This window comes from Clostridium sp. (assembly GCF_036643715.1).
Lineage (GTDB): Bacteria > Bacillota > Clostridia > Clostridiales > Clostridiaceae > Clostridium.
The window spans coordinates 1-57,671 of record NZ_JAVXRL010000006.1 but is presented as its reverse complement, the minus strand read 5'-3'; the positions used below and the strand labels follow the sequence as shown (position 1 = coordinate 57,671).

59 protein-coding genes (1 of these 59 running past the window's edge) are annotated in these 57,671 nt (G+C 30.2%); 4 read left to right on the top strand and 55 right to left on the bottom strand.

Features of this window, described 5'->3' with window-relative positions; all coding sequences use genetic code 11:
* The 26 genes from RSF37_RS03385 to RSF37_RS03260 form a co-directional block, all read right to left on the bottom strand.
* On the bottom strand, positions 1-790 hold the beginning of the coding sequence (locus tag RSF37_RS03385) for a polyribonucleotide nucleotidyltransferase (RefSeq protein ID WP_332562979.1). Its footprint begins 1,322 nt before the window's first position; only the first 790 of its 2,112 coding nucleotides appear in the window; the start codon lies at positions 788-790; its stop codon lies off the left edge, out of view.
* 76 nt (positions 791-866) lie between these two features.
* Positions 867-1,130 carry a 30S ribosomal protein S15 gene (rpsO, locus tag RSF37_RS03380; RefSeq protein ID WP_332562978.1) on the bottom strand — a complete coding sequence of 88 codons (264 nt, stop codon included), beginning with the start codon at positions 1,128-1,130 and terminating at the stop codon, positions 867-869.
* A 116-nt stretch (positions 1,131-1,246) separates the two neighbouring features.
* The gene (locus tag RSF37_RS03375; RefSeq protein WP_332562977.1) at positions 1,247-2,173 is read right to left on the bottom strand and encodes a bifunctional riboflavin kinase/FAD synthetase; all 927 of its coding nucleotides are present in this window, start codon (positions 2,171-2,173) and stop codon (positions 1,247-1,249) included.
* A gap of 21 nt (positions 2,174-2,194) precedes the next feature.
* Positions 2,195-3,070, bottom strand: coding sequence for a tRNA pseudouridine(55) synthase TruB (gene truB, locus RSF37_RS03370; protein WP_332562976.1), 876 nt, complete (start codon positions 3,068-3,070; stop codon positions 2,195-2,197).
* A complete protein-coding gene (locus RSF37_RS03365; protein ID WP_332562975.1) occupies positions 3,058-4,044 on the bottom strand; it encodes a DHH family phosphoesterase in 987 nt (328 codons plus the stop codon). The genes truB and RSF37_RS03365 overlap by 13 nt, the downstream gene beginning before the upstream one ends.
* A gap of 1 nt (position 4,045) precedes the next feature.
* A complete protein-coding gene (rbfA, locus tag RSF37_RS03360) occupies positions 4,046-4,396 on the bottom strand; it encodes a 30S ribosome-binding factor RbfA (RefSeq protein ID WP_332562974.1) in 351 nt (116 codons plus the stop codon).
* Between the two features lie 19 nt (positions 4,397-4,415).
* Positions 4,416-6,464 carry a translation initiation factor IF-2 gene (gene infB, locus RSF37_RS03355; protein WP_332562973.1) on the bottom strand — a complete coding sequence of 683 codons (2,049 nt, stop codon included), beginning with the start codon at positions 6,462-6,464 and terminating at the stop codon, positions 4,416-4,418.
* A 14-nt stretch (positions 6,465-6,478) separates the two neighbouring features.
* Positions 6,479-6,796, bottom strand: coding sequence for a ribosomal L7Ae/L30e/S12e/Gadd45 family protein (locus tag RSF37_RS03350; protein WP_332562972.1), 318 nt, complete (start codon positions 6,794-6,796; stop codon positions 6,479-6,481).
* On the bottom strand, positions 6,789-7,055 hold the full coding sequence (gene rnpM, locus RSF37_RS03345) for an RNase P modulator RnpM (protein WP_332562971.1): 267 nt from the start codon (positions 7,053-7,055) through the stop codon (positions 6,789-6,791). The genes RSF37_RS03350 and rnpM overlap by 8 nt, the downstream gene beginning before the upstream one ends.
* A 13-nt stretch (positions 7,056-7,068) precedes the next feature.
* Positions 7,069-8,184: a transcription termination factor NusA gene (gene nusA, locus RSF37_RS03340; RefSeq protein ID WP_332562970.1), complete on the bottom strand. Its 1,116-nt coding sequence runs from the start codon at positions 8,182-8,184 to the stop codon at positions 7,069-7,071.
* Positions 8,185-8,199: 15 nt separating this feature from the next.
* Positions 8,200-8,658 (bottom strand): ribosome maturation factor RimP, encoded by a 459-nt coding sequence (rimP, locus tag RSF37_RS03335; protein WP_332562969.1) that lies wholly within the window; start codon positions 8,656-8,658, stop codon positions 8,200-8,202.
* A gap of 235 nt (positions 8,659-8,893) precedes the next feature.
* A complete protein-coding gene (locus RSF37_RS03330) occupies positions 8,894-13,228 on the bottom strand; it encodes a PolC-type DNA polymerase III (RefSeq protein WP_332562968.1) in 4,335 nt (1,444 codons plus the stop codon).
* A gap of 79 nt (positions 13,229-13,307) precedes the next feature.
* Positions 13,308-14,357, bottom strand: a complete 1,050-nt coding sequence (ispG, locus tag RSF37_RS03325; protein WP_332562967.1) for a flavodoxin-dependent (E)-4-hydroxy-3-methylbut-2-enyl-diphosphate synthase — start codon at positions 14,355-14,357, stop codon at positions 13,308-13,310.
* A 10-nt stretch (positions 14,358-14,367) separates the two neighbouring features.
* A complete protein-coding gene (rseP, locus tag RSF37_RS03320; RefSeq protein WP_332562966.1) occupies positions 14,368-15,381 on the bottom strand; it encodes an RIP metalloprotease RseP in 1,014 nt (337 codons plus the stop codon).
* An 11-nt stretch (positions 15,382-15,392) separates the two neighbouring features.
* Positions 15,393-16,550 (bottom strand): 1-deoxy-D-xylulose-5-phosphate reductoisomerase, encoded by a 1,158-nt coding sequence (gene dxr, locus RSF37_RS03315; RefSeq protein WP_332562965.1) that lies wholly within the window; start codon positions 16,548-16,550, stop codon positions 15,393-15,395.
* 24 nt (positions 16,551-16,574) lie between these two features.
* A complete protein-coding gene (locus tag RSF37_RS03310) occupies positions 16,575-17,537 on the bottom strand; it encodes an AI-2E family transporter (RefSeq protein WP_332562964.1) in 963 nt (320 codons plus the stop codon).
* Between the two features lie 114 nt (positions 17,538-17,651).
* Positions 17,652-18,446, bottom strand: coding sequence for a phosphatidate cytidylyltransferase (locus RSF37_RS03305; protein WP_332562963.1), 795 nt, complete (start codon positions 18,444-18,446; stop codon positions 17,652-17,654).
* Between the two features lie 20 nt (positions 18,447-18,466).
* Positions 18,467-19,228, bottom strand: coding sequence for an isoprenyl transferase (locus RSF37_RS03300; RefSeq protein WP_332562962.1), 762 nt, complete (start codon positions 19,226-19,228; stop codon positions 18,467-18,469).
* Positions 19,229-19,292: 64 nt separating this feature from the next.
* Positions 19,293-19,850 carry a ribosome recycling factor gene (frr, locus tag RSF37_RS03295; RefSeq protein WP_332562961.1) on the bottom strand — a complete coding sequence of 186 codons (558 nt, stop codon included), beginning with the start codon at positions 19,848-19,850 and terminating at the stop codon, positions 19,293-19,295.
* Positions 19,851-19,861: 11 nt separating this feature from the next.
* Positions 19,862-20,572, bottom strand: coding sequence for a UMP kinase (pyrH, locus tag RSF37_RS03290; RefSeq protein WP_332562960.1), 711 nt, complete (start codon positions 20,570-20,572; stop codon positions 19,862-19,864).
* Between the two features lie 83 nt (positions 20,573-20,655).
* Entirely contained in the window at positions 20,656-21,564 is a 909-nt protein-coding gene (gene tsf, locus RSF37_RS03285; protein ID WP_332562959.1) for a translation elongation factor Ts, read from the bottom strand.
* 92 nt (positions 21,565-21,656) lie between these two features.
* Positions 21,657-22,358: a 30S ribosomal protein S2 gene (gene rpsB, locus RSF37_RS03280; RefSeq protein WP_332562958.1), complete on the bottom strand. Its 702-nt coding sequence runs from the start codon at positions 22,356-22,358 to the stop codon at positions 21,657-21,659.
* 219 nt (positions 22,359-22,577) lie between these two features.
* Positions 22,578-23,354, bottom strand: a complete 777-nt coding sequence (codY, locus tag RSF37_RS03275; RefSeq protein ID WP_332562957.1) for a GTP-sensing pleiotropic transcriptional regulator CodY — start codon at positions 23,352-23,354, stop codon at positions 22,578-22,580.
* 194 nt (positions 23,355-23,548) lie between these two features.
* Entirely contained in the window at positions 23,549-25,642 is a 2,094-nt protein-coding gene (topA, locus tag RSF37_RS03270; RefSeq protein ID WP_332562956.1) for a type I DNA topoisomerase, read from the bottom strand.
* A 44-nt stretch (positions 25,643-25,686) separates the two neighbouring features.
* A complete protein-coding gene (gene dprA / locus RSF37_RS03265) occupies positions 25,687-26,742 on the bottom strand; it encodes a DNA-processing protein DprA (protein WP_332562955.1) in 1,056 nt (351 codons plus the stop codon).
* Positions 26,743-26,755: 13 nt separating this feature from the next.
* A complete protein-coding gene (locus tag RSF37_RS03260) occupies positions 26,756-28,285 on the bottom strand; it encodes a YifB family Mg chelatase-like AAA ATPase (RefSeq protein ID WP_332562954.1) in 1,530 nt (509 codons plus the stop codon).
* Between the two features lie 110 nt (positions 28,286-28,395).
* Between RSF37_RS03260 and RSF37_RS03255 the strand changes: the two genes are divergently transcribed.
* The gene (locus RSF37_RS03255) at positions 28,396-28,761 is read left to right on the top strand and encodes a YraN family protein (RefSeq protein WP_332562953.1); all 366 of its coding nucleotides are present in this window, start codon (positions 28,396-28,398) and stop codon (positions 28,759-28,761) included.
* A 42-nt stretch (positions 28,762-28,803) separates the two neighbouring features.
* Here RSF37_RS03255 and RSF37_RS03250 read toward each other — a convergent pair whose 3' ends face one another.
* From RSF37_RS03250 to pta, 19 genes are all read right to left on the bottom strand, one after another.
* Positions 28,804-29,610 carry a ribonuclease HII gene (locus tag RSF37_RS03250; protein WP_332562952.1) on the bottom strand — a complete coding sequence of 269 codons (807 nt, stop codon included), beginning with the start codon at positions 29,608-29,610 and terminating at the stop codon, positions 28,804-28,806.
* Positions 29,611-29,629: 19 nt separating this feature from the next.
* Positions 29,630-30,472 carry a ribosome biogenesis GTPase YlqF gene (gene ylqF / locus RSF37_RS03245; RefSeq protein ID WP_332562951.1) on the bottom strand — a complete coding sequence of 281 codons (843 nt, stop codon included), beginning with the start codon at positions 30,470-30,472 and terminating at the stop codon, positions 29,630-29,632.
* Positions 30,473-30,590: 118 nt separating this feature from the next.
* Positions 30,591-30,938 carry a 50S ribosomal protein L19 gene (gene rplS / locus RSF37_RS03240; RefSeq protein ID WP_332562950.1) on the bottom strand — a complete coding sequence of 116 codons (348 nt, stop codon included), beginning with the start codon at positions 30,936-30,938 and terminating at the stop codon, positions 30,591-30,593.
* A gap of 120 nt (positions 30,939-31,058) precedes the next feature.
* Positions 31,059-31,763, bottom strand: a complete 705-nt coding sequence (trmD, locus tag RSF37_RS03235) for a tRNA (guanosine(37)-N1)-methyltransferase TrmD (RefSeq protein WP_332562949.1) — start codon at positions 31,761-31,763, stop codon at positions 31,059-31,061.
* Positions 31,753-32,250 (bottom strand): ribosome maturation factor RimM, encoded by a 498-nt coding sequence (gene rimM, locus RSF37_RS03230; RefSeq protein ID WP_332562948.1) that lies wholly within the window; start codon positions 32,248-32,250, stop codon positions 31,753-31,755. Before rimM ends, trmD begins: the two co-directional genes overlap by 11 nt.
* A gap of 86 nt (positions 32,251-32,336) precedes the next feature.
* Positions 32,337-32,564, bottom strand: coding sequence for a KH domain-containing protein (locus RSF37_RS03225; protein WP_332562947.1), 228 nt, complete (start codon positions 32,562-32,564; stop codon positions 32,337-32,339).
* Positions 32,565-32,612: 48 nt separating this feature from the next.
* A complete protein-coding gene (gene rpsP, locus RSF37_RS03220) occupies positions 32,613-32,858 on the bottom strand; it encodes a 30S ribosomal protein S16 (protein ID WP_332562946.1) in 246 nt (81 codons plus the stop codon).
* Positions 32,859-32,894: 36 nt separating this feature from the next.
* The gene (ffh, locus tag RSF37_RS03215) at positions 32,895-34,250 is read right to left on the bottom strand and encodes a signal recognition particle protein (RefSeq protein ID WP_332562945.1); all 1,356 of its coding nucleotides are present in this window, start codon (positions 34,248-34,250) and stop codon (positions 32,895-32,897) included.
* 18 nt (positions 34,251-34,268) lie between these two features.
* Entirely contained in the window at positions 34,269-34,598 is a 330-nt protein-coding gene (locus tag RSF37_RS03210; protein WP_332563007.1) for a putative DNA-binding protein, read from the bottom strand.
* A gap of 84 nt (positions 34,599-34,682) precedes the next feature.
* A complete protein-coding gene (ftsY, locus tag RSF37_RS03205) occupies positions 34,683-35,597 on the bottom strand; it encodes a signal recognition particle-docking protein FtsY (RefSeq protein ID WP_332562944.1) in 915 nt (304 codons plus the stop codon).
* A gap of 27 nt (positions 35,598-35,624) precedes the next feature.
* Entirely contained in the window at positions 35,625-39,179 is a 3,555-nt protein-coding gene (gene smc / locus RSF37_RS03200; protein ID WP_332562943.1) for a chromosome segregation protein SMC, read from the bottom strand.
* Positions 39,180-39,366: 187 nt separating this feature from the next.
* Positions 39,367-40,389, bottom strand: a complete 1,023-nt coding sequence (locus RSF37_RS03195) for an elongator complex protein 3 (RefSeq protein ID WP_332562942.1) — start codon at positions 40,387-40,389, stop codon at positions 39,367-39,369.
* Entirely contained in the window at positions 40,382-41,080 is a 699-nt protein-coding gene (gene rnc, locus RSF37_RS03190) for a ribonuclease III (protein ID WP_332562941.1), read from the bottom strand. Before rnc ends, RSF37_RS03195 begins: the two co-directional genes overlap by 8 nt.
* 112 nt (positions 41,081-41,192) lie before the next feature.
* Positions 41,193-41,423 (bottom strand): acyl carrier protein, encoded by a 231-nt coding sequence (gene acpP, locus RSF37_RS03185; protein ID WP_332562940.1) that lies wholly within the window; start codon positions 41,421-41,423, stop codon positions 41,193-41,195.
* Positions 41,424-41,503: 80 nt separating this feature from the next.
* Positions 41,504-42,499: a phosphate acyltransferase PlsX gene (plsX, locus tag RSF37_RS03180; RefSeq protein WP_332562939.1), complete on the bottom strand. Its 996-nt coding sequence runs from the start codon at positions 42,497-42,499 to the stop codon at positions 41,504-41,506.
* Positions 42,500-42,555: 56 nt separating this feature from the next.
* Positions 42,556-42,738, bottom strand: a complete 183-nt coding sequence (gene rpmF / locus RSF37_RS03175; RefSeq protein WP_332562938.1) for a 50S ribosomal protein L32 — start codon at positions 42,736-42,738, stop codon at positions 42,556-42,558.
* 2 nt (positions 42,739-42,740) lie between these two features.
* A complete protein-coding gene (locus RSF37_RS03170) occupies positions 42,741-43,247 on the bottom strand; it encodes a YceD family protein (protein WP_332563006.1) in 507 nt (168 codons plus the stop codon).
* Positions 43,248-43,428: 181 nt separating this feature from the next.
* Positions 43,429-44,625, bottom strand: coding sequence for an acetate/propionate family kinase (locus tag RSF37_RS03165; RefSeq protein ID WP_332562937.1), 1,197 nt, complete (start codon positions 44,623-44,625; stop codon positions 43,429-43,431).
* Between the two features lie 63 nt (positions 44,626-44,688).
* Positions 44,689-45,690 carry a phosphate acetyltransferase gene (gene pta, locus RSF37_RS03160; RefSeq protein ID WP_332562936.1) on the bottom strand — a complete coding sequence of 334 codons (1,002 nt, stop codon included), beginning with the start codon at positions 45,688-45,690 and terminating at the stop codon, positions 44,689-44,691.
* Positions 45,691-45,918: 228 nt separating this feature from the next.
* Here pta and RSF37_RS03155 point away from each other — a divergent pair, with 228 nt between their 5' ends.
* Together RSF37_RS03155 and ylbJ are read left to right on the top strand one after the other, a co-directional pair.
* Positions 45,919-47,130: a nucleotidyltransferase gene (locus RSF37_RS03155; protein ID WP_332562935.1), complete on the top strand. Its 1,212-nt coding sequence runs from the start codon at positions 45,919-45,921 to the stop codon at positions 47,128-47,130.
* A 42-nt stretch (positions 47,131-47,172) separates the two neighbouring features.
* Positions 47,173-48,345, top strand: a complete 1,173-nt coding sequence (gene ylbJ, locus RSF37_RS03150) for a sporulation integral membrane protein YlbJ (RefSeq protein ID WP_332562934.1) — start codon at positions 47,173-47,175, stop codon at positions 48,343-48,345.
* Here ylbJ and RSF37_RS03145 read toward each other — a convergent pair.
* The 6 genes from RSF37_RS03145 to RSF37_RS03120 form a co-directional block, all read right to left on the bottom strand.
* The gene (locus RSF37_RS03145) at positions 48,328-48,867 is read right to left on the bottom strand and encodes an ATPase (protein ID WP_332562933.1); all 540 of its coding nucleotides are present in this window, start codon (positions 48,865-48,867) and stop codon (positions 48,328-48,330) included. The two genes, ylbJ and RSF37_RS03145, sit on opposite strands and share 18 nt — an antisense overlap.
* A 16-nt stretch (positions 48,868-48,883) precedes the next feature.
* Positions 48,884-49,366: a pantetheine-phosphate adenylyltransferase gene (gene coaD / locus RSF37_RS03140; protein WP_332562932.1), complete on the bottom strand. Its 483-nt coding sequence runs from the start codon at positions 49,364-49,366 to the stop codon at positions 48,884-48,886.
* Positions 49,366-49,926 carry a 16S rRNA (guanine(966)-N(2))-methyltransferase RsmD gene (rsmD, locus tag RSF37_RS03135; RefSeq protein ID WP_332562931.1) on the bottom strand — a complete coding sequence of 187 codons (561 nt, stop codon included), beginning with the start codon at positions 49,924-49,926 and terminating at the stop codon, positions 49,366-49,368. Before rsmD ends, coaD begins: the two co-directional genes overlap by 1 nt.
* Positions 49,927-49,996: 70 nt before the next feature.
* The gene (gene recG, locus RSF37_RS03130; RefSeq protein WP_332562930.1) at positions 49,997-52,027 is read right to left on the bottom strand and encodes an ATP-dependent DNA helicase RecG; all 2,031 of its coding nucleotides are present in this window, start codon (positions 52,025-52,027) and stop codon (positions 49,997-49,999) included.
* A gap of 74 nt (positions 52,028-52,101) precedes the next feature.
* The gene (locus RSF37_RS03125; RefSeq protein ID WP_332562929.1) at positions 52,102-53,736 is read right to left on the bottom strand and encodes a DAK2 domain-containing protein; all 1,635 of its coding nucleotides are present in this window, start codon (positions 53,734-53,736) and stop codon (positions 52,102-52,104) included.
* 11 nt (positions 53,737-53,747) lie between these two features.
* Positions 53,748-54,098 carry an Asp23/Gls24 family envelope stress response protein gene (locus RSF37_RS03120; RefSeq protein WP_332562928.1) on the bottom strand — a complete coding sequence of 117 codons (351 nt, stop codon included), beginning with the start codon at positions 54,096-54,098 and terminating at the stop codon, positions 53,748-53,750.
* A 197-nt stretch (positions 54,099-54,295) separates the two neighbouring features.
* Between RSF37_RS03120 and rpmB the strand changes: the two genes are divergently transcribed.
* A complete protein-coding gene (gene rpmB / locus RSF37_RS03115; protein WP_039316116.1) occupies positions 54,296-54,487 on the top strand; it encodes a 50S ribosomal protein L28 in 192 nt (63 codons plus the stop codon).
* A 220-nt stretch (positions 54,488-54,707) separates the two neighbouring features.
* Here the strand turns inward: rpmB and RSF37_RS03110 are convergent, their stop codons facing one another.
* The 4 genes from RSF37_RS03110 to RSF37_RS03095 all read right to left on the bottom strand — a co-directional run.
* Positions 54,708-55,343, bottom strand: coding sequence for a thiamine diphosphokinase (locus tag RSF37_RS03110; protein ID WP_332562927.1), 636 nt, complete (start codon positions 55,341-55,343; stop codon positions 54,708-54,710).
* Between the two features lie 3 nt (positions 55,344-55,346).
* Positions 55,347-55,997: a ribulose-phosphate 3-epimerase gene (rpe, locus tag RSF37_RS03105; RefSeq protein ID WP_332562926.1), complete on the bottom strand. Its 651-nt coding sequence runs from the start codon at positions 55,995-55,997 to the stop codon at positions 55,347-55,349.
* A 1-nt stretch (position 55,998) separates the two neighbouring features.
* Positions 55,999-56,862 (bottom strand): ribosome small subunit-dependent GTPase A, encoded by an 864-nt coding sequence (rsgA, locus tag RSF37_RS03100; protein WP_332562925.1) that lies wholly within the window; start codon positions 56,860-56,862, stop codon positions 55,999-56,001.
* Positions 56,863-57,018: 156 nt separating this feature from the next.
* A partial coding sequence (locus tag RSF37_RS03095) for a PASTA domain-containing protein (RefSeq protein WP_332562924.1) occupies positions 57,019-57,671 on the bottom strand: 653 nt, incomplete at its 5' end.

Genomic DNA, 57,671 nt, shown 5'->3' with positions numbered 1-57,671 from the left:
TTTCATCTTTATCAATGATATACATTGCTTCTTTAACCATATCACTAGCAAAAGCTTTAACATCATCTTCTACTTCTTTGTCTACTGAAAAAACAACGGCTTCTTCTTTAGCTTTGCCAAATTTAGCCATAGCTTCTTCTTGGAATGCAATGATTTTCTTTCCTGCTTCAAATCCAAATTCGATAGCCTTTATCATAGTATCTTCATCTATTTCATTTCCACCAGCTTCAATCATCATTACCTTTTCTTTAGTAGAACAAACTGTAAGTTCTAATATACTTTGTTCTCTTTCTGCTGATGTAGGATTCAATACAAAGTTACCATCAATTAGCCCAACTTGAACTCCAGCAACTGGCATATTATAAGGTATGCTTGATAATGATAATCCCATTGATGCTGCATTTATTGCTAATATTTCTGGCAGGTTATCCTTTTCAACTGAAACAACTGTGCATACAACTTGAACATCATTTCTATATCCCTTTGGGAATAATGGTCTTATTGTTCTATCAACTGCTCTTCCGTGTAGAATAGCCTTTTCTGATGGTCTTCCTTCTCTCTTAATAAATCCTCCTGGAATCTTTCCTACTGAATATAATCTTTCTTCATATTCAACACTTAAAGGGAAAAAGTCAATTCCAGCTCTTGGTTCTTCTGACTTGTTTACATTTGTTAATATTACAGTATCTCCATAGCTCATTAAGATAGCAGCATTTGATAACATACCAAAGTCGCCACATTCAACTTTCATTTCTCTTCCAGCTATTACTGTACTAAGTGTGTTCCTCATAAAGGACCTCCTTTCACCTTGTTTACAAATTTTTCTAACGAGTTTAAAATAATAGAGCGGTTTTACCCGCTCTAAGCTATCTTCTTAAACCTAATTTTTTGATTATAGCTCTATATCTTTCGATATCTTGCTTTGCTAAGTAGTTTAAAAGACCTCTTCTTTGTCCTACCATCATTAATAGTCCTCTTCTTGAGTGGTGATCTTTCTTGTGAACTTTTAAATGTTCAGTTAATTCAGCTATTCTTTCACTTAATAAAGCTATTTGAACTTCTGCTGATCCTGTATCATGTTCACTTCTACCAAATTCTTTAATTATTTCTTGTTTTCTTGCCTTTTCCATAATTACACCTCCGTAAAATATCCCCTTAGTTCCATGTAATAAGATGGCGACCTTATAACATAGGACTAGGTTTACGCTATTATTATAACAAAACAATAGAATATTGTAAATAAAATTTATATAATAACGTCAATTTCTTTCATTTTTGCATATTCTTCATCTTTTTTTAGCTGTTTTTTCAACTTTTCTAATGAATCAAACTTCTTCTCATCTCGTATTCTTTCTAAGAAATATATACTAATTTCTTCATCATATATATATTTATCAAAATCTAGAATAAAAGTTTCAATTGTTAATTTTTGACCATTTACAGTTGGATTGCTACCAACCGAAGTAATTCCTTTATATATTGTATCTTTCCACTTAACATTAGTGTAATATACACCCTTTTTAGGAATTAATTTATCTTTATTATATTTTAGATTTGCAGTTGGAAAACCTATAGTTCTACCAAGTTGTTTTCCCTTTTCAACTTCTCCTCTAATACAATACGGTCTTGTTAACATCTTATTGCTTCCGCAAATATTACCTTTATTTAAAGATTCTCTTATCCTAGTACTACTAATAACACTTTCGTTAAACATCATTGGTTTTATTATCTTAATTTTATAGTTATATTTTGATGAAAGTTTCTCTAAAAGATCAGTATCCCCTAAATTTTTATGTCCAAATCTATAGTTAAATCCTACAATAATACCTCTAATATTGTAGTCACTACAAAGTTTTTCAATAAATCCTTCTGGAGACAACTTCATGAACTCTTCATCAAAGTCCACAAGAACAACTTTATTAATTCCTTCAATTTTTAAAATATGTAATTTTTCTTCATTATCCATTAAATATTTCAAGTCACTTTTTGGATTAATAACAGTTCTTGGATGATTTCTAAATGTAAAAACCATACTTTTACATTTATCTTCATTTGCAAGTTTAATACATTCATGAATTAATGTTAAATGACCTTTATGTAAACCATCAAAACTTCCAAGTGCAACATAGTACTCATCTTTTTTGTTAGTTACTTTTCCATCCACTACCTTCATATCCTTTAGCATTCTCCTAAGTTACATTAATAGCTTTTCTAACTTAAAACCGCCTTCATCTTTTTTACCAAGACCAATAAAAAAACCATCTTCATCATATACTCTATATAAAGTATTAAATTCAGCTTCACTATTTAATAATCTTTTATCATATACTTTAGCACCATTTATAAGTAAATCTCTAAATCTATTATTTATAACAATTTTCTCATAGGCATCTAAAGCCTTATCAATTGGAATTAAATAGTCTTCTATATTTTCTTCTGTTAATTCATTTATGTTAATACTGTCTTCTTCTTTAAATATTGATGTTGCAGTTCTTCTTAAATTTACCATAGTTCCATATACACCAAGTTTTTCACCAATATCATAGCATAAGCTTCTTATATATGTTCCTTTAGAACAGGTTACAGTCATAATAACTTCAGGAATATTTATTTCTATATCAGTTATATCGTGTATAGTAATATCTCTTCCTTCTCTTTCTACCTCTATACCTTGTCTAGCTAAATCATAAAGTCTAACTCCATTTTTCTTAAGAGCTGAGTACATAGGTGGTATTTGACTATAAGTACCTTTAAAAGAATTAACTACATCTAACACTTCATCTTCACTTAAATGATTAACCTCTTTTCGATCTAAAACTTCACCTTCTAAGTCATAAGTTGTTGTTTTAAATCCAAGTTCAAGTTTTACCTTATAAGTTTTAGGAGCTATCATTATATAATCAATAATTTTTGTTGCTTTACCTAAACAAACTGGCAAAACACCTAAAGCTTCTGGATCTAATGTACCTGTATGTCCTACTTTTTTTTCATTGGCAATTTTTTTAATTTTCCGTACAACATCAAATGATGTCATCTTAGGATTTTTAAAAACATTAATTACGCCTTGCATTTTTTAATCTCTCTTTCGATAGCATTTAAAAGATTATCTTTTGCAATTCTAAGTGGAACTCCTCGTTGAATAAGTCCTGATGCTTTAGGATGGCCACCGCCATCAAATTGTTCTGCAATTCTTCTAACATCAAAATTGCTTTTAGATCTAAGGCTAGATTTAACGCCTTCTGAAACTTCCTTAAGAAGCACAGCAACCTCAACTGATTTAATGCTAAGTAAATTACCTATAATATCTGATGTATCTTCTTTTTCTCCATCAAATTTTCTAAGTGTATCATTATCTAGAGCAACAGCCACAACTTTACCATCAAAGTATAGTTTAGCATTTTGGAAGGCATATCCCATAAGGTTAAGTTTGTTTATACTTCTATTGTCAAATAATTTATTATATATTTCAGAATTATTAACACCAACACCTATTAATGTTCCTGCTATTTCATGTGTTCTTTGAGTAACATTAGAATGTCTAAATGATCCAGTATCAGTTACTAACGATGTATAGAGACAAGTCCCTATTCTCGTTAATATATCTTCTTTTACCGAAAATTCAAATCCAATTTCTTTCAATAATAAATAAACTATTTCAGCAGTAGCAGCAGCAGTAGTGTCAACATAATTAATAAAGCCATACTTATCATTTGATATATGATGATCTATATTAATTACCATCCCCTTAAATCCTGAAAGGTTTGCTGATATTCTATCTACATTTCCGCAATCTAATACTATAACTAAATCAGTACCTTCTTTAGGTTCTGCAATTTCTCCATTTATTTCTTCAGAGAAAGGAAGGAAAGAGAGACTTTCTGGAAGTGTATCTTTTGATAAAATATACACTTCCTTTCCAAGTTCTCTAAGTCCATTAAATAATCCTAATGCACTGCCTATAGCATCTCCATCTGGTGATGTGTGGAAGGTAATACCAATTTTATTAGCCTCAATGATAAACTTTTTAATATCCTTAAGTGCCATATTATTGTTCCTTAGCCTTTCTTATCAGCCCATCGATTTTCATTCCATAATCAATTGACTCATCTAATTCAAAAATTATTTGAGGGGTAACTCTTAGCTTAACTTTACGGCCTACTTCTCTTCTTATAAATCCGCTAGCACTCTTTAGAGCTTTTAAGTTAGCCTCTTTTTCCTCTTTACTGTTTGCAAATATACTTACAAATATTTTTGCATATCCTAAATCTCTAGTTACTTCAACTGAAGTAACTGATATCATAGCAGTTAATCTTGGATCTTTTATTTCATTTTGAATTAAATTACTTACTACTTTTTTTACTTCTTCGTTTATTCTTCCGCCTCTGTAATTAGCCATACCTATCACCTCTTAAATATTAAAGTTCTTTTCTTATTATGGCTTCCATTGTGTAAGCTTCAATAATATCTCCTTCTTTGATATCATTGAATTTTTCAACGCTTAAACCACATTCATATCCACTTCTAACTTCCTTAGCATCATCTTTAAATCTCTTTAATGAAGCTAAAGTTGATTCGAATACTACAATACCATCTCTAATTACTCTTATATCTGAATTTCTTGTAATTTTACCATCTAAGACATATGCTCCAGCTATAGTTCCAACACTTGATATCTTGTAAGTTTCTCTTACTTCAGCCTTACCTAATATAACTTCCTTATATTCTGGCTCAAGCATTCCTATCATAGCTGATTTAACATCATCTATTGCATCATATATTATTCTATAAGTCTTAACATCTACGCCTTCTTTTTCTGATGCATTTACTGCATTAGTGTCAGGTCTTACGTTAAATCCTATAACTATAGCATTTGATGCACTTGCAAGAGTTATATCTGTTTCAGTTATAGCACCAACACCACCGTGTATTACTCTAACTTTAACATCATCTGTTGATAACTTTTCAAGTGATTGTCTTATAGCCTCAACTGAACCTTGAACGTCTGCTTTAACTATTATATCAAGTTCTTTTACAGTACCCTCTTTTATTTGGCTATATAAATCTTCAAGTGATACTCTATGTCTAGCATTTAATGTATCATTCTTTTCTTTTTGCTTTCTTAATTCAGCCATATTTCTAGCAGTTTTTTCATCTTTAACTTGGTTAAATCTGTCTCCTGCTGATGGAACTTCTGATAATCCAAGTATTTCTACTGGAATTGAAGGTCCTGCTGATTTAATCTTTTTACCAGTATCATCAAACATAGCTCTTACTCTTCCGTATGTTGATCCAACTAATATTGAATCTCCAACATGTAATGTACCATTTTGAACTAGTAAACTTGCAACAGCTCCTCTACCTTTATCAAGTTTAGCTTCTATTACAGTTCCTTTTGCTTTTCTGTTAGCATTAGCTTTAAGCTCTAACATTTCTGAAGTTAATAGTACCATTTCTAATAATGTATCTATTCCCTCACCTTGCTTAGCTGAAACTGGAACACAAACTGTATCTCCACCCCAGTCTTCTGAAACTAACCCATATTCAGTTAATTCTTGTTTAACTTTTTCTATATTAGCATTTGGTCTATCTATTTTGTTTATTGCAACAACCATCGGTACTCCAGCAGCTTTACAGTGATTTATAGCTTCTTTTGTTTGAGGCATAATTCCATCATCAGCAGCAACAACTAAAATAACAACATCTGTTATTTGTGCTCCTCTAGCTCTCATAGCTGTAAAAGCTTCATGTCCTGGAGTATCTAAGAATGTAATCTCTTCTCCATTAACATTAACTGTGTAAGCTCCTATATGTTGAGTTATTCCACCAGCTTCTGTTGCAGTAACTTTCGCTTTTCTTATTCCATCTAAAAGTGATGTCTTACCGTGATCAACGTGACCCATTACAGTTACAATTGGAGGTCTTTTTTGAAGATTCTCTTCTGTATCTTCTTCCATCTCTAATACGTCTAATTCTGCTGTTTCTTCTTTAGCACCAATTAAAACTTCGTATTTTTCACATACTTTCTCAGCTGTTTCGAAATCTATCTCTTGATTTATTCCAGCCATAACGCCTGTAAATATAAGAGTTTTTATAACATCTGCAGTAGGCTTATTAAGTTTCTCTGCAAGTTCTTTAACTGTTATAGTTTCTCCAACTTCAATTACTGTTTCAATAACATCTGATTCATCTTCGTCTTTTGAATCTTTCTTGTTTTTCTTTTTCTTTTTAGCACCTTTATTAGCTTCTTCGTCAGCTATTTTTTCGTATTCTTCAACAACATCTTCCTTGTTTTCTGAAGAACTTTGGTTTCCTAAAAGTTCCTTTATAAGTTCTGCATCTTCGTCCTCTATAACACTCATGTGATTTTTGACTTCTATGTTGAACTCATCCATTAATAACTCGATTAAATCCTTTGAACTTATATTAAGCTCTTTTGCTAATTCATATACTCTAATTTTTGACATACAGTCACCCCCGATTAATTTCTACATATATTGTCCTCCTCATAAAGAGCTAGTAATTTATTAGCCATATTTTTATCTTGGATTGACAAAACTTTTATTTCGTCTTTTCCTATTCCAGCGCCTAAATCCTCTTTAGAGAAATCTTCTATATATGGTATATTTTTTTCATTACAATGTTTTACAAACTTATTTCTTGTTGATTCTGATGCATCTTTAGAAATAATAAAAAGATACATTCTTTTCTTGTTTCTTAATTCATTACATTTACTGTAACCTTCAATAAGGTTACCTGATCTTTTAGCTAAACCTAGAAAATTGAAAAATTTATTCATGATCCATTTCTTCCCTTAGTCTAATATATATTTCTTCGCTTATTTGAACTTCAAGATTTCTACTTAATCTTCTAGTTTTGAAAGCTTTTTCTAAACAATCTTTAGATTTACAGACATAAGCTCCTCTTCCAGCTTTTTTACCAGTTAAATCAACAGAAACTTCTCCCTCTTTTGATCTAACAACTCTTATAAGCTCTTTTTTGGGCTTCATTTCCATACATCCAGTGCACATTCTTAAAGGTATTTTTTTTGTTTTCATAAAAACACCCCGCTTATTCTGATATTTCTTGTGACTCTATATTTTCTATTTGTGATTCTTCGATTATTTCTTCTTCCTCTTCTTTTAAAGCTTGTGCTTTGCTCTTAATATCAATCTTCCAGTTAGTAAGCTTAGCTGCTAATCTAACATTTTGACCTTCTTTACCAATTGCAAGGGAAAGTTGACTATCATCTACAACAACTTTAGCAGTTTTATCTTCTTCATTCACTTGAACTTCTAATACCTTTGCAGGGCTTAGTGAGTTTGCTATAAATTCTGCTGCATCATTGCTCCATTTTATAATATCAATCTTTTCATTTTTAAGTTCATTAACTATATTTTGAACTCTAATTCCTTTAGGACCAACACAAGCTCCCATAGCATCTACAGATTCATCATTTGAATAAACTGCTATTTTACTTCTTGAACCAGCTTCTCTTGAAATACTTTTGATTTCAACAACTCCATCATATATTTCAGGAACTTCTAATTCAAATAGTCTTTTAACTAATCCTGGATGTGTTCTTGAAACATGTATTTGAGCACCTTTTGATGTATTTTTAACTTCAACTATATATAATTTTAATTTTTCATTGAAATTATACTCTTCACCTTTCATTTGCTCATTAGGTCCAATAACACCTTCAAGTTTTCCTAAAGTAACAAATACTAATCCTTTATCTTTTCTAAGAATTGTACCAGTTATGATATCAAATTCTTTGTCTTTGTATTCGCTATAAACTATATTTCTTTCAGCTTCTTTGATTCTTTGTGTTACTACTTGTTTTGCAAGTTGAGCTGCTACTCTTCCAAAGTTTCTTGGTGTAACTTCGATATCAACTACATCATCAACAGCATATTTTGGATTTATCTCTTTTGCTTCTTCTAAGCTTATTTCTGTTACTTCATCATAAACTTCATCCACAACTACTTTTTGAGCATATACTCTGATTTCTCCAGTTTCTCTATCTATAGTAACTTTAACATTTTGAGCTGAAGTATATTGATTAGCATAATTTTTCTTATATGCTGCAACCATTGCATCTTCAATTGTTGTAAATATTAAGTCCTCACATATTCCTTTTTCTTTAACGATCTCTTTAAGAGCACCTATAAACTCTTCGTTCATTTTTTTATCCTCCTTTTACAGTTCCCCTTCTAAATTAGCTGATTTTATTTTTTCTTTTGGTAATTTCATATTGATTTCACCTTCAACTTCTATAAAATCAGTATCACAAGATTTTAGTATACCTTTTATATTTTTACGTCCGTTTAATGAACCTGTAAATTTTACAAATATTTCATTGCCAATATTCTTTTCAAAATGTTCATCCTTAAATAAACCTCTGTTTATTCCAGGTGAAGAAACTTCTAAAAAGTATGAGCTTTGAATTGGATCTTCTTCATCTAGCATTTCACTAACTCTTCTTGATACTTTTTCACAATCAGCAAGTGCTATGCCTTCTTCTTTATCTATATATATTCTTAAATAATTTTCTCCATCTTCTTTAACAAACTGAGTATGATATAACTCATATCCTAGTTCATCAGTTATTGGGAGAACTAGTTCTTCTATTTTTTCTATTAAGGCATCTTTTTTCATATGTTACCCTCCTTTGCAATATTCAATTTTAATAGTATTATTCCCAAATATCTAGAATTCTATTTTTTTAATTAAAAACGCAACTAAATTAGTTGCGTTTCAAACAGAAAGAGCGGGCAAATTAACTCTCCCACTCCTTTATAATCTAGCTATTAGTAATAATCTTAACTTGATTCTAACATATATATGGATTATTTTCAAGTATATTTAGACAAATTGTAAATACAGACAATTTTTAGAACAATGATAACTGATTAGTTTCAGACATTCCTTCTAAACATCCGTGATTATCTAACGTCTCAACTGCAGTTTTTGTAATCTTTGCTCTCATTCTAAGATCTTCTTTAGATATAAATTCTCCATCTTTTCTAGCTTCAACAATAGATTTAGCTGCATTATCTCCAACTCCTTGAAGTGCATTAATAGGTGGTCTTAATGCACCATCTTCTATTATAAACTTTGTTGCTTCTGATTTGTATAAATCGACTCTTAGGAACTTAAATCCCCTTTTGTACATTTCAAAAGACATTTCTAATGAAGTAGTAAGTCCTTTTTCTTTTGCTGTAACATTATTACCAAGTTCATACATTTCTTGTAGCTTTTCATGAATTGCGCCTTCACCTCTACATATAAGTTCCGCATCAAAATCATCAGCTCTAACTGTAAAGTACGTCGCATAGTAAGCTTCCGGATAATAAACTTTAAAATATGCTATCCTAACTGCCATCATTACATATGCAACAGCATGACCTTTAGGAAACATATATTTAATCCTTTTACATGATTCAATATACCAATCTGGCACATTGTTTTCACGCATTAATTTTTCATCATCCTCTGTTAATCCTTTTCCTTTTCTTACTTTTTCCATTATAGTGAATGACATCTTTGGTGGTACTCCCTGATACATTAAGTAAACCATAATATCATCTCTAGTTGCTATACAATCTTTTAAAGTTGTGTAACCTTCTTTAATAAAGTATTGTGCATTATTAAGCCAAACATCTGTACCATGTGATAACCCAGATATTCTAACTAAATCCGCAAAGCTTTTAGGCTGTGTATCAACTAACATCTGTCTAACGAATTTTGTACCAAACTCAGGTAATCCATAACTTCCAACTTCACATTCAAGTTCTTCCTTTGTAACTCCTAATGCATCTGGCTTTATAAATAAACTTAGTACCTTTTCATCATTTAGTGGAATTGTTTTAGGGTCAAGTCCAGTTAAATCTTGGAGCATTCTAAGAACAGTAGGATCATCATGACCTAGAATATCAAGTTTTAAAAGTCTACCACTTATTGAATGGTAATCAAAATGTGTAGTTATTATATCTGTATCATTATCATCTGCCGGATGTTGTATTGGACTAAAATTATAAATTTCATTATCACTTGGAACAACCATTATTCCACCTGGATGTTGGCCTGAAGTTCTTTTTATGCCAGTACAGCCAAGTGTGAGCCTTTCTATTTCTGCACTTGTTGCACGTATACCTCTTTCATCCAAATATTTTCTAACATAACCATAAGCGGTTTTTTCCGCAACAGTTCCTATTGTTCCTGCTTTAAATACGTATCCTTTTCCAAATAAAACTTCACAATACTTATGAACTACTCCTTGATATTCCCCTGAGAAATTAAGGTCAATATCTGGTTCTTTATCTCCTTCAAAACCTAGAAATGTTTCAAAGGGAATATCATGCCCATCTCTTATATAATGAGCACCGCACTCTGGACAATCCTTAGGAGGCAAGTCTGCGCCTGAACTAATAGATCCATCTAAGAAAAATTCTGATTTTTTGCATTTTGGACAAACATAGTGCGGTGGCAATCCATTAACTTCAGTTATATCTGACATAGTTGCAACAAATGAAGACCCAACAGATCCTCTAGAACCAACTAAATATCCATCATCTAAAGATTTAGCAACTAATTTTTGTGCTATTAAATATAAAACAGCATAACCATTATTTATAATAGAATTTAGTTCTTTATCAAGTCTCTTCTGTATAACCTCTGGAAGATTTTCACCATATATAGAATGAACTTTATTCATTACCATATCTTTAATTTCCTCTTCCGCACCTTCTATTTTAGGTGGATATGTTTCGTCAGGAATAGGTTTTATCATATCTATTTCTTCTGATATGTTTTTAGGATTAGTTATTACAACTTCCTTTGCTATATCTTGACCTAAATATGAAAATTCTTTCAGCATTTCTTCAGTTGTTTTAAAATATAATGGTGGTTGATTATCTGCGTCTTTAAACCCCTTACCTGCCATTATTATTTTCCTGTAAGCCTCATCCTCAGGCTCTAAGAAATGAACATCTCCAGTTGCTACAACAGGCTTATTAAGTTTTTTACCTAAATTATATATTTTCCTGTTTATTTCTTGTAATTCCTTTTCATCTACAACATTCCCCTTTGCAATTAAAAAGTTGTTGTTATCTATTGGTTGAATTTCTAAGTAATCATAAAACTTAGCTATTTCTGTTACTTCATCATCACTTTTCCCATCCAAAATAGCTCTATATACTTCACCAGCTTCACATGCTGAACCTATTATAAGTCCATCTCTCATTTCTTGAAGTCTACTTTTTTTTGTTCTTGCACTTTTAAAGAAATTATTTAAGTGGGCTTCTGATACTAATTTGTATAGATTTTTAAGTCCTTCTTGTGTTTTAGCAAGTATAATAATGTGATATGTTGGTTGCCTTCTTATATCAACGTTAGATAAAAATTCTTCATTTAACTTTGTTAAATCAAAAATTTCCTTTTCATCTTTTAACTTTTCAAAACATTTTAATAAAATATCACAAGTTGCCTTAGCATCATCTATAGCTCTATGATGATTTTCTAGTGATATACCTAAGTGCTTTGCGACAATGTTTAATTTAACTTTCTTTAATTCCGGATATAAAAATCTAGCAAGAGGTACAGTATCTACAATTGTAAAGTCAAAGTCTAAACCAAATCTTCTACAATTATTTTTTATAAATCCAGTATCAAACCCTGCATTATGTGCAACCAAAACGCTTCCTTTGCAAAATTCCAAGAACTTTGGAAGAATAATTTCAATGTTGTCACTATTTTTGACCATTTCATCTGTTATACCAGTTAATTCAGTTATCTTATAAGGAATTAATCTTTCTGGATTTACAAATTCACTAAATCTATCTACGATTTTACCTTTTAATATTTTAACTGCCCCTATTTCGATAATTCTATCATTTTTGGCTGAAAAACCTGTTGTTTCTAAATCAAATATTACATAGGAATCATCTAAAGATTCATTCTTTTCATGAAGTGCAATAGGAACCCCATCATCAACTAAATATCCTTCAACTCCATAAATTACTTTTATTCCAAACTTCTTTGCAGCACTTTGCGCATCTGGAAATGCTTGAACAACTCCATGATCTGTTATTGCAACTGCACTATGTCCCCAGTTTGCTGCACGCTCTACCATTTTAGAAGCAGAAACCATTCCATCCATAGTACTCATATTAGTGTGAAGGTGTAGTTCTACTCTTTTCTCATTAGCGCCGTCATTACGCGTTATTTTTTTCATCTTAACTATATCTCTACCCATTACTACTACTTCTCTTGCGTAAGTATCATATATAGCTTCTCCACGCACTTTGCAATAAAGTCCCTTTTTAACATTCTCAAGTACTTCCTCTTTATCTTTTTCTTTCAAGAAACACTTAACAGTAATTGAGCTAGTATAATCTGTTATAAAGAATGTTAATATTGTTTTACCAGTTCTTGTTTCAATAATTTCTGTTTTAAATACCTCACCAATTACTGCAACATAACCAGAGGTTTCATCAATTTCACTTATATTGATAGCTTCTTGACTGATGTTTCTACCTAATATAGTATTTTCACCTTTAGGTTCTCTTTTATATTTTTGATAACCTTCATTTTGAGTCTTCTTTTGCGGTGTTTTATTACTCGTATCTGAACTAGCTGATGTAGGGGCATCACTTATTATTCTTCCCTGTAAAATATCATCAACTATCTTTTTATTTTCTAAAGCTTTATTTTCTTCGTAGTTATCATCTTCTAATGACTTATCATATTCTAGTACTACTCTTATTTTTCTTCCAAATATATCATTTATTTGAGATGAAACCATTCTTTCCACATCTTTTTTCTTAAGATGCTTTACAATTGCTTCACTACCATATTTTATTATTATGTTATCTCCTTCTATAGTTTTATTCTTTGAGAATAACGCATTTTTTGATAATGGATTCTTCTTAACTATATTTAATACAACATCAGACCAATATTTATTAACTATATCAGATGTACTAGCACCTTCCACGTCCTTATATACTAATAGTTCAATTTTTACATCTAGCCTAATATTTTTCTTAACTAAACTAATTAACCACTTTTCATCTTCTTCATTTAAATTTTCTTTGCATTTTACAACAACTTTTAATATATTACTTTTTTTATAAAATTGAAATCTATTAAGCTTTATTTCTTTTTCTTCTAGTTTTTCATTTTTTGTTATTTCTTTGTTAAGTTTATTAATGAACTCTTCGCTCAAAAGATTCCCTCCTTCTCAAAATATGAACCCCCAAAACAAGTGTTTTCACTTTCTTTTTGGGGGCCTTTTAAAATTTACTTTATAAAGATTCTATTTCTTTTATAAGTTCCTCAACTAATTCGCTCTCTTTAACTTTTTTTATAATTTCGCCTTTTTTGAATATTATGCCAACACCTTTACCACCTGCGATACCAATATCAGCTTCTCTTGCTTCTCCAGGTCCATTTACTACACAACCCATAACTGCAACTTTAATATTCTTATTTGACGATTTTAATCTCTCTTCAACTTCTTCTGCTATTTTAATTAAGTTTATTTCAGTTCTTCCACATGTAGGACATGAAACAAACTCTATACCTTCTTTTCTATAACCAAGAGCATTTAATATTTCTTTAGCAACCTTTATCTCTTCTATAGGATCAGATGTTAAAGACACTCTTATTGTATTACCTATACCTTCTGCTAAAAGTGTTCCAATTCCTATGCTTGATTTAATTGTCCCCTTAAATAGAGTACCTGACTCAGTAACACCTAAATGAAGCGGATAATCACATTTTTCACTCATAAGTCTATAAGCATCTATCATCATATTAACATTTGAAGATTTAATTGATATAACTATATCATAGAAATCTAAGTCTTCTAATATTTTAACATGTCTAAGAGCACTTTCAACTAGTCCTTTTGCGGTTGGCTTTCCATCTCTTGCTAAAATATCTTTTTCTAATGATCCTGAATTAACACCAATTCTTATTGGAATACCATTTGCCTTAGCTTTTTCTACAATTGCTTTAACCTTTTCTGTGCTTCCTATATTACCAGGATTTATTCTAAGTTTTGATACACCATTCTCTATAGCTTTAAGTGCTAATCTATAGTCAAAATGTATATCAGCAACTATTGGAACAGGTGATTTACTTACTATTTCTTTTAGTGCATCACAAGCTTCCATATCAGGAACTGCACATCTTACCATTTGGCAACCTTCAGAAACTAATTTATTTATTTGTTCTAATGTCTTATTAACATCTCTAGTATCTGTATTTGTCATAGATTGTATTATTACTTCTGAATCTCCTCCAATTGTAATATCACCAGTCTTTATCTTTCTTGTTATTTTTCTTTCCATTTTTTCTCTCCTAGAATTTTATTGGGAATAATATGTCCTTGACCGTTACTAAAAGCATCAGCCCCATTAAACATGCAAACCCTACGAAGTTTAGCACCCCTATAACTTTATCTGGTACTTTTTTCTTTGTTATAAGTTCGATTAAAAGTAAAACTGTCCAACCTCCATCTAAAGCTGGGAATGGTAATAAATTAAATACAGCTAAGTTTATACTTATAAATGCTGTGAAATATAAAAGATTCCATATTCCTGCCTTTGCTGCCGCACCTGATAATTTTATTATTGTAACTGGTCCACCAACATCCGTTTTTAAGTTTGCTTTTCCTGTAAATATTGTTTTAAGACCACTAAATGTTTGATTTACTAATGATGCAGTTTGATTAAAGCTTTGCTTAAAACTTTGAACAATAGTAGGATCTTTTACAACTTCAAAAGAAAATCCTATCATATCTCGCTTTTCTTTTTCATTGTAACTTGGCTTAACATTAAAGTTTAAAAGTTCTCCATTTCTATCTACTTCTAAGTTTACCGGCTGTCCTTTAGCTAGAGATATAGCAAAACTTATATCATCAGATGTAAATACTTTACTTCCATTTACCTCTTTAAATTGATCTCCTGGCTTAATTCCCGCTTCATATGCAGGACTTTTATCTATTACAGATGTAACTTTTGGGAGTGCATATCCAAAATGATTTAAAAATGCAGTAAATAATATTATAGCTAATATTAAGTTCATAAAAGCACCAGCTAATATTATTGTAATTCTTCTAAGTGGTGATTTTGATGAAAAACTTTTTTCATCACTAACATCTTCATCTTCTCCAAGCATTTTAACATAACCACCAATAGGCAATATACCTAACGAATATTTCGTTTCTTTCCCGTCAATCGAAAATATTTTTGGTCCCATACCAATTGAAAACTCTTCTACTTTTACACCATTTATTTTTGCTAAAATAAAATGTCCAAGTTCATGAACTATTATTAATAGTCCAAAGGCTAATATTGCATATACTATATACATTAAGTTTCCTCCTAATTGTAATTTGCTCTCACATATTCTTTAACCCTTTTATCAAGTTCTATAACATTTTCTAATGTTACTTCGCCTTTTGCATCTTCCTTAAAATATTCCATACACTGTTCTATTATATCTCCGATGCTTAAATATTCAATTTTTTCATCTAAGAATAGTTGAACTACTTCTTCATTTGCACCATTTAATATAGTTGGCATAAGTTTTCCATGTTTACCGGCTTCATACGCTAGTCTTAAACATTTAAATGTGTCCATATCTGGTTTCTCAAACGTAAGCTTTGAAATTTCATAGAAATCTATACCATTTGAAACTGCTTCCTTTCTATCTGGATAATTTAAAGCATATTGGATAGGAAGTCTCATATCTGCTGACCCAAGCTGCGCTATAATACTATTGTCAACATATTCAACCATTGAATGTACAATGCTTTGTGGGTGCACAACAACTTGAATATCATCATAACTACAATCAAATAGCCAATGTGCTTCTATAACTTCAAGCCCTTTATTCATAAGTGTTGATGAATCAATGGTAATCTTTCTTCCCATACTCCAATTTGGATGATTTAAAGCTTCAATTACTGAAATATTTTTTAAATCATATATAGTTTTCCCTCTAAATGGACCACCTGAAGCTGTAAGAATTATTTTCTTTAATGACTTATATGGATTTCCTCTTAAAGCCTGGAATATAGCACTATGTTCTGAATCAACCGGTAATATTTTAACTCCATATTTTGAAGCCTCTTTCATAACAAGTTCCCCTGCTACAACTAAAGTTTCTTTGTTTGCAAGTGCAATATCTTTCTTGTGCCTTATAGCTTCAATAGTTGGCTCTAAACCAATCATACCAACAATTGATGTCACTACAGTGTCAATTTCTTCTAATGATGCTATTTTTTTTAATCCCTCTATTCCAAAAATAACTTCAATATCTAAGTTATTCTCTTTAACATAATTATCGATTTCTTTTTTTGACTCTCTATCCATCATACCTACATATTTAGGTTTAAATTCATCTATTATTTCCTTAATTATATTAACTGAAGTGTTAGCAGTAACGCCTAATAAGTTTATCCCTTCTGTTTTTCTTATAACATCTAATGTTTGTGTTCCTATAGAGCCTGTTGCCCCCAATATTGAAATATTCCTCATTCTATCTTCCTCCGTATATATTTCTTATTCATCACAAAAGATATCTTTAACCATCATACTATATAAAGGTCCTATAAATATTCCAATTATCCCAAAAATCTTCATACCAATATAAATTGATAGAAAAATAATCAACGGATGAATATTAAATTTATTACTTAATAATTTAGCTTCTAAAATTTCTCTTACAACTTGCACTAATATATAGAGACAAATAAGCCCAAATGCTATTAAATAATCTTTTACTATAATATTGTATATTATAATTGGTATAAATACAATTATTGTCCCTACATATGGAAGTATATCTAAAATACCACAAAATACTCCTAAAATAAAGGCTCTTTCCATTCCTAATATTTTAAAGCCTACTATTATTACTATTGTAGATGTTATAACAAGTAAAATTTGTATAGTTATAATACTCTTTATGTTTTTACTACCTTTATTGATTCTTTTAAACATGTTGTCTGGTAATAACCTGTAAAAATATGTTATGAATTTATTCTTATCTATAAGTATAAAAAATGCGCATACATTACCTATAAAATAGCTAATTATCCCTTCTCCAGTTGTTACAGCACCTCTTTTTAAGACATTAGGATGAAATATGTTCATTATTTCATCTGTAAAATTAACTTCTCCAACTATTTTTTCTAATAGTACATTAAATTCGTTTATAAAATTATTTATTATATTTAAATTATTTTCATACATACTATCTAATATTTCAAATATATTTCGCCCTAAATAGTAAATTGTTAATACTATAAAAATATTTAATAGTAATATTGCTATCGTCGCTGATATCTTTTTACTTATTTTAAATTTAGTAAGCATTATATATATAGGACTGCTAAAAAAAAATATTAAAACCATCCATAAAAATGGTTTAAAATAAGTTCGTATAAGTATAACAAAGACTACTATTACTAAAAAAAGTATTACTGCTTCTAAGAGTTTTTTTTGATCATCTTTTAATTTCACAATTATAATCCTCCTTATTTTATATTTATATGCGAAATTTAACCTCTTAGAATTTTGTTTTGACTCAAATATAAATAAAAAAATTCTAAAAGCAAATGCTCTTAGAATTTTTTACTATATTGAAACTATAAATGTTAAATAATAAAATACCACAAGACCTGAAAAAAGTATACTATCAAATCTATCTAAAATCCCACCATGACCTGGTATTAAGTTACTGTAATCTTTTATTCCTACATATCTTTTTATTGAGGATGCTACTAAATCTCCGAACTGACTAAATACACCACATAATGCTCCTATTATGAAATAGTTATATACCGGCATTATATCAACGTAATTGTTAACAATAATCCCAAATATTCCGCAAAATATTGTTGCACCTAACATTCCTCCTATAGATCCCTCTACAGTCTTTTTAGGGCTTACTTTAGGACATAATTTAGTTTTTCCAAATAATCTACCTGCATAGTATGCTGCTGTGTCAGTCATCCATGAACCAATAAATATTAGCCAAACTAAAAATTGTCCACCTTCCTTAATATTTACTAAATGTAAAAAACTAAAGAATATTGCAACATATAAGAATCCTAATAAAGTTATAGCAACATCAATAAAAGTATACTTTAAATTAATTACAGGAACAATTAAAAGTATAAATGTTGCAAATACAACTAAATACATAATATATTCAAAATTATTGTTAAGAGCATAAAATGCAATCAGTAATAAATATCCTACAATTGAAATAGGATGAAATTCTTTTTGACTAAGCGCATGATAAAATTCATATAACCCTAGTGCTGAAAGAACTATTGTAAATCCTTCTAACCAAATACCACCCAAGAATACAAATATTATAAAAGGAGCTATCATCAAAGCACCCAAATATCTACTATTTGATTTCACCAAAAACCACCTCGTTTATTTTATTTTACCCCACCGAATCTTCTATCTCTTTTTTGGAAGTCATAGATTGCCCTATGAAGATCTTCCTCTTTAAAATCTGGCCAACAAATATTAGAATACCAAAATTCTGAATAAGCACATTGCCACAAAAGGAAATTACTTAATCTTTGTTCACCTGATGGTCTTATTATAATATCTGGATCAGGAACACCTTTAGTATAAAGATAGTTTTCCATTATTTCTTCATCAATATCCTCTACATTAATGTTTCCTTTTAATACTTCTTCTGAAATAGCTTTAACGGCTTTTAAAATTTCATCTCTTCCACCGTAATTTAATGCTATATTCATTGTTATGCCTTCATTATCTTTTGTTTTAATTACTGATTTTTCTATTTCTTCCTGACACTCCTTAGGCAGTCTATCAATATCACCTAATACATTTATTTTAACGCCATTACTATGTAGCTCATTAATTTCTTGTCTTAAATACTGTATAAGTAGCTTCATTAGTGCATTAACTTCATCCTTAGGTCTTTTCCAATTCTCTGTTGAAAAAGCGTAAAGCGTCATATATCTAACACCTAATTTATCTGCTTCTTTCAATATTCTACGAATAGTTTCAACACCTGCTTTATGTCCCATTGTTCTTGGAAGTTTTCTTTTTTTTGCCCATCTTCCATTCCCATCCATAATTATAGCTATATGCTTAGGAATTGCATCCATATCAAGACTTATCTCTTCATTTTCATTAGCTTTTTCCCCTTTGAAAAACTTAAGCATGAGTCTTCCTCCCCATCTTATCTTTATATAAAAAACCTGCTAAAGAGCAGGTTTTTTACTTGATTTAAATTGACATTATCTCTTTTTCTTTTGTTTCTATTAATTTGTCTACTTCTTTAACAAATTTATCTATAGTCTTTTGGATACTATCTTCAGACTTTTTCATCTCATCTTCAGTTATGTCTCCATCTTTTTTTAATGCTTTTATTTTATCATTTGAATCTCTTCTTATTGATCTTAAAGCAACTTTTGAATCTTCTCCAGCTTTTTTAACATTTTTAACAAGGTTCTTTCTTGTTTCTTCTGTTAACTCAGGTATTATTAATCTTATAATAGCACCATCATTTGAAGGATTTAACCCTAAATCTGAAGTAAGAATAGCTCTTTCTATATCCTTTAATAAAGTTGATTCCCAAGGAGTTATTTGAAGAACTCTTGGTTCTGGTGCTGATATATTAGCTACTTGGCTTATTGGACACATACTACCATAGTACTCCACTTGTATTCTATCAAGCATAGTAGGATTAGCTCTTCCAGCCTTCATTGTTGATAAATCAACTTCTAAAACACCCATTGTTTTTTTCATTTTTTCTTCAGCATTTTTTAAAATATCTTTAACCATAAATACCCTCCTTATTTTGAAACTAATGTTCCTATTTTTTCACCAGTAATAGCTTTTTGGATATTTCCTTCTTCATCTAATCCAAATACTAATATTGGAATTTCATTATCCATACATAAAGAAGTTGCAGTTGAATCCATAACTTGTAATCCTTGTTCTAAAACTTCTATATATGTTAGTTTATCATATTTTTGCGCATCTGAATACTTATGAGGGTCTTTGTCGTAAACTCCATCAACTTTTTTAGCTAAAAGGATTACGTCAGCTTCTATTTCAGCCGCTCTTAAAGCTGCTGTAGTATCAGTTGAGAAATAAGGGTTTCCAGTTCCAGCTGCAAATATTACAACTCTTCCCTTTTCTAAATGTCTCATAGCTCTTCTTCTTATGAATGGCTCTGCAATTTCTTTCATTTCAATAGCAGTTAAAACTCTAGTGTCAACCCCTACTTGTTCTAATGAATCTTGAAGTGCTAAAGCATTTATACATGTAGCCATCATTCCCATATAATCAGCAGTAGTTCTATCCATTCCTTCTCCACTTCTGCCTCTCCATATGTTTCCACCACCTACAACGCATCCAACTTCAACTCCAGCATCAATAAGTTGCTTTATTTCTAATGCAATTCTTGTTGCTACAACGAAATCTAATCCATACCCATTAGTTCCTGCAAGCGCTTCACCGGATAATTTTAGTATTACTCTATTATATTTACATTCTGCCATTAATAATCCCTCCAAATATTCACTATTATTTTTAAAAAAAGAGAACACAAAGTGTTCTCTTTTGTGACTATGTGATTAATTTACTATTTTCCCATTTGTCTAGCTACTTCTTCAGCAAAGTTTTCTTCAACTTTTTCGATTCCTTCGCCTCTTTCGAATCTAACAAACTTAGTTATAGTCATTGGAGCACCAGCTACTTTTGATTTTTCTTCAAGTAACTTTGTTATAGTCTTATCTCCATCTTTAACCCATACTTGGTCAACTAAGCAAACTTCTTTGAAGTACTTTTGAATTCTTCCCATAACCATTTTTTCAACGATCTTTTCAGGTTTTCCTTCATTTAAAGCTTGAACTCTGTAGATTTCCTTTTCTTTTTCTAGAGCTTCATGATCTACTGAATCTCTATTTAAGAATAATGGGTTTGCAGCAGCAACTTGCATACATACTTCTCTAGCAACTTCTGAAGCAACTTTTGAATCTCCTTCAGTTGAAACTTCAACTAAAACTCCAATTCTTCCGCCACCATGGATGTAGCTTTCAATAGCACCGTTTTCTATTGCTAATCTTTCGAATCTTCTAACTGTCATGTTTTCTCCAAGCTTTGCAACTAAAGCTGTAAGAGTTTCTTGTACAGTAGCGTCTCCTATTTTTTCGTTTGCTAACTCTTCAACTGTTTCTACTGAAGTATTAGCAACTATTTCAGCTACCTTTTCAGCGAATGCAACAAATTCTTCATTTGCAGCAACGAAGTCAGTTTCACAGTTTACTTCTACTATTGAAGCTGTCTTCTTGTCTTCTGAAACGAAAGTCTTAACTATTCCTTCAGCAGCAACTCTTCCAGCTTTCTTAGCAGCAGCAGCTAATCCCTTTTCTCTTAATACTTCAACAGCCTTTTCTATGTCTCCATTAGTTTCTGTTAAAGCCTTTTTGCAGTCCATCATGCCTGCTCCAGTCTTATCTCTTAATTCCTTAACTGATTTTGCAGTAATCATTTAAAATTCCTCCTTATTTATATAAAGTAACCCTTATCATTAGGGTAAAAGGTAAATGAAGAATATCTTCACCTACCTTTTTAACTCTGATATTATTCAGCTATTTGTTCACCTTGTCTTCCTTCAAGAACAGCATCAGCCATCTTAGCAGCTATTAATTTAACCGCTCTTATAGCATCGTCGTTACCTGGGATTACATAATCAACTTCTTCTGGGTCACAGTTTGTATCTACGATAGCTACAACTGGTATTCCTAATATCTTAGCTTCTGAAATAGCGTTCTTTTCTTTTCTTGGATCTACAACGAACATAGCACCTATGTTTGAAGCGTCTAAGTTCTTGATACCACCAAGATTCTTTTCAAGCTTTTCCATTTCGCCTTTTAACTTAATAACTTCTTTCTTAGGAAGAACATCAAATGTTCCATCTTCTTGCATTGTTTCTAAGCTTTCAAGTCTATTAATTCTTCTCTTAATAGTATTGAAGTTAGTTAACATACCACCTAACCATCTGTTGTTAACGAAGTGCATATTTGATCTTATTGCTTCTTCTTTAATAGCTTCTTGAGCTTGTTTCTTAGTTCCAACGAAAAGAACATCTTTTCCTTCTTCTGAAACTTCTCTTAAGAAGTTATAAGCTTCTTCAGCCTTTTTAACTGTTTTTTGAAGATCTATTATATAGATTCCGTTTCTTTCTGTGAAGATATAAGGAGCCATTTTAGGGTTCCATCTTCTTGTTTGGTGTCCGAAATGTACACCAGCTTCTAATAATTGTTTCATTGATATTACTGACATTTTGTTACCTCCTGGTTTTTTCCTCCACTATCTTTATACTTGTAAGAAACCTTAACTATTTCAAGGCACCTCTCTTGCAATCAAGATAGTGTGTGTATTTTGTTACCTATGATAGTATAACATAAGCTTTTGGGTCTATCAACATAATTTTGTATTTTTTTATGTTTTTCACAAAAAATTACGAGTGATTAATTTTACTCAATCACTCGTTATTATTGACTATTTTATTTTCTTTAATTCATCAAGTAATTTATCATTTAATATTCTTATGTGAGTTCCCTTCATTCCAAGGGATCTTGACTCAATTACTCCAGCACTTTCAAACTTTCTTAAAGCATTAACAATAACACTTCTTGTTATTCCGACTTTATCTGCAATTTTTGATGCTACAAGTAATCCTTCGTATCCATCAAGTTCATTAAATATATGTTCAACAGCTTCAAGTTCAGAATATGATAAAGTTCCAATTGCAAGTTGAACAACAGCTTTCTTTCTTGTCTCTTCTGCTAATTCTTCTTGTTTTGCCCTTAACATTTCCATACCGACTATTGTCGCACTATATTCACAAAGAACTAAATCATCATCTGTAAAAACTTCCCCAAATCTAGCTAGAAGAAGTGTTCCAAGTCTTTCTCTATTTCCTATTATAGGAACTATAGTTGAAAGCTTGTCTGACATATTACAAACACCAACACCTTCAAAAACACATTCGCCTTTATTAGGTAAGTTTGATAATGTTTCAGAAACCTTTAGAAGCTTATCATTATATTCGCTTGGGAATTTCTTTTCCTCAAGAACTTTACGCTTCATAATTTCACATTCGAACTTTTCAGAAAAACTATGTCCTATAACTTTTCCTTTTTCGCTTACAATATAAACATTGCATGCTAGAACTTCGCTTAAAAGTTCACAGATATCTTCAAACGCTACTGATTCAGTACCTGATTTTTGTAATATTTTGTTTAGTTTTCTAGTTTTATGTAGTAGTGATGACATTAAAAATCCTCCCTGATATCTAACTAATTTCAGATTCATATTGCCATTTGTTATAATATTCAAAATACTTTTAATTTTTTAACAAATCCGTAATACTAGTACAGTTTATCATACAAAATAACGTATTTCAACAATATTATTATTTTTTTCGACAAATAGATTCGTTAATGTCATTTATCACCACATTTTTCCTTCTATTCTTTATTTTCTTCTTTCTCAGCCTTAATTTCTTCCCTATGCTTACATTGACTATTAGAACATTCTAAGAAATCACCTGTTTTCTTAGAGTATTTTTTAACCATATATGAATTACATTCAGGACATTTCTTTTCAACTGGTTCATTCCAGCTAATGAAATCACATTCTGGATATCCTGAACACCCAAAGAATCTTTTTCCTTTTTTACTTCTCTTAGCCAAAACTTTTCTACCACATTTTGGGCAAGGAGCTTTTATTTCTTCAACTATAGGTTTTGCATTCTTACATTCTGGATAGCCAGGACATGCAAGGAACTTACCATATCTTCCTCTTTTTATAACCATCATTTTTCCACATTTATCGCAAGGAACATCACTAACCTCATCTTCAATTACAACTTTAGCCATTTCCTTTTCTGCTTTTTCTATATCATGCTTTAATGGTTCAAAGAACTCTCCAACAACTTTTTTCCACTCTATATCACCATCTTCAATGTGATCTAAGTTTCTTTCCATACTTGCTGTAAATTCAACATCCGCTATTTGTTTAAAATATTCACATATTATATTATTTACTATAAATCCAAGATCAGTAGGAACCAGGTTCTTCTTTTCCCTTTGAACATAATCTCTTCCTAATAATGTTGATATTGTAGGAACGTAAGTACTTGGTCTTCCGATTCCTTTCTCTTCTAGAAGTTTAACAAATGATGCTTCTGTATATCTTGCAGGTGGTTGAGTAAAATGTTGCTTTCCTTCAAGCACTGCAGCACTTAATACTTCGCCCTCTGTAAGTTCTGGAAGTGATGTTTCATCCTCTTCACTAATTGCATATTCGTAAATCTTCATGAATCCATCAAACTTTATTGTAGATCCACTAGCTTTAAACTTGTAATCTCCATTTAATATATCTATGGAATTTGTATTTAACACACATGAAGCCATTTGTGATGACACAAACCTCTTCCAAATAAGTGTATATAACTTATATTGTTCTGGAGTTAAACTTCCTTTTGCAACTTCTGGACTTATTTCTACATTTGTTGGTCTTATCGCTTCATGGGCATCTTGAATATTTTTTTTACCTTTATATATTCTAACTTCTTCTGGTATATATTCATCGCCATAATTATTTAATATAAATTCTTTTGCACTGTCTTGAGCATCTTTTGAAATTCTAACAGAGTCTGTTCTCATATAAGTTATAAGACCAACTGTACCATGTCCCTTTACTTCAACCCCTTCATATAACCCTTGAGCTACTGACATTGTTTTCTTTGTCATGAAGTTTAGTTTCTTACTTGCCTCTTGTTGAAGTGTACTAGTTGTAAATGGAGGCATTGGATTTTTAAGCTTACTACCTTTTTTAATTGAATTAATTAAAAAATTATCCGTATCCAAGTTATTTATAACATTATTTGTTTGTTCTTCATTTTTAAGTTCTATTTTTTTGTTCTTATAGGTTGAAAGTTTTATAGGGAATTTTTTTCTTCCTTTTTTTAAAGAACAATCTACTGTCCAATATTCTTCTGGAATGAACTTTTTAATTTCTTCATCTCTATCACATATAAGTTTAAGTGCTGCTGATTGTACTCTACCTGCACTTAATCCCCATTTTACATTTTTCCATAGAATAGGACTTATTTCATAACCAACAAGTCTATCTAATATTCTTCTTGCTTGTTGTGCATCAACTAAATCCAAATCAATTTTTCTAGCATTTTTAATTGAGCTTTTAACTGCACTTTTTGTAACTTCATTAAAAACGATTCTACATTCTGCACCTTCTTCAATATTTAACAGATTAGCAAGATGCCATGATATAGCTTCACCTTCACGGTCAGGGTCAGTTGCAAGATAAATTTTGTCTGCTTTCTTAGCGGCTTTTCTTAATCCTTTAAGAAGATCGCCTTTTCCCCTTATTGTTATATACTTTGGTTCAAAGTTATTATCTATATCAACACCTAACTTACTTTTAGGTAAATCTCTAACGTGTCCCATTGAAGCTTCAACAATATAATTCTTCCCTAAATATTTTCCTATTGTTTTTGCTTTTGCTGGTGATTCGACTATTACTAATTTTTGGCCCATAACTAACTCCACTATTTCTACTGGAGTTATTCACCCCCTTAAACTTACGTTACTCTGACATAATAATTGCCAGGTAGACTTATAATTTCATTTTTAGTTTGCAGTTCAAATAATAAACCATATAAAGTATTTCTGTCAACCTGTGATTTGGTAAATATATCATCAATATGCATAGGTTCATCATTTATTATATCTAAAACCTCATTTTTGATATACTTAACTTTCGAATCATTATTCTTTAAATCTATCTTTAATAACATATATAAATCTTCCATAGATGAATATATGTTAGCACCATCTCTTATTAAGAGATTTGCTCCATATCCTGATTTTGAAAAAATTGGCTGAGGTACTACAATTACATCCTTCCCTTGTTCTAATGCACAAGTTACAGTTATTAAAGAACCACTTTTTTCTGTTGCTTCTGTTACAACTATTATTTCTGATAATCCACTAATTATTCTATTTCTTCTTGGAAAATTATACGCATACGGTTTTGTTCCTGGTAAAAACTCCGAGATTACAAGACCATCTTTTTCAATTGCCTTAAATAAATTTTTATTTCTATAAGGATATGCAATATCTATACCACATCCTAGCACTGCTATCGTATTCCCACCATTTTTTAAAGTTTCATCGTGTGCTATTGAATCTACACCAAGTGCCCCACCACTTACTACTGCAATGTTGTTTTTCACAAGTTCTTTTGCAATAAGTCGTGTTGCTCTTTCTCCATAAATACTATTTTTTCTAGAACCTACAATACCAACTGTTCTCTTGCTTAATAAATCAATATTTCCTCTATAAAATAATAAGTATGGTGGCTCTGCAATCTTTTTTAGTGATATTGGATATCGCCTATCTTTTATTGACATAAATGATATTCCTAATTCTTTTAAACGTTCGTTTAAAACAGTAGCTTTTTCTAAAAGATTAAACTTATCTACTTCGCTTATAGTTTTATATCTATTTAAATATGCTTTAATTATTTCTTCAAAATTTTCAAATATTTCTTTTTCATCTGAAAAAATTTTAAGTAACTTTATTTTTTGCAAATTGGTACAATCCAATAACATTAACCATAATATATATTTTTCCATTTGTCTACCTCACCTATACTATTTCACCACTTGAATCTTTTCTATAACTAATAGCTTCAATTATATGTTCACTTTTTATTTCCTCTTCACCATCTAAATCTGCAATTGTTTGCGAAACTTTAATGACTTTTCCATAACCTCTCAAAGACGGGTTACTTGTTTTAAAGTGATTTTCTAATATCTCTTTACCTTTTTTTGAAATTTTGCACATTTCAAATATATCCTTTCCTACAATATCTGCATTACACCTATACTCTGTTCCTTCAAGTCTTTTTTCTTGTATTTTTCTTGCTCTTAATACTCTTTCTTTAATATCTTTACTCTCTCCCTTTTTCTTTTTATATTTTAATTCATCAAATTTCAAAAGTGGGACATAATTAAACATATCAATCCTATCTTTTAAAGATTTTGAAAGCTTCTTCTGATATCTTCTTATTTCAAGATCACTACATTCACAGTTATCCTCATCATATCCAAGAATAGACTTTCTCCCGCAAGGACATGGATTGTATGAACCGATGAGTTGAAATCTACTAGGAAGTTCTAACCTTCCATTTATTCTATCTATTCTAACTACTCCTTCTTCTAAAGGAAGTCTTAAAACTTCTAAAACTTCTTTCTTAAATTCTAGAATCTCATCTAAATATAATACTCCATTATGAGCTAATGTAATTTCACCCGCTTTTACATCTTTTCCCCCACCAATTAATGCTATTTTAGTTATAGTATGATGTGGTTGCCTAAATGGTATCCTTATATTTTTATATGTATCCATCATTCCCGAAATAGAATATATTTTTGCAATTTCAATTTTTTCTTTCTCACTTAAAGGTGGCAATATAGATGAAAATGCCTTTGCAAGCATAGTCTTTCCTGACCCTGGATTTCCATAAAGTAAAATATTATGTCTACCTGCTGCTGCGATCTCAAGAGCTCTTTTTGAAGAATACTGTCCTATTACAGAATCAAAATCCAATTCACATTCGACATTTTTCTTCGTTTTTAAATCATTAAATTCCAAAGGTAATAAATCTTGAAAGTTAATATAATCTCCTGCATCTTTTAAACTATTTACAACAAATATCTCTCCTTTTCCAAGTTCACATATCTCATCTACATTTTCTCTAGGGATAATGAAATTATCAATTTTCTCTTCCATTCCTTTCAGGATAATTGGTATTATCCCCCTAATTCTTTTAAGACTACCACTCAAAGATAATTCTCCAACTAATATATAGTCTTCTAAATCTTTTTTACTAATTTGATTAGATTCCATAAGTATACCTATTGCTATTGGTAAGTCTAACAATGTTCCAATCTTTTTTACATCTGCAGGTGCTAAATTTATTATTATTCTCCCAAGAGGAAATTCATACCCTGAATTTAAAATTGCAGCTCTAACTCTTTCTTTTGCCTCTCTAACAGATGCATCTGCAAGTCCTACTATGCTAAAGAAAGGTAAGCCTTTTGTTATATCAACCTCTACATTTACTATGCAACTATCAATACCTATATGAGTTGCACTTTTTATATTTATCGCCATATTCTATCACCTCATAATGGATTATTAACAATAAAAAATATTTTTAATCATAAATTATATGATATCAATTTGATTTTTTTGTCCATAATTATATTAGAGGTGAATAAAATTTGAAAAAATATAATAAAACTATAGGTAATTATGGTGAAGATTTAGCTTGTACCTATTTACTAAATAATGGATATAAAATAATTCAGCGTAATTTTTCTAATCGTTTCGGTGAAATAGATATAATATGCTCTATAGATGATATTCTCTCTTTTGTAGAGGTAAAAAGTAGGTATAATAATATTTTTGGATCTGCTATAAGTTCAATCTCATCTTCTAAAGTTAATACTATTAAAAAATTAACAAAATATTTCCTACTTAATAACAAATTTAACAATTACTTTATTAGATTCGATGTAATTGAAATATACTTAAATTATAACGACAGTTCAAGCAAACTAATTCATACTAAAGATGCTTTTAGATAAAAAATGACCATAGTATATTTACAATACTATGGTCATTTTTAATTATAATATATTGCTTAAAAAGCTCATTCTATGAATTTCAGTAGCTCCATGTTCCTTTATGGCATCTATATGTTTTTTAGCTCCATATCCAACATTACTTTCAAATCCATACTCCGGATACTTTTTTGCTATTTCTTTCATTAAATTATCTCTATAAACTTTGGCAATTATTGATGCTGCTGCTATTGCTGCACTTTTAGTATCACCTTTAATTACCCATTTGTTCTCTATATCTATACCTCTAACTTTATATCCATCTGATAAGACTATACTTGGAACTTCTTTTAACCCACCAATTGCTTTTAAGAACACTTCATTATTACAAAAGCCTATTCCTTTTTCATCTATTTCATCATTTGAACATTCACTAATACAATATGATATAGCTTTATCTTTAATTATATCTGAAAGTTCTTCTCTCTTTTTCTCAGATAATTTTTTAGAGTCATTTAAATATAGTATCATACCTTCATCTAAACATTCTAAGTCAAGTATTACAGATGCAGAAACTATAGGACCTGCAAGTGGACCCCTTCCAACTTCATCAACTCCTGCTAGAAGTCTTCCATTTGAAAAAGATCTATCAAAATCGTACATAGTCTTTACTCTTATAATTTCATCTTCTAACTTCTTTTTTTCTTTTATTATTCTGCTTCCAAGACTTTGTACGTTTTTTCTTTTATCATTTAAAAGAATTTCACTTAAATTTAATATATTATCATCATTTACATCTAACTTTATCATATCAAATTCTTCTTTTATAACCTTGTAACTCATATTACTTAAGTCCATATCTATAAGCTTCATAAACACCCTCCATAAACCACTACGGTCTCTCTAGTGATATATTACCTATCTTTCCGCCTCTAAATTCATCAAGGATAATAACAGCTATTCTATTATAGTCTATTTCTCTCCCTCTCATAATAGCACCTCTTTTAATTGCTATTGCATCAAGAGTTTCTAATGGATTTTCAAAAACACTATCTATCTTGTATCTTTCCATTAATTTTTCTGGATAGAACTCTTGTAGTCTCTCTACTAATTTATATGCAAGTTCTTCAATATCCATTATTTCATCTTTTATTGCTCCAGTAAATGCAAGATTTAGAGCTGTCTCATCATCTTGGAACTTTGGCCATAATACACCTGGTGTATCTAGTAGCTCTATATCCATACTAGTTTTTATCCATTGCTTATTTTTTGTAACCCCTGGTCTATCTCCAGTTTTTGCAATATTATTTCTAGCCATTTTATTTATAAATGTAGATTTGCCTACGTTTGGTATTCCAACTACCATAACTCTTGTTACGATTTTAACCAAACCTTTACTCCTCAATCTGTCATGCTTCTCTTTTAATAGTTCATTAAGTGCTGGCTTAATCTTTTGAAGCCCTATTCCTTTTAAACAGTTAACCTCTATAGCACTTACATTACCTTTAGTTAAATCTTTCATCCACTCTTTAGTAACTCTGCTTTCAGTTAAATCACTTTTATTTAAAAGTATTAATCTTGGTTTATCACCAATTAATGTTTCTATATCTGGATTTGCTGAACTTCTTGGAATTCTAGCATCTCTTATTTCTATAACCGCATCAACAAGTTTTAAATTATCTTTTATTTCTCTTTGGGTTTTCTTCATATGTCCTGGAAACCAGTTAATTGCCATAAAAAATTCCTCCTTTGTCTTATTATTTTATATTTAAAAATTAATCATTTCTACAATAATAAATTTATGTGAATTAAAAAAAGAGGCTTAGTTATAAGCCTCTTTTTTATGGTTATAATTATCTTAATAATTCTTTAACCTTAGCAGCCTTACCTACTCTATCTCTTAAGTAGAATAACTTAGCTCTTCTTACTTTACCTTTTCTTGTCACTTCGATCTTTTGGATCATTGGTGCGTTGATTGGGAAAGTCTTTTCAACTCCTGTACCGTAAGCTAATCTTCTTACAGTGAAAGTTTCTCTTAATCCACCATTTTGTTTCTTTAAAACTGTTCCTTCAAATACTTGAACTCTTTCTCTGTTACCTTCTTTGATTAATTGGTGAACTTTTACGTTATCTCCAACATTAAAGTTTGGTAAATCTGTTCTTATTTGATCTTGTTCTATTGCTCTTAAAATTTCGTTCATTGTGCATTCCTCCTAAAATATAATTTGACGTTCTTTCCGAAGCTAAAATTCGAAAGAGGAGCGCCCGTACTAACACAAAGCATATTCTAACATAAAATAATTGTTATTGCAATAACTTATTTATTTTAGTAATTTTTTATCTTCTTTTGTTAGTTGAATATTTTCAAATAGGTCAGGTCGTCTTTCTCTAGTTATTACTAAAGACTCTTTTCTTCTCCATTTTCTTATATTCTCATGATGTCCTGAAAGTAATACTTCCGGTACTTTAGCACCTTCAAATTCTTCTGGTCTTGTATACTGTGGATATTCTAAAAGTCCATCAGAAAAAGACTCGTCCATAAAGCTTTCTTCTTTTCCAAGAACTCCTGGATTTAATCTTAATATAGAATCAATAACTGGAATTGCAGCCATCTCTCCACCAGTAAGAATAAAATCACCAAGAGAAATCTCCATATCTATGTAATCATATGCTCTCTCATCAATTCCTTCATAATGTCCACATACAAATATAAGTTCATCTTCTCTTGCTAACTCTTTTGATAATTCATGGTTAAAAGTTTTACCTCTAGGTCCTAGAAATATAACTTTACCCTTATTATTCTTCTTACATTCTCTTATTGTATCTATTACAGGTTGTGGCGCCATAACCATTCCGGCTCCACCGCCATAAGGGTAATCGTCAACTTTATTATGTTTATTTTTAGTGTAATCTCTAATATTTAAACACTCAATATCAACTATTCCCTTCTCTTTAGCTTTCCCGATTATACTATGATTAAATATAGAAAACATCTCAGGAAAAAGAGTTACTATACTAATCTTCATCTTGCCATTCTCCTACAGGTCTTATAACAATCTTTTCATTATCTACATCTATATCTAATACGATATCTTTTAATACAGGAATTAACAATTCTTTTGGTTTTCTTATCCAGTAGACATCATTATTCTTAGTTTCAATAATATCATATATTTCTCCAAGATCTTTATCTGTTGTATCGTATACATGAATTCCTATAAGATCTTTTGCATAAAATTCATCTTCAGGAAGTTCTGGCTCTCTCTCTCTTGGAACTTCAAGTACTTTATTCTTATACTTTTCAGCTTCATCAATTGATTCTATGCCTTCAATTTTTAGTATAACTCTATCCTTTTGAAACTTAACACCTTGTATTTCTCTTTCTTCTCCATCTACAAAAACAGTTCCATATCTTTTAAAGTTATTAACATCTGAAGTCTCTGCAATAACTTTTACTTCACCCTTAAGACCATGCGTATTTACGATTTTTCCTACTCTAAAAAATTCGCTCATTTTTTTCACCTCTTTTTTATCATTGTCATAGCATTTAAAAATTATTCTTTCTTATTATAAAAAGAGTTAGGACAGGCCTAACTCTTTTAGATAATTTCAACTACTACTCTTTTTTCTTCTTTTATTGCTGCAGCCTTTACTACGGTTCTAATAGCTTTCGCTATTCTTCCCTGTTTACCAATAACTTTTCCCATATCATCTGGATCAACCCTAAGTTCTAATATAACAGACTGCTCACCTTGAACTTCTGTTACACTTACTCCTTCAGGCTTATCCACAAGAGATTTAGCTATTATTTCAACTAATTCTTTCATAAGTGTCCTGCATATAGTATAACTATTTGCAGTATTCACCTCCTAAAATTACTTGTTTAGGCCTGCCTTTACGAAAAGCTTTTTAACAACTTCTGTTGGTTGTGCACCATCATTAAGCCATTTGTTAGCTTTTTCTTCGTTGATTTTTATTTCAACTGGGTTTGAAATTGGATTATAGAATCCGATTTCTTCGATGAATCTACCATCTCTTGGGCTTCTTGAATCAGCAACTACTACTCTGTAGAAAGGTGCTTTCTTAGCTCCCATTCTTCTTAATCTTATCTTTACTGCCATTTTTAAATTCACCTCCTTTAAAGAATAATTTATATATTAACTCATAAAAGGTAACTTTCCTAGGAGACCTTTTTTAGATCCCTTTTGAAATGATTTCATTTGCTTCATGTTCTTTCTCATCATTTCATATCCTTTGATAAGTTTATTAACATCTTGAATTGTTGCGCCTGAACCTTTTGCAATTCTCTTTTTTCTTGATGAATTCCCTATTACAAGTGAAGGATTTCTTCTTTCTTTTGATGTCATAGAAAGTATTATCGCCTTCATTTTTTCCATTTGTTGTTGACCTTGTGCAAAATCAACACCTTGTAATTCTTTAGTATTTGCACCTGGAATCATCTCCATTATCTTATTTAGTGGTCCTAGCTTTTTCATCTGTTCCATTGCTGTAAGATAATCTTCAAAATTAAGTCCTTGGCTCATCATTTTCTTTGTAAAATCAGCTGCTTCATCTTCATCAATTGCAGATTGGGCCTTTTCTATAAGAGATAATACATCTCCCATTCCAAGTATTCTTGATGCCATTCTATCTGGATGGAACACTTCAAAATCATTCATCTTTTCACCAATACCAACAAATTTAATTGGCTTATCAGTTATAGATTTGATTGAAAGTGCTGCTCCCCCTCTAGTGTCACCATCTAGCTTTGTTAAAATAACTCCTGATACATCAAGGTCATTATTAAAACTTTCTGCTACATTTACTGCATCTTGACCAGTCATTGAATCTACTACAAGTAAAATCTCTGATGGATTTACTGCTTCTTTTACATCTTTTAATTCTTGCATTAAGCCTTCATCTATATGTAGTCTTCCGGCTGTATCTATAATAACTATATTATTACCATTATCTCTTGCATGTTTTATACCAGCCTTTGCTATATCAACAGCTTTAACTTTATCCCCCATAGAGAATACAGGTATATCTATTTGTTTTCCTACAACTTCTAATTGCTTTATAGCTGCAGGTCTATAAATATCACACGCTACAAGTAGTGGCTTCTTGTTGTTCTTTCTAAGATCTAATGCTAGCTTACCACACATTGTAGTTTTACCAGCTCCTTGAAGTCCTACAAGCATTATTACTGTTAATCCATTGCTTGAATAATTAATTTTACTCTCGCTTCCACCCATAAGTTCTGTAAGTTCATCATTAACTATTTTAATAACCTGTTGTCCTGGTGTCAAGCTTTCTAATACATCACTTCCGACACATTTTTCACTAACACTTTTAACAAACTTTTTTACTACTTTATAGTTAACATCAGCTTCTAATAAAGCAAGCTTTACTTCCCTCATAGCTTCTTTTATATCTTTTTCATTAAGTCTTCCTTTTCCCTTTAACTTTTTAAAGGTATTTTGAAGCTTTTCTGATAATCCCTCAAAAGCCATATTAAACCTCCTAATGTATTATAAATCTTCTAGTTCTTTCTTTAGCATATCATATTCTTCATAAGAAATAGAATACTTTTCGCTAATTTTTTTTAGAAGTTCTATAATTTTTTCTTCGCGATTCATACTCTTTTGAAGTAAGTTTAATTTACCTTCATAGGATAAAAGTTGTTTATAGCATCTTTTAATCAAATCATGAATTGCTTGACGACTTGTGCTTGTTAATTCAGCTATTTCTGCTAAGGATAAATCGTCATTAAAGTATAGTTCCATGATATTCTTTTGTTTTTCAGTTAGTAATGGTTTATAAAAATCCATTAGTAATGAAATCTCGACCCTATCTTCCATCATATAATCACCTTACCCACAAAAGAGATATTAACAGAATTTTTTACAGGTGTCAAGCATTTTCACTTAACACCTGTATTTTTTTTAAAATAATGCTTCTGCAAAGCTTTCAGCATCAAATTTTTGAAGGTCATCTATACCTTCACCTACTCCAATATATTTAACTGGAATATTTAATGCTTGCTTAATTGATATTACAACTCCACCTTTTGCTGTACCATCTAACTTAGTTAGTATTATCCCATCAATAGGACAAGCTTCCATAAATTGCTTTGCCTGTATTACTGCATTTTGTCCTGTTGTACCATCTAAAACTAATAAAGTTTGTTTTTTAGCTTCACTATATTCTCTATCTATTATTCTATTTATTTTTTCAAGTTCGTTCATTAAATTCTTTTTATTATGAAGTCTTCCTGCTGTATCACAGATTAAAAGATCTACATTTCTAGCCTTCGCAGCCTGAACAGCATCAAATACAACTGCTGCAGGATCTGAGCCTTCACTTTGCTTTACAATATCAACATTAGCTCTACTACTCCAAACCTCTAATTGGTCTATTGCAGCTGCTCTAAAAGTATCAGCTGCTGCTAATAACACATGCTTGCCATCATTTTTATTTTTAGCTGCAAGCTTACCTATTGATGTTGTTTTTCCAACACCATTTACACCAATTACAAGTAAAACCTCTTTTTCTCCTGTAGATTCACTCTCTTCATTATCACCTTCTAAAAGCATGTCTGTTATTACTTCCTTTAGTGCTGGTTTTACCATTTGTGGATCATTAATTTTTTCTTTTCTTATTTTAGCCTTTAATCTATCTATAATTTCTACTGTTGTATCCATTCCAATATCAGATACAATAAGTATTTCTTCTAATTCCTCATAAAGATCATCATCTATAGTTACAGCTAAATTTAGTGCTTCATTAATTTTATCCTGTAGACCATCTCTTGTTTTAGTTAATCCTGTCTTTAGCTTATCAAATAATTTTCCAAACATATTTATTCCTCCTAATATACTATAAATCTATTTATTCAAATCAACAGATACTACCTTTGATATTCCCTTTTCTTCCATAGTAACCCCATACATAACGTCACTAACTTCCATAGTACCCTTTCTATGAGTAATTACTATAAACTGAATGTTACCTGAGAATTTTTTTAAAAACTCTGCATATCTGTATACATTCGCATCATCTAAAGCAGCTTCAATTTCATCTAATATACAAAATGGTGTTGGTTTCATTTTTAATATACCAAAAAGAAGCGCTATAGCAGATAAAACTTTTTCTCCACCTGACATAAGATTTATATTTTGAAGCTTTTTACCAGGCGGCATAACATTTATTTCAATGTTTGCTGTAAGTTCATCACCCTCACCTAATATAAGTTCTGCTGTTCCACCTTTAAATAATTCTTTAAACGTTTCATTGAAATTTTTATTTAATATTTTAAAATTATCTTTAAATAAAACTTTCATCTTTGATGTCATTTCTTCAATTACAGATAATAATTCCCCTTTAGCTTTTTCCAAATCTTCTTCTTGAGTTGACATAAATATATATTTTTCACTTACTTCCTCATATTCAGAAATAGCTGCAAGGTTTACAGTTCCAAGAGCTGAAATCCTTCTTTTAATTGAAGTTATTTCTTCCTTAAATCTATTTAGGTCATTAATTGGATTTGCAATCTCTAAAGCTTCTGCATATGTTAAATCCATTTCTTCATTAAGCTTTTTATAATGATTTTCAATTTCCATTTCACTCTTTGCTTTAAGGATCTCTCTTCTATTTAAGTCTCCCTCTTCTTTATTTATTATTTCTCTAATCTCAGTAATTAAACTATCACTTTTTCTAAATTCTTCTTTTAAAGTAGCTTTTTTAATTTCATCTTCTTTAAAGACATTTTGAAGAACTTCGATTCTTTTTGTATTTAATCCAATTTTTTCTTTACTAATTTTGATATCTTCGGTGCTTTTTTCTATTCCTTTTAAACTTTCAACATTCTCAAGTTTAATACTTTCAAGTTTTTCATTACTTTCTTTAAGTTCACTATCTTTTCTAGTTATATCACTTTTTTTACTTAATATAGCTTCTTTAATTCTAGCTTTTTTTATTCTATGTTCTGTTAATTCATTTTTAAGAATTTCAATATTATTTTTTTTATCTTTTAAAATATTTTCAAGTTCTAATTCTCTCTCTTTATTTGATGAATTCTCATTCCATAATTCATTTAAATCCGCTTCATATAGCTTAAGTTTGCCTTCTAATTCATCAATTTCTATATTTATAACTTCTTTTTCTTTTTCTGCTGTCTCTTTAGATACTTTAAGCTTATTCATCTCATTCTCTAAATTAGAAAGTTCATTTTTATTAGTTGCTATTTCAATTTTTATACTATGTGCTTTATCTGTATTATTAAGTATTAAATCATCAATAGCTTTTCTTTTAATTTTTATTGTCTCTATTTCTTTATATATTTTCTCTAAATTTTCTTTATCAATTTTAATTCTATTTTGAATATCTTCAATTTCTCTTTTTCTACTTAATATATTAGAAGTCTTACCTTTAATGCTACCACCAGTTAGTGCTCCACCTGCATTTAAAACTTCACCTTCTAATGTAACTATTCTATTTCTATATGAAGTTATTTTTGCAATTTTAAAGGCACTATCCATATCTTTTGCAATAATTGTTCTCCCTAATGAGTAATCAATTATTTTAGTAAATTTATCATCAAAACTAATTATTTCTGATGCAATTCCTAAATATCCAGGTACTGCCTTTACATTATCATTTAAAGTTATTCTTTTTCCATTTATTATGTTAAGAGGAAGAAAAGTAACCCTTCCAAGTCTAGTCCTTTTCAAATACTCAATTAAATCTTTAGCTACCTTTTCAGTCTCAGTTATTACATTAGAGATAGATGCACCTAGCGCTGTTTCAATTGCCATTTCATATCCTTTAGGAACTTCAAAAACTTCACCTAAAACTTGTATACCTTCGCTATGTGGTGCCTCTTTTTTATCTATCTTATCCATTAAATTCTTTAACGACTTATTGTAACCTTCATATTGATTCTCTAAATCCTCTAGCATAGCTTTATTTGCTTCTAGTTTACTTATCTTAATACTTAAGCCCTTACCATCACTTTCCTTCTTAAAAAGATCATTACTTAGTCTAGATAGCGTTTGTCTATTTATACCAATATCTTTTTTAACTATTTCAAATTCATCTTCTTCTGATTCTATTTTAAGGGAAAGCCCATTAATACTAGCCTTATTTATTTTTAAATTATTTGAAATATTAAGAAGCATTCCATCTATTCTTTCTTTTCTTTCATCTTTAGACTTAATACTACTATTTACTTCTGTTATTTTATTTTTTATATTTGAGTTTCCTTTTAAAAGTTCTAATTCACTAGATTTTAATACTTTTAATTCATTTTCTAAATTAAATAAATTCTGATTTAGACTTTCATTTTTATTCTCAAGTTCAGTAATTTCTTCATTAAGTGCTTTTTCTTCTTCTTCTTTTTTATTTAACTCTTCTCTTAATATATCTTTTTCTTTATTAATATCAACTATTTTATTGTTAAGTCCAAATTCCTCAAACTTATTTTTCTCTATTGTAATATTAAAATTATTTATTCTTTCATTAAAAAGTTCTATATCACTTGTAGCTTTTGTTATTTCTTCTTTTTTTGAAAAATATTCAAACTTTTCATCTGTAGTTTTTCGTTCTAATTGTTCAAGCTTATCTTCTATCGTTTTTAATTGTTCTCTCTTAGCTAATAAACTTTCTCTCTTTAAATTTAATTCTTTTTCTCTTTTATTAAGATCTTCATTAAAAATTTTAAGCTCTTCTTCAATAGCTTGTATATTGCTTACTATTAAAGAAACTTCTTTTTCTTTTAAATCTATTGATAAATCCTTAAATTTTAAAGCTTTTTCTCTTTCAATTTTTAGAGGTTCTAATCGTTCTTCATAAGTTGAAATAATATCCCTTATTCTAATTAGATTTTCATCTGTATTTGATAGCTTTTTTTCTGCTTCATTCTTTCTCCATTTATACTTAACTATACCTGCAGCTTCTTCAAGAAGAGCTCTTCTCTCTTCAGGTCTACCACTTAATATAGCTTCTATCTTCCCTTGTCCTATTAAGGAATAACCCTCTTTACCAATACCGGTATCCATAAAAAGATTATTTATATCTTTAAGTCTACATTTACTATTATTTAATAAATATTCTGTTTCCCCTGATCTAAATATTCTTCTTGTAACTGTTACTTCATTATAATCCGTCTGAAGTACATTATCTGTATTATCTAAAGTAAGTGAAACTTGTGCAAGTCCTACTGGTTTTCTATATTGTGTTCCAGCAAAGATTACATCTTCCATCTTACCCCCTCTTAACGTCTTCACGCTCTGTTCTCCAAGGACCCACCTTACAGCATCTGATATATTACTCTTCCCACTACCATTAGGTCCTACAACAGCTGTGACACCGTGTTTAAACTTTAATTCTGTTTTATCTGCAAAGGATTTAAATCCTCTAACTTCTAAAGATTTTAAAAACAACCATTCCACTCCTTACACTATAAAAATATTGGTATTAAGGATACTAAAAACACTACAACTAATAATACTGCAAGAAAGATTTGCATCTTTTCTCTCGTTTTCTTTCTCATATTAATCACCTCTAAAATTAGTTTATATTAAAATACCTAAACTATCAACAAAACGAGAGTCTCCTCCCGCTTTGCATTTAAATATATATTTCTTTTTCAGTCTTACTTTTAATAACTATTCTACCTCTAGTAACTTCATCATCAACTATTACTTTAATCTTATATCCATCCTTTTTAAGCTTATTAAAGTATGTTTTCCTATTTGCATAAAGTTTACTTAAATCTTTATTATTGATTAGAATTTCACATTCAAGCCCTTCAAGATTATCTCGTATCATATCAGCGATTAAGCTACCTTGAACAAGTTCTCTAAATGCAGGGTGAAATGGACCTGCAATTATATCTTTACCTGTATTTATTGTCTCTGTTGGCTGAAGTCCTATTCTAATTACATTCACTCCATTATTATTAAACATAGTAAATATTTCTTTGCTTACATTTACTGCTTTTTCTAATGAATACGGAGTATATTCACCTCTATTATACATAATCTCCATTGGAGTATCTTTAATAACTAGTGATGGATATATTCTTAGTAATTCAGGTTCCATCTTTAATGAATCCTTCGCACTCTTTATATCCTTTTCTTTAGTAGATTTCGGAAGACCCGGCATTAATTGATGTCCAAGTGTAATACCATACTTTTTAATAAGTTTTGATGCATTTTCAACATCCTTAGCTGTATGTCCTCTACCTGCTGCAATTAAAACTTCATCATCTAAAGACTGTATTCCAAGTTCAATTATATCGACATCATATTCCTTTAAATAAGTTAGAATATAATCATTTATATAATCAGGTCTTGTGGACATTCTTATCTTCTCTACTATTCCAAGGTCTTTATATTTTTTTGCAACTTTTAGAAGTTCTTTTTGCTTTTCTTCTTTTATAGCTGTAAAAGTTCCACCAAAAAACGAAACTTCAATAGTTGCATCCTTATTTTCTATAGTCTCATAATACTCATTTATAATATTTTCTACCTTATCTCCATCTACTTTTTCCTTAACACCTGTAATTCTATCTTGATTACAAAACACACAGTTGTGAGGACATCCTTCATGAGGCACAAATATAGGTATTATATAATGACTTTTACTCATTTATTACCTCCAATGTTTTAAGAGCCTTCTTAGCTGAAGCCTGTTCTGCTTCTTTTTTAGAAAATCCTTCTCCTTCACCCATAGCTTCATTGTTTATAACTACTTTTGTGAAGAACTTTCTTCTATGAGGTGGTCCTTCAAACTTAACTAACTCATAAGTTATGTTTACTTCACCATCTTTTTGAAGATGTTCTTGTAATTTTGTTTTAAAATCAAGAACTATTTTATTTTCTATAGCTTTACTTATTATTTCTTTAAAGTGATCTAATATAAACTCTCTAGTAAATTCTAAGCCCTTATCTAAATAAATAGCTGCAATTACTGCTTCTACAGCATCAGCTTGTATTGATGTTCTATTTCTTCCGCCAGTAAGTTCTTCACCCTTACTCATTCTAATATAAGCACCTAAATTTAGTGATTTTGCAATTTCAAAAAGAGAATTTTCACATACAATAAGACTTCTTATTTTTGTAAGTTCTCCTTCAGCTTTATCTTTATAATTAGTATACAAATATTCAGTAATACATAATTGAAGTACTGAATCACCTAAAAATTCTAATCTTTCGTTATATTCTGTATCTTTATATTGATTAGCAAATGAGCTATGTGTAAGTGCTGTCTTTAAGTAACTCAGATTAGTGAACTTTACTTTAAGAGAGTCCTCAAACTCTTTTAACTTTATTTTATTCATTCTATACACTCCTCTAAGTTTATTCTTCAGTTTGCTTTTTTAAACAAATTCAAGAATAAACTACTAAATAATAATAATAAATATAAAATCCCGCATTAAAGGCGGGATTTTATTACTCTTCAACGTGGTTTTTTACGTATTCTACTACATCTCCAACTGTTTTGAATCCCTCAACATCTTCGTCTGGAATTTCCATATCTAATTCATCTTCTAGTGCCATGATTAATTCAACAATATCTAATGAATCTGCATTAAGATCATCAATGAATGATGCCTCTTGAGTTATTTCACTTGCATCTACGCTTAATTTTTCTGCAATTATCTCTTGAATTTTTTCAAACATACTATCACCTCCTATATCCTTCCTTTAGATAATATTATATATTAAATGTACAGTCAATATTCTATATTAATAAAATTAAATTATTTTGTTCCTAATTCATCTTTTATTTTTTGAACTACATTAGCTTTATAGAATATTCTTGTCTGTTTTATAGCATTCTTAAAGGCTCTGTCATCAGAACTTCCATGGGCTTTTATACATATTCCATCAACCCCTAAAAATGGCGCTCCTCCAACTTCCTTATAATCAAATTTAACTTTTAAGCTTTTGAAAACAGGTTTTAATAAGGCAGCTCCAAGTTTTGGAATAAATGCCGCTCCCATAATTTCATCTTTAATTAATCCTAATAAGTTCATAGCAGCACCTTCATAAAGTTTAAGTGCTGTGTTACCTACAAACCCATCACAAACAAGCACATCAACTTCTCCGGTTGGTATCTCTCTAGGCTCTACATTTCCAACAAAATTCATATCTTCTTCTTTAAGAAGCTTATATGTTGCTTTTGTTAAATCATTACCTTTTTCTTCTTCTTCACCAATATTTATAAGACCTACTGTTGGGTTTTCTTTATTAAATACACTTTCATAATAGATCTTTCCCATTTTGGCAAATTGAACAAGATAATTAGGTTTACAGTCAACGTTAGCTCCTGCATCTATAATCATAAAGCTTCCTCTTCTACCTGGCATTATAGGTGCAAGTGAAGGTCTTTCAACACCTTTAATTCTACCAACTATAAGAGTACACCCTGCTAAAAAAGCTCCTGTACTACCACCTGAAATTACAGCATCACATTCTTTACTCTTAACTAAATTAAGCGCCTTAACAATACTTGAGTCTTTTTTTCTTCTAAGTGCCATAACTGGGTGTTCATTAGTTCCTATAACTTCTGTTGCATTTATAACTTTAATTCTATCTTTTGGATAGTCATGCTTTGCAAGTTCTTTTAATATTGCCTCTTCAGGACCTGTTATATATACTTCAATGTCCTTGTACTCTTTTAAAGCTTCACAAGCGCCATCTACAACTGCCATAGGTGCATTATCTCCACCCATTCCATCTATTGCTATTTTCATTTAATTCACCCCTTTTTTTCTTATATATAAAGAAAAGAAAGTCATAAGACTTTCTTTTATTCTGCTGAAGTTACTACTTCTTTACCTTTATAATATCCGCAGCTCTTGCACACTCTGTGAGCTAACTTCATTTCGTGGCATTGTGGACATTCAGTGATTCCTGGTAAGCTCGCCTTAAAAGTTTGAGCTCTTCTTGAATCTCTCTTTGCTCTATATGTTTTTCTCGCTGGATTTCCCATGCTTACACCTCCTTATTTTCTAACAGGGCCTTAAGACCTGCTAACCTAACATCTACATCTGCATCATCACAGGTGCATGTGTTGATGTTTAAGTTGTTACCACAAATGTGGCAAAGGCCTTTGCAGTCTGAACTACAAAGTCTTTTGATTGGTAAGGTTGAAATTATTTCTCTTTCAACAAAGTCTGTGATGTCTAATTCATCACTCTTTACAAATATTACATCACTATCTGTAGTTTCGTCAATACTCGTAAACCTTTCTTCTATTTCAAAATCTATTGGATAGATAAAGGTATCTAAACATCTTGAACAAGTAACATTAAGCTTTGTCTTAACCTTAAGGCTAATTGTAAGCTCTCTTTCCCTTGAAGATACTACACCATCAACTAAAACCTTGTCTAGAGGTTTTATCAAGTCACCTTCAAAGTAAAACTCTTTCATTTCAAAATCATAGTTAATACTTTTTGTTTTTTCTCTTTTTGAGAAAAGACTAGAAATTTGTAGCTTCATAATCTTCATGCTCTGGATTTATTCCTCATGTCATATAATAAGACACATTATGACCACATTATGTAATCATAGCTCGAGCGAAAGCGCTTTTTTCACCCCTTAGCTTAAAATATTTACTGAACAAACACAATTTATTATATAAAGGGGGACATGAAAAGTCAAGAAATTTTATTAATATTTACTATTTTATTAATTCTAAAGTTTCTTTAGCTATCATTAATTCCTCATTTGTAGGTATTACATAAGCTTTAACTCTTGAACCATCTTTTGATATTTCTTGAACTTCTGGCACTTTAGAATTCTTTTCTTTATCTAGCTCAACGCCTAAGAATTCAAGTCCTTCTAAAACCCCTTGTCTTGTTTCTAGAGAGTTTTCTCCAATACCCGCTGTAAATACTATAACATCTACTCCACCCATAGCTGCAGCATATGCACCTATTTGTTTCTTTATGCTATAGAAGAATACATCAGCAGTAAGCTTAGCTCTCTCATCATGCTTCTTAAATGCAGCATCTCTAATATCTCTAAAATCTGAACTCATTTCTGATATTCCAAGTAAACCTGACTTTTTATTAAGCATAGTGTTAACTTCATCTGAAGTATATCCTAATTCATTAATTAAGTAAGTTACTATAGCAGGATCTATATTACCAGATCTTGTTCCCATAACTATTCCTTCAAGTGGAGTGAATCCCATTGAAGTATCAACAGACTTACCACCATCTACAGCAGTTAATGAACCACCATTACCTAAGTGACAAGTTATTATTTTTAAGTCTTCAATATTTTTTCCCATTTCTTCAGCAACTTTTCTTGAAACATACTTATGTGAAGTTCCGTGGAATCCGTATCTTCTTATTCCATGTTTTTCATATAATTCGTATGGAATTGCATAAGTAAATGCCTTAGCTGGCATTGTTTGATGGAAAGCTGTATCAAATACAACTGCCATTGGAGTAGTTGGCATTAACGCCTTACATGCTTCAATCCCAATTATATTTGGTGGATTATGAAGAGGTGCAAGTTTTACACATTCTTCTAAATATGTCATTACTTCATCATCAACTAATACTGACTTTGAGTATTTTTCTCCACCATGAACAACTCTATGTCCTACAGCTGAGATTTCATCCATTGATTTTAAAACTCCATGAGTTTCATCAACTAATGCACCAAGTACAAGACTTATTGCATCTTTATGATCTTTCATAGGTTGTAATATAATATATTTATCTCTTCCTTCAACCTTTTGAGTTAAAATTGAGCCCTCTATTCCTATTCTTTCAACTAGTCCTTGAGCTAGTACCTCTTCATTTTCCATGTTTATTAACTGGTACTTTAATGAAGAACTTCCGCAATTAATTACTAAAATTTTCATTTTGAAAACTCCCTTCGAATGTCATATGAATTTTTTATTAATATTTTTCTATATAATACAGTCTTATTTTGCAGCTTGTGCTTGAACTGCTGTTAATGCAACAACATTTACGATATCATCTGAGCTACATCCTCTTGATAAATCGTTTATTGGTTTTGCAAAACCTTGACATACTGGTCCTATAGCTTCTGCATTTGCAAATCTTTGAACTAACTTATACCCTATATTTCCAGCTTGTAAATCTGGGAATACTAATACGTTAGCATTTCCTGCAACTTTGCTATTAGGAGCTTTTTGGTCAGCAACTTTTTTAACTATAGCAGCATCTAACTGTAATTCTCCATCTATTTGTAAATCCGGTCTTAATTCTTTAGCTCTTTCAGTTGCAATTCTTACCTTATCAACTACTTCGTGGTCTGCACTTCCCATAGTTGAGAATGAAAGCATAGCTACCTTAGGGTCCATTTTGCAAAGGCTCTTTGCTGTTTCTGCTGTAGCTATTGCAATTGCAGCTAATTGTTCTGAATTAGGATTTGGGTTAACTGCGCAGTCTGAGAATAGAAGCATTCCTTCTTCTCCATATTTTGATCCTGGTACAAGCATAATAAAGAAACTTGATACTACTGACACCCCTGGTGCTGTCTTTATAATTTGTAGACCTGGTCTTAAAAGGTCCCCAGTAGTGTGTACTGCTCCTGACACCATTCCATCAGCATCATCTAATTTTACCATCATAGTAGCAAAATAAAGAGGATCTCTAACTATTCTCTCAGCTTTTTCTATTGTCATACCTTTGTTTTTTCTAAGTTCATAGAAAGCTTCTATGTATTTATTTAAGTCAGGTGAAGTCTCTGGATCTATTATCTCTACTCCTTTAAGTTCAACACCTTGTTCTTTAGCAGATTTTAAAATCTCCTCCGTGCTACCGATTAACATTGGTATAGCAATTCCTTCTTGTGCTATTTTTTGAGCAGCAACTACTGTTCTAGCCTCATTTCCTTCTGGAAGTACTATTTTTTTCTTGTCGGCTTTAGCAGCCTCCCAAATTTTGTTCATAAGTTCCATGTTCATTTCTCCTTTCAAAGATCCGTGTATATCTCCATATACTACTATACTCCTAAGTAGTTGTTATTTTCAACATATAAAAGCTAAAAAAATGCCATTTCATCGAATTCGTTAGATTTGAAATAATATGAATTTTCCGAACATTAAGCCTCTTCCCTTTGAAAGTGCCATTTCATTTTTTTTATGATATACTTTAATAACAATATTAATCTAGGAGGATTTTAGAGCGTGAATTTAACAGGTATTATTACAGAATATAATCCCTTTCATTTAGGACATAAGTATCACCTAACTAATGCAAAAAAAGAGACTAATTGTAATGGAGTCGTTTGCGTAATGAGTGGTAATTTTATGCAAAGAGGAAATCCAGCTATTTTTGATAAATGGACTAGAGCTAAAATGGCTGTATTAAATGGTGTTGACTTAGTTATTGAATTACCCCTTATATATTCACTATCCTCAGCAGAGGATTTTGCATACGGCGGTGTTAAATTATTAAATTCTTTAAATTGCATAAATAATATTTATTTTGGAAGTGAAAGTGGCGATATTTCTAAACTAAAAGAAATTGCAAGTATATTATATTATGAACCAGAAGAGTATAAAAAATTCTTAAAAGAAAACTTAAAAAACGGTTTGCCATTTCATAAATCTAGAGCAAATTCCTTACATTCTATTATGAATGATGAAGAAACATATGAAATATTATCAAATTCTAACAACATACTTGGAATAGAATATATAAAAGCTCTACTTAAATTAGAAAGCAATATAACTCCTTTCACATTAAAAAGAGAAGGTAATAATTATAACGATAAAAATTTAAGTAATAGTTTTTCTTCAGCAACTTCTATTAGAGAAACGTTAAAAAACTCCAGTAATTTTAATGAAACTAAAAATTCTCTGCCGATTGAAAGTTATAATATAATAAATAGTTTTAAAAAAGAAAATTACAATTTTTCTTTCGAAGAAAATTTATTTTATTTGCTAAAATATAAACTTTTAACAAAGGGTGATTATTTAAAAAATATAGATGATGTTAGTGAAGGTTTAGATAATAAAATACTTAAAGAAATTTTATCTTCTAATTCTTTAGATGAATTAATTTTAAAATCTAAAAGCAAAAGATATACTTATACTAGAATTTCTAGAATACTTTCTAAATTTTTTATAGGTTTCGAAGATTTTGATGTTCAGTCATTAAAAAAAGAAGAAATTACTTATGTAAGACCTCTTGCCTTTAATGAAACTGGTGCTTCCATTTTAAAAAATATAAAAAATAATTCAGATATAAATATAATAACTAAATTGCCAAAGCATATATCTTCTGAAATACTTAAATTAGACGTTCTTTCTACTAAAGCATATTCAGTATTAAATTCTAATACTAATCCGCTTGATGATTATTTTAAAAGTCCTTACGTACAGAAAAGAATTTAAGTAAAATTTCAGCATATAAATACTATTGATGGGAGTGATTTCATGAATAGTATTTTTATTTTATCAATAATTATCATTTTACTTATTTTCATACTACTTAAACTTTTTAATATTCAAAAAAATTATATTTTTTGTTTTATAATTTCTATAGTTATCATTTTATTTATAGTAAATATAGAAACTTCTATAAACTCAGCAATGGAAGGATGTAAACTTTGCTTTAGAGCTATAATCCCTACTGTTTTTTCATTTTCTTTAATTTGTAATTTACTTATTTCTTACGACGGTATATCCTTATACTCAAAAATTTTAGGACCTATTATGTGTAAACCATTAAAGCTATCTCCTAGCTCATCATTTCCAATTGTAGCTAGTATGCTTTCTGGATATCCACTGGGTGCTAAATACTCATCTGATATATATAATTTAGGGCACATAGACAAAATTGAGTATACAAGACTTATAAACATAGCATCAAATGCTGGACCAATTTTTATAATAGGGGCAATAGGTTCTGCTTTGCTTGGTTCTCCAAAATATGGCTACTTCCTTCTAATTAGTAATTATTTATCTTTTATATTTATAGCTTTAATAACATTAAAAAAATCCTCTTCTTATAATATAAATAAGAAGAAGATTCGAACATCTACAAATGTAAATTTTGGATTTGCATTAGATAATGCAATAAAAAATGCAATAAACACAACTCTCTCTGTATGTGGGTATGTAATTGCATTTTCTGTTATTATATCAATTATTAAAAATAATGCTTTAATATCAATATTTTTTAATAATTTAGAAAATACTCTTAATATTCAAAGCAATGCATTATACGGTACATTCCTTGGAAGTATTGAAATGACAAATGGTTGCAATATAATAGCAAGTAGTAATCTCTCAATAAATATAAAACTTGCAATAATAAGCTTTTTCTGTTCATTTTCTGGAATGTCTGCAATTGCTCAAGCTTCGTCATTTTTTAGCAAAAATAACATATCCATCACTAAATATATAATTTTAAAGCTCATACAAGGCGCTTTTAGCTTCATAGTAAGTTATACACTATCATTATTAGTATTTACTTCATCTGAAGCTTCTTCCATAAGTTATGGCCCTTCTAGCTATAATATGCTTATATATGCCATACCTATTTTATTGTTTTTAATAGTAAGTTTAATAATTTGCATAACAAAAAAATTAATTCATAGTTCTTAATTCTTTAATATTTTCTTTAACAATGGAGCAAGCTTTTGTAAGATTTTGATCAATTTCCTTTGCAGTATCTTCAAAACTTACTTGAAGTGATTTTATAAGCTCCATTTTCTTTTTTTCTAATTCTTTATCTAGTTCTGAAAGTATTTCATCAGCATAATCCCTTGAACCAACCCTTATGTTCTTAGCATCTCTTTTAGCTGTTGCTATAATTTCTTGGCCTCTTATTTTAGCTTCTTTAACAATGTCGTGATTTTCTATATTTTGTCTCATCAATTGCATTGTTTCTTCTTTTACTGAATCATATTCTTTCTTTGCTTCTGAAAGAATTCTATCTCTTTCATTCATTACCCACTGTGCCTTCTTAAACTGGTCAGGTAAATAATTAATTATTTGGTCTATGACATCTAAAAATTCTTTTCTATCTATCATAGTTTTACCGCTCATAGGCACTTTGGGAGAATTATCTACAATATCTTGTAAATATTCTAAAAGTTCAATAATATTAACCTCTTGCTTATCCATTGACAATCCCCCTCTACTAATCCCTCTTTATCTTATTTTCTATATCTTTAACTATTTCACTTGGAACAAGTCCACAAACATTTCCTCCAAATTTAGCCACCTGTTTTACTGATGATGAGCTTAAAAATGAATTTTCTGCTGCTGTCATCATAAATAAAGTTTCAACATCTGAATCTAATTTATTATTCATAAGTGCCATTTGCATCTCATATTCAAAATCAGAAACAGCTCTTAGCCCTTTTAAAATCACATTAGCCTCTTTTTGTCTTAGTAAATCAATAAGAAGACCATTAAAGCTTACAACTTCAACATTCTCTATATCGCAAGTTACACGCTCTATAAGTTCTACTCTTTCATCTATTTCAAATAATCCCTTCTTATCAACATTTATAAGAACAGCAATTATAAGTTTATCAAATACTTTTGCCCCTCTTTTAATAATGTCTAAATGCCCATTTGTAATCGGGTCAAAACTTCCAGGATAAATTGCAGTTTTCATTACTCTTCCCCTCTAAGTCTATAGAAACAAACTGTTGTATTACCATACTTTTTGCTTTTAGTTAGTTCTATATCTTCATATCCTTCATAAATTTCTTCCATTGTATCTATTTTAGTGACTATTATTCCATCATCTTTTAATAAATTATGCTCTTTAATTGTCTCTATTGTTTTTGGTATCATTTCTTTACAATATGGAGGATCTATAAAAATCACATCAAATTTCTTGCCTTTTCTTCCAAGCATTTTAAGCCCTTCATATGCATCTACATTTAATGGATGACAAAAATCTTCAAACTTAAGATTTTGAACATTTTCTTTTAAAAGTGGATATGTTACGTTACTTTTGTCAAATAAATAACATTCCTTAGCTCCCCTACTTGCAGCTTCTAGCCCTAAGCTTCCTGTTCCCGCAAATACATCCACTACAGTTGCATCTGGTATGTATGCTTGAATCATGCTAAACATCGCTTCTTTTACCCTATCTAATGTCGGTCTTGTTTCATATGTTGCTGGCGGTATTAACTTACGACCCCTTGCTTTCCCTGCTATAATTCTCACTTTTCTTCGTCCTCCTTAGTGCTATATAAATAACATTTTATCATAATCAACTTTTTTATACAATTTAATATTAGTTAAAACAGATATATTTGCTACTTTTTTCTAAATTTTTCTCTATTTCTTTTACTATCACTTTATTTTTATCAATTTCACTTTCTAAAATCCTATTTGCTTCCTCTCTAGCCTTAACGAGAATATTCATATCATCATAAAGATCTGATAGTAATAGTCCTTCATCACCACTTTGTCTCATTCCAAACATTTCACCTGAACCTCTAAGCTTTAAATCTTGTTCTGAAATATAAAACCCATCTGTTGATGATGTTAAAATCTCCATTCTTTTTTTAGTATTATCACTTTTCGCTTTAGCAATTAAAATGCAATAAGATGCATATTCTCCTCTCCCAACTCTTCCTCTTAATTGATGAAGTTGTGCAAGCCCAAATCTCTCAGCATTCTCAACTATCATTACAGATGCATTAGGAACATTAACTCCAACTTCTATAACAGTAGTTGATATTAATACTTTAGTCTCTCCACTCTTAAATCTATTTATTATTTCATCTTTTTCAGCACCTTTCATTTTTCCATGAAGATACTCTACATTAATATTTTTAAATCCGCCATTAGTAAGATTTCCATAAACAGTTTCAACAGAGTTAAGTTCTCCTTTTTCATCCTCTTCTATAAGCGGACAAACAATATATACTTGTCTCCCTTTATTTATTTCTTCTAGGGCAAGCTTATAAGCTTTATCTCTCTTATCATCTGTGAAAAATCTCGTATCTATCTTCTTTCTACCTGGTGGTAGTTCATCAATTGCAGATACATCTAAATCTGAATACACATATAAAGCTAAAGTTCTTGGTATAGGCGTTGCTGTCATAACAATTACATCTGCTCGCTTACCTTTATTTATAAGCTTACTTCTTTGTTCTACTCCAAACCTGTGTTGTTCATCAGTTATAACAATTCCCAAATTATTAAACTGCACATCATCTTCTAATAGTGCATGCGTACCAATAACTAATAAGGGGCCTTCTTCTTTTATTCTTTCTTTTATTCTAAGCTTTTCCTTTTTCGTTGTGCTTCCAGTTAAAAGCTCAACCTCTATGTCAAATCCTTTAAATATTGATTGTGCCTCTTTAAAATGTTGATTTGCAAGTATTTCAGTTGGAGCCATAAATGCTCCCTTATATCCATTTTTATATGCATTAAATATAGCAATTAATGCAACTATAGTTTTACCTGAACCTACATCTCCTTGAACTAATCTATTCATTGGGTATTTAGATTTTTGATCTTTCAAAATTGAACGTACAACTTTAGCTTGTGCATTAGTTAAGCTAAAAGGTAATGATTCTCTTAATTGATTTAATTCATTACTCCAATCAAATCCAATTCCATTTTTTATTCTAACCTTCTTCTTTAAAAGCAATAACTTCATTGAGTATGTAAATAACTCCTGGAACTTCAATCTATCGATAGCTTCTTTTAACTTATCTTTTTCTTTCGGAAAATGTATCTCTCTCATAGCTCTATCTAAAGAAACTAATTTATATTTTTCAATAATTTCTTTAGGTAAGTTTTCAGATACTTCTATACTATCTAAAATTTCACCGATTATTTTTGCTAAAAAGTTATTTGTAAGTTCACCCTTTAACGGATACTTTGGTATTATTTCACCTTTTAACGCTTCATTAGAACTTACTACAGGATTTGTAACTTCTAATTTACTTCCTACTTTTTTATATTTTCCTAAAAGATTATAACTTACGCCTTTTCTAAACTTCATCTTTATGAATGGCATGTTAAACCATTTTCCTTCAACAACTGATCCTCTATAACTAAATTCTATAGTTGTTATAGTCTTTCCTGTTCTAGTTCTAAAATCACCTTTGCTTTTTATCATTTCACAAGTTAGAATTTGCTTCTCATCTTCTAATACTTCATTTATTTCTTTATTTCCATTTATAAATTCATAATCTCTTGGAAAATATAAAAGAAGGTCTAATATACTAAATATTCCAGCTCTATTTAATCTTTCTGTAGCTTTTGGCCCAACACCTTTTATACTACTGACTTCAGTATAAATATTCATATTTAAATTCTCCCTTCTTATAAAATAAAAAGCACCTTTCGGTGCTTTTTTATTCTGTGCAGTTTACTTTATTATTATTCTACTGACATTAAGAAGTAATATAAAGGTTGATCTCCCTTATATAATTGTATATCGCAATCTTCATACTTTTCTTCTAATCTTCCTACAAAGTTATTTGCTTCTTCTTCTTTAATATCTTCCCCATAGAATACAGTTATAAGTTCGCTATCATCATCTACCATGTTTTCAAGCACTTTTTCTGCTACATCAAATTTATCTTTTCCAACTTCTTTGATTTTACTTTCTACTAAACCTAGCATATCGCCTTCTTCAATGTTAATTCCATCTATTTCAGTATCTCTAACTGCATAAGTTACTGAACCTGTCTTAACAGCTCCCATTAACTCTTTTAATTCTTCTTCGTTTTCTGATACATCAGCATCACGATTGAACATTGAAACACAAGTTATTCCTTGTGGAATAGTAGTTGTTGGTATTACTATTATATTCTTATCTGAAATTTCTTTAGCTTGATTAGCTGCCATAATAATATTTTTGTTATTTGGTAATATAAATATGTTCTCAGCATTAAGCTTTTCAACACATTCTAATATATCTTGTGTTGAAGGATTCATAGTTTGACCACCTTCAATTACATGATCTACTCCTAAATCCTTAAATATGTTTGTTATACCTCTTCCCATAGCAACAGTTATAAAACCATATTTCTTTGCTTCTTTAATTTCTTCAGCTTCTTTATTTTCCCTAATTTCATTAGCTAAAAGTTCTCTATGTTCTTCTCTCATATTATCAATTTTGATTTTAGAAAGTTCACCAAGTTGAACTGCTTTAGCTAAAACAACGCCTGGATCATTTGTATGAATATGAACTTTTATTACGTCATCATATCCAACAACTATCATTGAGTCTCCTAAAGGTTCGATTTCATTTTGGAATTCAGTAGCTTTCTTAGCATCACCAAGTATTATGAATTCAGTACAGTAACCAAATTTTATATCAGCATCCGCTGTTGCTTTAGCTCCTGTAACGTCTCCGCCACCTTCTCCGATTTTTATATCTTTAATTTCAGCAATTATTCCATCTTTTAAAGCTTCAAGCATACCTTGAAGTATTATATAAAGACCCATACCACCTGAGTCAACAACTTTAGCTTTCTTTAACGCTGGTAACATATCTGGTGTTTTATCAAGCATTACCTTAGCTGCTACTGTAACTTCTTCAAGTAATGATGTTACATCTTTAGCATTTGATTTTTCTCCAGCTTCTGCAGTTGCTCTAACTACTGAAAGTATTGTTCCTTCTGTTGGTCTCATTACAGCTTTATATGCTGAATTTGAACCTTCCTTAAGTGCAATAGCAAATTCTTTAGATGAAACTTCTTCATGACCATCTAAACCTTTTGATATTCCTCTTAGTATTTGAGAAAGGATAACTCCTGAATTTCCTCTAGCTCCCATTAGAGCTCCCTTAGCAAGTTTCTTAGAAACTACTCCTATAGAATCTGATTCTATATTTTCTATTTCCTTAACGGCTGCCTTGAAAGTCATTGACATGTTTGTTCCTGTATCTCCATCTGGTACTGGGAACACATTTAATGCATTAACAAAATCACTATTCTCAGCTAATTTGTTGCTTGCGTTTACTACCATGTTGTAAAAATCACGGCCGTTTATATTTTTAAATTCCATCGGTTTACCTCCTAAACTCTTACCGCTTGAACATTTACTGAAATTGATGATACTTTTAATCCAGTAAAGTTTTCTACATTATAACGTACTTTTTGAATAATATTGTTCGCTATAACTGATATTTTTGTTCCATATTCAACCATAACAAATAGTTCAATTCCTAATCTATCATCATCATCTACGGAAATTTTTACTCCTTTGTTAAAGTGTTCTATTCCTATTAACTCCCAAAGACCTTCTGTAGCATTCTTTGAAACCATACCTACTACTCCATAGCATTCCATTGTTGAAAGTCCAACAACTTTAGCTAATACCTCTTCTGAGTAATGAACTTTTCCATTTTCTCTTGAAAATCCTACCATTACTATTCCTCCTCATACATATCATAAGTCTATTTTATATTAGAAAACTGTAATATTCAAGATTTATATGCTAATATAAGAAAATAATCTATATTTTTTTTAAAATTAGACTTGCAAAAAACGCTATTCCTATGTTACAATGAATTCTGTCCTATTGAAGAGAAATATATCTTCACTTAACAAGGAGGTGTTTTCAAATGGCAAGAAGATGCGAAATTTGTAACAAAGGCGTTGTTGCAGGTGTTCAATACAGTCATTCACATCGTCAATCAAAGAGAACTTGGGCTCCTAACATAAAGAAAGTAAAGGCTTTAGTTAACGGAACTCCTAAGAAAGTTCACGTTTGTACAAGATGTCTTAGATCTGGTAAGGTTGAAAGAGCAATATAGTTCAAATAAAAAAAATGCATTGCAATAGCACTGCATTTTTTTTATATCTTAAATTCTTATGTATTCTATTTTTTTCTTCTAAAAAATCTTATTATATTAGATATACACTTAGGTAATTTTATAGCTACTATCTTCATTTATTCCTCCAAATAATATTATTTCTAAAAAAACAAAGTTTCTTTTATTACATTGTATGCATAAAAGAAACTTTTGTTACTGATTAATCTCTAGTATATAAAACTAATATATTTCCTGAATCAAATTCTATTAAAATATCCTCATCTAAAAATTCATTACATATGGCTCTTGGTTCTAAAAGAGTCATATCATAATTATTAAGTGGATACTTTCCATTTTTTATAGTAAGATTTTTAACGACATCACTTAAAGCATGAAATGATATTACACTTCCTACTTCTTTTTTAATCGTTGAATTTTCATTTACTATAAACATTTTATTATTATCATCAATTATTGTTATTTTTACATTATCTTTTAATCCTTTAAGAAGTATACCTATATTACCAAGCATATGGTCTATTCTGCTACCTGTAACCCCAAACATTATAACCTCTGATGGATTCACTCCTATTGCTCTTCTATAGCCTAAATCTGTGTCTGTATAGTCTTTCTCTGAATTAAACTTTTCAATTTTTACATTACTATTTTCAAAGAAACTTAAAACTTCTTTGTTTATAGAATCAAAGTCCCCCAATATTAAATTAGGTTTAATATTTAATTCTTTTAAAATATTACATCCACTATCTACACCTATAATATAGTCATCATCTTTTAAATAGCTTCTTAAAAGCTCTTTTGATGGCGCCTTGCCACCACTTACTACTATACTTCTCATAATTTAAGCGTTCCTTTTTAATTCACTAATATTTTTAGCTACTTCTCCATTTTTATATACAGCTGAACCTGCAACAGCAACATCAACTCCAGCTTCTTTTGCGGCTTTAATATTATCAAGCCCAATTCCGCCATCTATTTCTATTATTAAGTCTTTATTATATTTCTTTCTCATTTCGTCTACTTGTTTAACTTTTTCTAATGAATGTTCTATAAAGCTTTGACCACCAAAACCTGGATTAACACTCATAATTAATACCATATCTAAATCTTTTATTAAGTCTTGAATCATTAATGTAGGTGTACCTGGATTTAAAACAACTCCAGCCTTTACACCCTTTGACTTAATGTACTTAATAGCTCTATCTATGTGCTTTTCTGCTTCATAATGTATTGTAATTATGTCAGCTCCAGCATCTACAAAATCATCTATGTATCTTGATGGTGATTCAACCATTAAATGAACATCAAATACCTTATCTGTTCTATTTCTAATTGCTTTAACTATTGGCGCTCCAAGAGTTATATTTGGGACAAATGCTCCATCCATAACATCTATATGAATATAGTCTGCTCCTCCATTATGTAATACTTCAATTTCTTCTCCAAGTTTTGAAAAATCTGCTGATAAAATTGATGGTGCTATTTTTATCATATTAATATTTCCTCCCTTTTATTATCTCTTCTAATGTTCTTATATAAAAATCATATCTATATTTATTAATTTTACCTTCTTCAACTGCATTTTTGACAGCACAGCCTGGTTCTTTATGATGAAGACATCCTCTATATTTACACTTATCATTATACTCCTCAAAATCAGGGAAGCAGAACTTTAAGTCTTCTCTTTCCATAAATGTTACATCTAGTGTAGAAAATCCAGGAGTATCCACTATATAACCGTCTGAAACATCAATAAGTTCACTATGTCTCGTAGTATGTTTTCCTCTTCCTATCTTTTGACTAACTTCACCAGTTTCCATGTGTTCTACTTTTGTTAAAGTATTAATTAATGTTGATTTACCTGCACCTGATGGTCCACATAAAACCGTTACATTTCCCTCAAGTCTTCTTTTTAAATCTTCTACTCCAATACCTTTTTTTGCATTTATAAATAGAACTTCATATCCTATAGCATTAATTTTTTCTTTTAATGCTTCTTTTTCTTCATCATTAACTAAATCAACTTTATTAAGGGCAACAACAACTCTTATATTGTTACTTTCACATAATACTAAAAATCTATTTAATAAATCAAAATTTAAATCTGGATTTTTTATTGCAAATACTACAAAAGCTTGAGTGATGTTAGAAACAGTAGGTCTTATAAGTTCAGAACTTCTCTCCTCTATCTCTTCTATTGTTCCTTTGCCATTTTCCATTAAAATTTCAACATTATCTCCAACTATTGGCTTAAGTGACTTATGTCTAAACTTACCTCTAGCCTTACACTCTATTAAACCTTCATCTGTTTTAACGTAATAGAATCCGCCTATACCTTTAATTATTTTTCCTTTCATATATCCTCCAAAAATCTTTCTTTATTATTAATATAACCACTTTTCTTAGCCTTTTGCAACCCTTTGCAAATATATGGAATTTTGTTCAAATGAAAAAAAGAGGCTTAAAAAGCCTCTCTTTTAACTTATTATCAAAATATTTATGATTTATTTTCTTTACGCACTTTTTTTCTTATCGGTTTTCAAAGTAACTGAATCACCTGCTTTAGCTGTAGTAGGACTAGAATTAACTACTGTTCCATTTTCATCATAACCATCTGCAATTGAAGCTGTGATATTTTTCTTTGCTAATGCTATTACTGCATCTTTAAATTTCATTCCACTAACTTCATTCATTATATCAACTGTTACTTCTTTAAACATTCCTATTTGAAGTGTAATTGTATCTCCCTCCTTAGCATTTGCTCCAGATGAAGGGTCTTGACCTATTACTTTTCCGTCTAAATCTTTATCTGTTGTAGTTGAAGTATTAACACTGACTTTAAATCCAAGAGCGCTAAGTTTGTCTCTAGCAGCTCTTTCTGTTAAACCATTTACTGATGGAACTGTAACTTTTTTCACTTCCTTACCTTTACTAACGACTAAAGTAACCTTAGTTCGTTCCTCCACTTGTGTACCACTACTAGGGTCTTGAGATATTACTTGACCTTCTGGGATATTGTCACTGTATTCTTCAGTAATATTTACGTTACTTAATCCTAATCCTTGTAGTTTGCTTTTTGCACTATCTTTATCAGTTCCAACCAAGTTAGGAATAGTAATATTAGCTTTTTTACCTTTACTCACTACTAAAGTAACCTTAGTATTCT

Bases quoted from the DNA above. Each gene is read 5' to 3' on its own strand.
- nusA (WP_332562970.1), bottom strand. From the start codon at position 8,184: ATGAACGAAGAGTTTATAGGTGCTCTTAAAGAGATCGTTAAAGAAAAA.
- dxr (WP_332562965.1), bottom strand. From the start codon at position 16,550: ATGAGGAATATTTCAATATTGGGGGCAACAGGCTCTATAGGAACACAA.
- ylqF (WP_332562951.1), bottom strand. From the start codon at position 30,472: ATGGCAATTAACTGGTTTCCAGGACATATGAAGAAAACCCAAAGAGAA.
- frr (WP_332562961.1), bottom strand. From the start codon at position 19,850: ATGGTTAAAGATATTTTAAAAAATGCTGAAGAAAAAATGAAAAAAACA.
- rimP (WP_332562969.1), bottom strand. From the start codon at position 8,658: ATGAAAAAAGATGCCTTAATAGAAAAAATAGAAGAACTAGTTCTCCCA.
- tsf (WP_332562959.1), bottom strand. From the start codon at position 21,564: ATGATTACTGCAAAATCAGTTAAGGAATTAAGAGATAAGACTGGAGCA.
- RSF37_RS03300 (WP_332562962.1), bottom strand. From the start codon at position 19,228: ATGCTTAAGTTTTTCAAAGGGGAAAAAGCTAATGAAAATGAAGAGATA.
- dprA (WP_332562955.1), bottom strand. From the start codon at position 26,742: ATGGAAAAATATATATTATGGTTAATGTTATTGGATTGTACCAATTTG.
- rbfA (WP_332562974.1), bottom strand. From the start codon at position 4,396: ATGGCTAATTACAGAGGCGGAAGAATAAACGAAGAAGTAAAAAAAGTA.
- rpe (WP_332562926.1), bottom strand. From the start codon at position 55,997: ATGATAAAAATAGCACCATCAATTTTATCAGCAGATTTTTCAAAACTT.
- rpsO (WP_332562978.1), bottom strand. From the start codon at position 1,130: ATGGAAAAGGCAAGAAAACAAGAAATAATTAAAGAATTTGGTAGAAGT.
- coaD (WP_332562932.1), bottom strand. From the start codon at position 49,366: ATGAAAACTGCAATTTATCCTGGAAGTTTTGACCCGATTACAAATGGG.
- ylbJ (WP_332562934.1), top strand. From the start codon at position 47,173: ATGAATAGTATTTTTATTTTATCAATAATTATCATTTTACTTATTTTC.
- rnc (WP_332562941.1), bottom strand. From the start codon at position 41,080: ATGAATAAAATAAAGTTAAAAGAGTTTGAGGACTCTCTTAAAGTAAAG.
- RSF37_RS03170 (WP_332563006.1), bottom strand. From the start codon at position 43,247: ATGAAGCTACAAATTTCTAGTCTTTTCTCAAAAAGAGAAAAAACAAAA.
- rsgA (WP_332562925.1), bottom strand. From the start codon at position 56,862: ATGAAAGGAAAAATAATTAAAGGTATAGGCGGATTCTATTACGTTAAA.
- pta (WP_332562936.1), bottom strand. From the start codon at position 45,690: ATGGAACTTATGAACAAAATTTGGGAGGCTGCTAAAGCCGACAAGAAA.
- topA (WP_332562956.1), bottom strand. From the start codon at position 25,642: ATGGGCCAAAAATTAGTAATAGTCGAATCACCAGCAAAAGCAAAAACA.
- rplS (WP_332562950.1), bottom strand. From the start codon at position 30,938: ATGAACGAAATTTTAAGAGCAATAGAACAAGATCAAATAAGAACAGAT.
- rimM (WP_332562948.1), bottom strand. From the start codon at position 32,250: ATGAGCGAATTTTTTAGAGTAGGAAAAATCGTAAATACGCATGGTCTT.
- acpP (WP_332562940.1), bottom strand. From the start codon at position 41,423: ATGTTTGAAAAAATTCAAGAGATAATTGCAGAAAAATTAAGCGTAGAT.
- RSF37_RS03120 (WP_332562928.1), bottom strand. From the start codon at position 54,098: ATGGTAGGATTTTCAAGAGAAAATGGAAAAGTTCATTACTCAGAAGAG.
- pyrH (WP_332562960.1), bottom strand. From the start codon at position 20,572: ATGGCAGAATGTAAATATAATAGAGTAATACTAAAATTATCCGGTGAA.
- rseP (WP_332562966.1), bottom strand. From the start codon at position 15,381: ATGTATATAGTATATGCAATATTAGCCTTTGGACTATTAATAATAGTT.
- infB (WP_332562973.1), bottom strand. From the start codon at position 6,464: ATGTCAAAAATTAGAGTATATGAATTAGCAAAAGAGCTTAATATAAGT.
- truB (WP_332562976.1), bottom strand. From the start codon at position 3,070: ATGCAAGGCGTAATTAATGTTTTTAAAAATCCTAAGATGACATCATTT.
- ffh (WP_332562945.1), bottom strand. From the start codon at position 34,250: ATGGCTTTTGAGGGATTATCAGAAAAGCTTCAAAATACCTTTAAAAAG.
- RSF37_RS03165 (WP_332562937.1), bottom strand. From the start codon at position 44,625: ATGAAAATTTTAGTAATTAATTGCGGAAGTTCTTCATTAAAGTACCAG.
- ispG (WP_332562967.1), bottom strand. From the start codon at position 14,357: ATGGAAAGAAAAATAACAAGAAAGATAAAGACTGGTGATATTACAATT.
- ftsY (WP_332562944.1), bottom strand. From the start codon at position 35,597: ATGTTTGGAAAATTATTTGATAAGCTAAAGACAGGATTAACTAAAACA.
- RSF37_RS03110 (WP_332562927.1), bottom strand. From the start codon at position 55,343: ATGAGAAGTATAGTAGTAAGTGGTGGCAAGGCGCCATCAAAAGAGCTT.
- rpsP (WP_332562946.1), bottom strand. From the start codon at position 32,858: ATGGCAGTAAAGATAAGATTAAGAAGAATGGGAGCTAAGAAAGCACCT.
- RSF37_RS03195 (WP_332562942.1), bottom strand. From the start codon at position 40,389: ATGAGTAAAAGTCATTATATAATACCTATATTTGTGCCTCATGAAGGA.
- RSF37_RS03375 (WP_332562977.1), bottom strand. From the start codon at position 2,173: ATGAAGGTAGTGGATGGAAAAGTAACTAACAAAAAAGATGAGTACTAT.
- plsX (WP_332562939.1), bottom strand. From the start codon at position 42,499: ATGAAAATAGCAATAGATGGAATGGGTGGAGATAATGCACCTATGGCA.
- codY (WP_332562957.1), bottom strand. From the start codon at position 23,354: ATGTCATCACTACTACATAAAACTAGAAAACTAAACAAAATATTACAA.
- trmD (WP_332562949.1), bottom strand. From the start codon at position 31,763: ATGAAGATTAGTATAGTAACTCTTTTTCCTGAGATGTTTTCTATATTT.
- RSF37_RS03350 (WP_332562972.1), bottom strand. From the start codon at position 6,796: ATGAATAAATTTTTCAATTTTCTAGGTTTAGCTAAAAGATCAGGTAAC.
- RSF37_RS03210 (WP_332563007.1), bottom strand. From the start codon at position 34,598: ATGGAAGATAGGGTCGAGATTTCATTACTAATGGATTTTTATAAACCA.
- recG (WP_332562930.1), bottom strand. From the start codon at position 52,027: ATGAATATTTATACTGAAGTCAGTAGTATAAAAGGTGTTGGGCCAAAA.
- rnpM (WP_332562971.1), bottom strand. From the start codon at position 7,055: ATGAAAACAAAAAAAATACCTTTAAGAATGTGCACTGGATGTATGGAA.
- RSF37_RS03260 (WP_332562954.1), bottom strand. From the start codon at position 28,285: ATGGCGATAAATATAAAAAGTGCAACTCATATAGGTATTGATAGTTGC.
- RSF37_RS03125 (WP_332562929.1), bottom strand. From the start codon at position 53,736: ATGGAATTTAAAAATATAAACGGCCGTGATTTTTACAACATGGTAGTA.
- rpmF (WP_332562938.1), bottom strand. From the start codon at position 42,738: ATGGGAAATCCAGCGAGAAAAACATATAGAGCAAAGAGAGATTCAAGA.
- RSF37_RS03145 (WP_332562933.1), bottom strand. From the start codon at position 48,867: ATGGATAAGCAAGAGGTTAATATTATTGAACTTTTAGAATATTTACAA.
- rpmB (WP_039316116.1), top strand. From the start codon at position 54,296: ATGGCAAGAAGATGCGAAATTTGTAACAAAGGCGTTGTTGCAGGTGTT.
- RSF37_RS03250 (WP_332562952.1), bottom strand. From the start codon at position 29,610: ATGAAGCTTATAGATATGGACTTAAGTAATATGAGTTACAAGGTTATA.
- rpsB (WP_332562958.1), bottom strand. From the start codon at position 22,358: ATGTCAGTAATATCAATGAAACAATTATTAGAAGCTGGTGTACATTTC.
- RSF37_RS03225 (WP_332562947.1), bottom strand. From the start codon at position 32,564: ATGAAAGAATTAGTTGAAATAATAGCTAAATCTCTTGTGGATAAGCCT.
- RSF37_RS03365 (WP_332562975.1), bottom strand. From the start codon at position 4,044: ATGGCACTTAAGGATATTAAAAAGTTTATCATTGAGGCTAATAAAATT.